62 protein-coding genes (2 of these 62 only partly in view) are annotated in these 54,921 nt (G+C 60.1%); 14 read left to right on the top strand and 48 right to left on the bottom strand.

What is annotated here, in order from left to right; genetic code table 11:
* A protein-coding gene (gene adk / locus GH769_RS02895; protein ID WP_003189104.1) for an adenylate kinase crosses the window boundary here: on the bottom strand, window positions 1-29 show its 5' end (the start). Its footprint begins 619 nt before the window's first position; 29 of the gene's 648 nt are visible here — the first part of the coding sequence; it begins with the start codon at window positions 27-29; its stop codon lies beyond the left edge, outside the window.
* Window positions 30-309: 280 nt separating this feature from the next.
* A complete protein-coding gene (gene ppc, locus GH769_RS02890) occupies window positions 310-2,955 on the bottom strand; it encodes a phosphoenolpyruvate carboxylase (RefSeq protein WP_032903260.1) in 2,646 nt (881 codons plus the stop codon).
* Between the two features lie 199 nt (window positions 2,956-3,154).
* On the opposite strand from ppc, the gene GH769_RS02885 reads away from it, so the two are divergent.
* From GH769_RS02885 to GH769_RS02875, 3 genes are all read left to right on the top strand, one after another.
* Window positions 3,155-3,499: a hypothetical protein gene (locus GH769_RS02885; protein ID WP_014717206.1), complete on the top strand. Its 345-nt coding sequence runs from the start codon at window positions 3,155-3,157 to the stop codon at window positions 3,497-3,499.
* Between the two features lie 283 nt (window positions 3,500-3,782).
* Window positions 3,783-4,208, top strand: coding sequence for a DUF4398 domain-containing protein (locus GH769_RS02880; protein ID WP_003189094.1), 426 nt, complete (start codon window positions 3,783-3,785; stop codon window positions 4,206-4,208).
* 56 nt (window positions 4,209-4,264) lie between these two features.
* Window positions 4,265-5,050 (top strand): OmpA family protein, encoded by a 786-nt coding sequence (locus GH769_RS02875; protein ID WP_003189093.1) that lies wholly within the window; start codon window positions 4,265-4,267, stop codon window positions 5,048-5,050.
* A gap of 491 nt (window positions 5,051-5,541) precedes the next feature.
* On the opposite strand, the gene GH769_RS02870 is transcribed toward GH769_RS02875, so the two are convergent.
* The 15 genes from GH769_RS02870 to GH769_RS02800 form a co-directional block, all read right to left on the bottom strand.
* Window positions 5,542-5,898, bottom strand: coding sequence for a hypothetical protein (locus tag GH769_RS02870; protein ID WP_014717203.1), 357 nt, complete (start codon window positions 5,896-5,898; stop codon window positions 5,542-5,544).
* Between the two features lie 151 nt (window positions 5,899-6,049).
* Window positions 6,050-6,376 (bottom strand): hypothetical protein, encoded by a 327-nt coding sequence (locus GH769_RS02865; protein WP_003172217.1) that lies wholly within the window; start codon window positions 6,374-6,376, stop codon window positions 6,050-6,052.
* Entirely contained in the window at window positions 6,373-7,278 is a 906-nt protein-coding gene (locus GH769_RS02860; RefSeq protein ID WP_014717202.1) for an alpha/beta hydrolase, read from the bottom strand. Before GH769_RS02860 ends, GH769_RS02865 begins: the two co-directional genes overlap by 4 nt.
* Before the next feature lie 92 nt (window positions 7,279-7,370).
* Window positions 7,371-8,648, bottom strand: a complete 1,278-nt coding sequence (locus tag GH769_RS02855) for a flavohemoglobin expression-modulating QEGLA motif protein (protein WP_014717201.1) — start codon at window positions 8,646-8,648, stop codon at window positions 7,371-7,373.
* 95 nt (window positions 8,649-8,743) lie between these two features.
* A complete protein-coding gene (locus tag GH769_RS02850; protein ID WP_014717200.1) occupies window positions 8,744-9,460 on the bottom strand; it encodes a TetR/AcrR family transcriptional regulator in 717 nt (238 codons plus the stop codon).
* Between the two features lie 143 nt (window positions 9,461-9,603).
* Complete coding sequence (gene lysS, locus GH769_RS02845) at window positions 9,604-11,106, bottom strand: lysine--tRNA ligase (RefSeq protein ID WP_003189082.1); 1,503 nt, start codon at window positions 11,104-11,106, stop codon at window positions 9,604-9,606.
* 79 nt (window positions 11,107-11,185) lie between these two features.
* A protein-coding gene (gene prfB / locus GH769_RS02840; protein WP_096001736.1) for a peptide chain release factor 2 occupies window positions 11,186-12,281 on the bottom strand; the annotation gives its coding sequence in 2 pieces (ribosomal slippage) (window positions 11,186-12,208 and window positions 12,210-12,281; 1,095 coding nt in all).
* 175 nt (window positions 12,282-12,456) lie between these two features.
* Window positions 12,457-13,458: a PleD family two-component system response regulator gene (locus GH769_RS02835; RefSeq protein ID WP_014717198.1), complete on the bottom strand. Its 1,002-nt coding sequence runs from the start codon at window positions 13,456-13,458 to the stop codon at window positions 12,457-12,459.
* A 52-nt stretch (window positions 13,459-13,510) separates the two neighbouring features.
* On the bottom strand, window positions 13,511-14,521 hold the full coding sequence (locus GH769_RS02830; protein ID WP_003189079.1) for a chemotaxis response regulator protein-glutamate methylesterase: 1,011 nt from the start codon (window positions 14,519-14,521) through the stop codon (window positions 13,511-13,513).
* Window positions 14,518-16,794, bottom strand: coding sequence for a hybrid sensor histidine kinase/response regulator (locus GH769_RS02825; RefSeq protein WP_032903262.1), 2,277 nt, complete (start codon window positions 16,792-16,794; stop codon window positions 14,518-14,520). Before GH769_RS02825 ends, GH769_RS02830 begins: the two co-directional genes overlap by 4 nt.
* A complete protein-coding gene (locus GH769_RS02820; RefSeq protein ID WP_032903264.1) occupies window positions 16,791-17,492 on the bottom strand; it encodes a chemotaxis protein CheW in 702 nt (233 codons plus the stop codon). The genes GH769_RS02825 and GH769_RS02820 overlap by 4 nt, the downstream gene beginning before the upstream one ends.
* Complete coding sequence (locus GH769_RS02815) at window positions 17,489-18,751, bottom strand: protein-glutamate O-methyltransferase CheR (RefSeq protein ID WP_020301148.1); 1,263 nt, start codon at window positions 18,749-18,751, stop codon at window positions 17,489-17,491. The genes GH769_RS02820 and GH769_RS02815 overlap by 4 nt, the downstream gene beginning before the upstream one ends.
* Complete coding sequence (locus GH769_RS02810) at window positions 18,748-19,260, bottom strand: chemotaxis protein CheW (RefSeq protein WP_020301149.1); 513 nt, start codon at window positions 19,258-19,260, stop codon at window positions 18,748-18,750. The genes GH769_RS02815 and GH769_RS02810 overlap by 4 nt, the downstream gene beginning before the upstream one ends.
* A complete protein-coding gene (locus GH769_RS02805) occupies window positions 19,260-20,882 on the bottom strand; it encodes a methyl-accepting chemotaxis protein (protein ID WP_014717193.1) in 1,623 nt (540 codons plus the stop codon). The genes GH769_RS02810 and GH769_RS02805 overlap by 1 nt, the downstream gene beginning before the upstream one ends.
* A gap of 210 nt (window positions 20,883-21,092) precedes the next feature.
* Window positions 21,093-21,800 (bottom strand): tellurite resistance TerB family protein, encoded by a 708-nt coding sequence (locus tag GH769_RS02800; protein ID WP_020301150.1) that lies wholly within the window; start codon window positions 21,798-21,800, stop codon window positions 21,093-21,095.
* A 304-nt stretch (window positions 21,801-22,104) separates the two neighbouring features.
* On the opposite strand from GH769_RS02800, the gene GH769_RS02795 reads away from it, so the two are divergent.
* The gene (locus tag GH769_RS02795; protein WP_014717191.1) at window positions 22,105-23,730 is read left to right on the top strand and encodes a glucan biosynthesis protein D; all 1,626 of its coding nucleotides are present in this window, start codon (window positions 22,105-22,107) and stop codon (window positions 23,728-23,730) included.
* Window positions 23,731-23,784: 54 nt separating this feature from the next.
* Here the strand turns inward: GH769_RS02795 and GH769_RS02790 are convergent, their stop codons facing one another.
* From GH769_RS02790 to GH769_RS02775, 4 genes are all read right to left on the bottom strand, one after another.
* A complete protein-coding gene (locus GH769_RS02790) occupies window positions 23,785-23,970 on the bottom strand; it encodes a hypothetical protein (protein WP_014717190.1) in 186 nt (61 codons plus the stop codon).
* Window positions 23,971-24,175: 205 nt separating this feature from the next.
* The gene (locus tag GH769_RS02785; RefSeq protein ID WP_014717189.1) at window positions 24,176-24,712 is read right to left on the bottom strand and encodes a GNAT family N-acetyltransferase; all 537 of its coding nucleotides are present in this window, start codon (window positions 24,710-24,712) and stop codon (window positions 24,176-24,178) included.
* A gap of 103 nt (window positions 24,713-24,815) precedes the next feature.
* Window positions 24,816-25,922 (bottom strand): NADH:flavin oxidoreductase/NADH oxidase, encoded by a 1,107-nt coding sequence (locus tag GH769_RS02780; protein ID WP_032903266.1) that lies wholly within the window; start codon window positions 25,920-25,922, stop codon window positions 24,816-24,818.
* A 135-nt stretch (window positions 25,923-26,057) separates the two neighbouring features.
* Complete coding sequence (locus GH769_RS02775; protein ID WP_032903268.1) at window positions 26,058-27,959, bottom strand: potassium transporter Kup; 1,902 nt, start codon at window positions 27,957-27,959, stop codon at window positions 26,058-26,060.
* A gap of 413 nt (window positions 27,960-28,372) precedes the next feature.
* Between GH769_RS02775 and GH769_RS02770 the strand changes: the two genes are divergently transcribed.
* The 7 genes from GH769_RS02770 to tsaA all read left to right on the top strand — a co-directional run bounded on the left by GH769_RS02770 (window position 28,373) and on the right by tsaA (window position 33,269).
* Window positions 28,373-28,696 carry a type II toxin-antitoxin system RelE/ParE family toxin gene (locus GH769_RS02770; protein ID WP_032903269.1) on the top strand — a complete coding sequence of 108 codons (324 nt, stop codon included), beginning with the start codon at window positions 28,373-28,375 and terminating at the stop codon, window positions 28,694-28,696.
* The gene (locus GH769_RS02765) at window positions 28,693-29,028 is read left to right on the top strand and encodes an addiction module antidote protein (protein WP_014717185.1); all 336 of its coding nucleotides are present in this window, start codon (window positions 28,693-28,695) and stop codon (window positions 29,026-29,028) included. The genes GH769_RS02770 and GH769_RS02765 overlap by 4 nt, the downstream gene beginning before the upstream one ends.
* Window positions 29,029-29,209: 181 nt before the next feature.
* Complete coding sequence (rimO, locus tag GH769_RS02760) at window positions 29,210-30,550, top strand: 30S ribosomal protein S12 methylthiotransferase RimO (protein ID WP_003231334.1); 1,341 nt, start codon at window positions 29,210-29,212, stop codon at window positions 30,548-30,550.
* Between the two features lie 100 nt (window positions 30,551-30,650).
* Complete coding sequence (locus GH769_RS02755; protein ID WP_020301153.1) at window positions 30,651-31,121, top strand: GNAT family N-acetyltransferase; 471 nt, start codon at window positions 30,651-30,653, stop codon at window positions 31,119-31,121.
* Between the two features lie 207 nt (window positions 31,122-31,328).
* Window positions 31,329-32,039, top strand: coding sequence for an rRNA pseudouridine synthase (locus tag GH769_RS02750; protein WP_032903270.1), 711 nt, complete (start codon window positions 31,329-31,331; stop codon window positions 32,037-32,039).
* Between the two features lie 68 nt (window positions 32,040-32,107).
* Complete coding sequence (locus GH769_RS02745; RefSeq protein WP_005785469.1) at window positions 32,108-32,569, top strand: DUF1456 family protein; 462 nt, start codon at window positions 32,108-32,110, stop codon at window positions 32,567-32,569.
* Between the two features lie 4 nt (window positions 32,570-32,573).
* Window positions 32,574-33,269 (top strand): tRNA (N6-threonylcarbamoyladenosine(37)-N6)-methyltransferase TrmO, encoded by a 696-nt coding sequence (gene tsaA / locus GH769_RS02740; protein WP_032903271.1) that lies wholly within the window; start codon window positions 32,574-32,576, stop codon window positions 33,267-33,269.
* A gap of 132 nt (window positions 33,270-33,401) precedes the next feature.
* Here the strand turns inward: tsaA and fpr are convergent, their stop codons facing one another.
* Complete coding sequence (gene fpr / locus GH769_RS02735; RefSeq protein WP_003189055.1) at window positions 33,402-34,181, bottom strand: ferredoxin-NADP reductase; 780 nt, start codon at window positions 34,179-34,181, stop codon at window positions 33,402-33,404.
* Between the two features lie 125 nt (window positions 34,182-34,306).
* Between fpr and GH769_RS02730 the strand changes: the two genes are divergently transcribed.
* Window positions 34,307-35,233, top strand: a complete 927-nt coding sequence (locus tag GH769_RS02730; protein ID WP_003189054.1) for a LysR family transcriptional regulator — start codon at window positions 34,307-34,309, stop codon at window positions 35,231-35,233.
* A 3-nt stretch (window positions 35,234-35,236) separates the two neighbouring features.
* Here GH769_RS02730 and GH769_RS02725 read toward each other — a convergent pair whose 3' ends face one another.
* The 3 genes from GH769_RS02725 to GH769_RS02715 all read right to left on the bottom strand — a co-directional run bounded on the left by GH769_RS02725 (window position 35,237) and on the right by GH769_RS02715 (window position 37,296).
* Window positions 35,237-35,599, bottom strand: a complete 363-nt coding sequence (locus GH769_RS02725; protein ID WP_019817716.1) for a diacylglycerol kinase — start codon at window positions 35,597-35,599, stop codon at window positions 35,237-35,239.
* Between the two features lie 75 nt (window positions 35,600-35,674).
* Window positions 35,675-36,325: a response regulator transcription factor ErdR gene (gene erdR / locus GH769_RS02720; RefSeq protein ID WP_003189050.1), complete on the bottom strand. Its 651-nt coding sequence runs from the start codon at window positions 36,323-36,325 to the stop codon at window positions 35,675-35,677.
* A 251-nt stretch (window positions 36,326-36,576) separates the two neighbouring features.
* The gene (locus tag GH769_RS02715; RefSeq protein ID WP_032903391.1) at window positions 36,577-37,296 is read right to left on the bottom strand and encodes a tRNA-uridine aminocarboxypropyltransferase; all 720 of its coding nucleotides are present in this window, start codon (window positions 37,294-37,296) and stop codon (window positions 36,577-36,579) included.
* Window positions 37,297-37,474: 178 nt separating this feature from the next.
* On the opposite strand from GH769_RS02715, the gene GH769_RS02710 reads away from it, so the two are divergent.
* Window positions 37,475-37,909 (top strand): PA3611 family quorum-sensing-regulated virulence factor, encoded by a 435-nt coding sequence (locus GH769_RS02710; protein WP_014717179.1) that lies wholly within the window; start codon window positions 37,475-37,477, stop codon window positions 37,907-37,909.
* Window positions 37,910-38,203: 294 nt separating this feature from the next.
* Window positions 38,204-39,316, top strand: coding sequence for a TIGR00730 family Rossman fold protein (locus tag GH769_RS02705; protein WP_020301155.1), 1,113 nt, complete (start codon window positions 38,204-38,206; stop codon window positions 39,314-39,316).
* Between the two features lie 61 nt (window positions 39,317-39,377).
* On the opposite strand, the gene recX is transcribed toward GH769_RS02705, so the two are convergent.
* The 23 genes from recX to GH769_RS02600 all read right to left on the bottom strand — a co-directional run.
* Window positions 39,378-39,845, bottom strand: coding sequence for a recombination regulator RecX (gene recX, locus GH769_RS02700; protein WP_020301156.1), 468 nt, complete (start codon window positions 39,843-39,845; stop codon window positions 39,378-39,380).
* An 8-nt stretch (window positions 39,846-39,853) separates the two neighbouring features.
* Window positions 39,854-40,912 carry a recombinase RecA gene (gene recA, locus GH769_RS02695; RefSeq protein ID WP_014717176.1) on the bottom strand — a complete coding sequence of 353 codons (1,059 nt, stop codon included), beginning with the start codon at window positions 40,910-40,912 and terminating at the stop codon, window positions 39,854-39,856.
* A gap of 83 nt (window positions 40,913-40,995) precedes the next feature.
* Complete coding sequence (locus tag GH769_RS02690; protein ID WP_020301157.1) at window positions 40,996-41,496, bottom strand: CinA family protein; 501 nt, start codon at window positions 41,494-41,496, stop codon at window positions 40,996-40,998.
* Window positions 41,497-41,648: 152 nt separating this feature from the next.
* A complete protein-coding gene (locus GH769_RS02685; protein WP_014717174.1) occupies window positions 41,649-42,206 on the bottom strand; it encodes a glycoside hydrolase family 19 protein in 558 nt (185 codons plus the stop codon).
* Window positions 42,207-42,228: 22 nt separating this feature from the next.
* Window positions 42,229-43,230, bottom strand: coding sequence for a contractile injection system protein, VgrG/Pvc8 family (locus tag GH769_RS02680; RefSeq protein ID WP_032903272.1), 1,002 nt, complete (start codon window positions 43,228-43,230; stop codon window positions 42,229-42,231).
* A gap of 9 nt (window positions 43,231-43,239) precedes the next feature.
* Window positions 43,240-43,452 (bottom strand): tail protein X, encoded by a 213-nt coding sequence (locus GH769_RS02675; protein WP_014717172.1) that lies wholly within the window; start codon window positions 43,450-43,452, stop codon window positions 43,240-43,242.
* Window positions 43,445-43,828 carry a phage tail protein gene (locus tag GH769_RS02670; protein WP_014717171.1) on the bottom strand — a complete coding sequence of 128 codons (384 nt, stop codon included), beginning with the start codon at window positions 43,826-43,828 and terminating at the stop codon, window positions 43,445-43,447. Before GH769_RS02670 ends, GH769_RS02675 begins: the two co-directional genes overlap by 8 nt.
* The gene (locus GH769_RS02665; protein WP_032903273.1) at window positions 43,828-46,050 is read right to left on the bottom strand and encodes a phage tail tape measure protein; all 2,223 of its coding nucleotides are present in this window, start codon (window positions 46,048-46,050) and stop codon (window positions 43,828-43,830) included. Before GH769_RS02665 ends, GH769_RS02670 begins: the two co-directional genes overlap by 1 nt.
* 6 nt (window positions 46,051-46,056) lie before the next feature.
* A complete protein-coding gene (locus tag GH769_RS28965; RefSeq protein WP_014717169.1) occupies window positions 46,057-46,182 on the bottom strand; it encodes a hypothetical protein in 126 nt (41 codons plus the stop codon).
* The gene (locus GH769_RS02660; RefSeq protein WP_014717168.1) at window positions 46,179-46,751 is read right to left on the bottom strand and encodes a phage tail assembly protein; all 573 of its coding nucleotides are present in this window, start codon (window positions 46,749-46,751) and stop codon (window positions 46,179-46,181) included. Before GH769_RS02660 ends, GH769_RS28965 begins: the two co-directional genes overlap by 4 nt.
* 180 nt (window positions 46,752-46,931) lie before the next feature.
* The gene (locus GH769_RS02655) at window positions 46,932-47,438 is read right to left on the bottom strand and encodes a phage major tail tube protein (RefSeq protein ID WP_014717167.1); all 507 of its coding nucleotides are present in this window, start codon (window positions 47,436-47,438) and stop codon (window positions 46,932-46,934) included.
* Window positions 47,438-48,604 carry a tail protein gene (locus GH769_RS02650; protein ID WP_014717166.1) on the bottom strand — a complete coding sequence of 389 codons (1,167 nt, stop codon included), beginning with the start codon at window positions 48,602-48,604 and terminating at the stop codon, window positions 47,438-47,440. Before GH769_RS02650 ends, GH769_RS02655 begins: the two co-directional genes overlap by 1 nt.
* 2 nt (window positions 48,605-48,606) lie before the next feature.
* Complete coding sequence (locus tag GH769_RS28775) at window positions 48,607-48,780, bottom strand: hypothetical protein (protein ID WP_003189022.1); 174 nt, start codon at window positions 48,778-48,780, stop codon at window positions 48,607-48,609.
* A gap of 85 nt (window positions 48,781-48,865) precedes the next feature.
* Complete coding sequence (locus GH769_RS02645) at window positions 48,866-49,102, bottom strand: tail fiber assembly protein (protein WP_032903274.1); 237 nt, start codon at window positions 49,100-49,102, stop codon at window positions 48,866-48,868.
* Between the two features lie 11 nt (window positions 49,103-49,113).
* Window positions 49,114-49,866 carry a hypothetical protein gene (locus tag GH769_RS02640; RefSeq protein WP_032903276.1) on the bottom strand — a complete coding sequence of 251 codons (753 nt, stop codon included), beginning with the start codon at window positions 49,864-49,866 and terminating at the stop codon, window positions 49,114-49,116.
* An 89-nt stretch (window positions 49,867-49,955) separates the two neighbouring features.
* A complete protein-coding gene (locus GH769_RS02635) occupies window positions 49,956-50,492 on the bottom strand; it encodes a tail fiber protein (RefSeq protein WP_032903278.1) in 537 nt (178 codons plus the stop codon).
* Entirely contained in the window at window positions 50,489-51,127 is a 639-nt protein-coding gene (locus tag GH769_RS02630; RefSeq protein ID WP_032903280.1) for a phage tail protein I, read from the bottom strand. Before GH769_RS02630 ends, GH769_RS02635 begins: the two co-directional genes overlap by 4 nt.
* Complete coding sequence (locus GH769_RS02625; RefSeq protein ID WP_014717161.1) at window positions 51,124-52,119, bottom strand: baseplate J/gp47 family protein; 996 nt, start codon at window positions 52,117-52,119, stop codon at window positions 51,124-51,126. Before GH769_RS02625 ends, GH769_RS02630 begins: the two co-directional genes overlap by 4 nt.
* Window positions 52,116-52,448, bottom strand: a complete 333-nt coding sequence (locus tag GH769_RS02620; protein WP_014717160.1) for a phage baseplate protein — start codon at window positions 52,446-52,448, stop codon at window positions 52,116-52,118. The genes GH769_RS02625 and GH769_RS02620 overlap by 4 nt, the downstream gene beginning before the upstream one ends.
* A 9-nt stretch (window positions 52,449-52,457) precedes the next feature.
* Complete coding sequence (locus GH769_RS02615; protein WP_014717159.1) at window positions 52,458-53,069, bottom strand: phage baseplate assembly protein V; 612 nt, start codon at window positions 53,067-53,069, stop codon at window positions 52,458-52,460.
* A gap of 3 nt (window positions 53,070-53,072) precedes the next feature.
* Window positions 53,073-53,588, bottom strand: coding sequence for a hypothetical protein (locus GH769_RS02610; RefSeq protein ID WP_014717158.1), 516 nt, complete (start codon window positions 53,586-53,588; stop codon window positions 53,073-53,075).
* A gap of 23 nt (window positions 53,589-53,611) precedes the next feature.
* The gene (locus GH769_RS02605) at window positions 53,612-53,950 is read right to left on the bottom strand and encodes a phage holin family protein (RefSeq protein ID WP_005785384.1); all 339 of its coding nucleotides are present in this window, start codon (window positions 53,948-53,950) and stop codon (window positions 53,612-53,614) included.
* A gap of 590 nt (window positions 53,951-54,540) precedes the next feature.
* On the bottom strand, window positions 54,541-54,921 hold the 3' portion of the coding sequence (locus tag GH769_RS02600) for an XRE family transcriptional regulator (RefSeq protein WP_172832690.1). The gene runs 363 nt beyond the window's last position; only the last 381 of its 744 coding nucleotides appear in the window; its start codon lies off the right edge, out of view; the stop codon is at window positions 54,541-54,543.

The raw sequence follows: 54,921 nt of genomic DNA, 5'->3' as shown, positions 1-54,921 counted from the left end.
CCGGGAGCTCCCAGCAGAATGACGCGCATCGATGTGCTCCTCAATTTTTTATAGAGATGACGCTCGGATTCGCCGCGTGGGGCCAATCTCGTAAAAATGTGGTTCTAGGCCGATCAAACGGCCAAAGGCTGATCAAGATACACAGCGGGCCCTCACCATACAAGCCGCCAAAAGTAGGAGAAACCCGCGCCGCACATGCGTCAGCGCCAGGGTGTGCCTGAGCGCAACCCGCCTGCTCAAAAGACGACCGCCCGTTTCCGGGCGGTCGTCGTGGTTTATCCGCAAGCCATTGAGTGCACGCAAAAAACCTCAACCGGTGTTGCGCAAACCGGCCGCAATACCGGCCACGGACACCAGCAGCGCCTGTTCCAGAGGGCTGTCTTGCGCAGCCTCCTGCTGACGGGAACGTGCCAACAACTCGGCCTGCAACAGGTGCAAGGGGTCCAGGTAGGTGTTGCGCAGGCGGATGAACTCCAGGGTGTCGGGGCTATGGGCCAGCAGCTGCGACTGGCCGGTCAGGCCAAGCACCACGTCACACGCCTGCGACAATAGGTCGCGTAAGTGCGCACCCAATGCCAGCAGGTCCGGCTGCACCAGACGCTCATCATAAAGACGGGCGATCTCGGCATCGGCCTTGGCCAGCACCATTTCCAGCATGTCGATGCGCGTGCGAAAGAATGGCCACTGCTCGCGCATCTGCCCCAGCAATTGACCTTCACCGCGCTCCAGCGCCTTGCTCAGTGCCGCTTCCCAGCCGAGCCAGGCGGGTAGCATCAGGCGCGTCTGGGTCCAACCAAAAATCCACGGGATGGCGCGCAAGCTTTCTATCCCGCCCGCACGGCGCTTGGCCGGGCGACTGCCCAAGGGCAAACGGCCCAACTCCTGCTCCGGCGTGGACTGGCGGAAGTACTCGACGAACTGCGGATTTTCCCGCACCACGGCCCGGTAAGCGCTGACACCGTCTGCCGCCAGTTCGTCCATCAGATGACGCCAGGCAGGCTCGGGAGGGGGCGGCGGTAACAGGGTCGCTTCCAGTACCGCCGCCAGGTAGAGATTGAGGTTCTGCTCAGCGATATCCGGCAGACCGAATTTGAAGCGAATCATCTCGCCCTGCTCAGTGGTACGGAAACGCCCCGCCACCGAGCCCGGCGGCTGCGACAGGATAGCCGCGTGTGCCGGGCCACCGCCACGACCAACGGTGCCGCCGCGACCATGGAACAACAATAGCTCCACCTGTTGCTCGCGGCAGATATCCACCAGACGTTCCTGCGCCCGGTACTGCGCCCAGGCGGCGGCCGTGGTGCCCGCGTCCTTGGCCGAGTCCGAGTAGCCAATCATCACTTCCTGCGGGCCCTGCAAGCGTGCGCGGTAACCCGGCAATTGCAGCAGGCGCTCCATCACCGGTCCGGCGTTGTCCAGGTCGGCCAGGGTCTCGAACAACGGCACTACGCGCATCGGCCGTTGTACGCCCGACTCTTTCAACAGCAGTTGCACCGCCAATACATCCGACGCGGCGCCCGCCATAGAGATGACATACGAACCTAATGACGCCGCCGGTGCGGCGGCGATTTCCTTGCAGGTATTCAATACCTCGGCAGTGTCCGCCGAGGGTTTGAAGTAACCCGGCAGCAAGGGCCGCCGATTGGTCAGTTCCTGGGTCAGGAAGCTGATACGCGCATCCTCATCCCAGTCCTCATAACGCCCCAGGCCCAGGTAATCGGTGATTTCGGTCATGGCCGCCGAGTGACGGCTGGAGTCCTGACGCACATCCAGGCGCACCAGGAACAGGCCGAACGTTACGGCACGGCGCAGGCAGTCGAGCAGCGGGCCATCGGCGATCACGCCCATGCCGCATTCGTGCAGCGATTGGTAGCACAGTTGCAGAGGGTCGAGTAGGTCGCGGTTGTCCTGCAACACCTCGGCCGGCGCCGGGGTGGTGCTGGTCAACGAGGTGTGGGCCCACTGGCGCGTGGCGCGCAGGCGTTCGCGCAGTTGCTTGAGCAAGGCACGATAAGGTTCGACGCTGTCGCCGACTTTGGCTTGCAACGCCGGGCTGGCCTGTTGCATCGACAGCTCGGAAGCCAGTTGATCAATGTCACGCAGATACAAATCCGCCGCCATCCAACGCGCCAGCAGCAGCACTTCGCGGGTGACCGGCGCGGTGACGTTCGGGTTGCCGTCACGGTCGCCGCCCATCCACGAAGCAAAGCGAATCGGCGCAGCCTCCAGGGGCAGGCGCAAGCCGGTGGCGGCGTGCAGGGCCTGGTCGGCCTTGCGCAGGTAATTGGGAATGGCGTGCCACAGCGAATGCTCGATCACCGCAAAGCCCCATTTGGCTTCATCTACCGGCGTGGGGCGCACGCGCCGGATTTCTTCGGTGTGCCAGGCTTCGGCGATCAAGCGTTGCAAGCGCTCGCGAATCTGCTCGCGCTCGGCGGTGGTGAGATCGCGGTGATCCTGCAAGGCCAGTTGCGCGGCAATGGCATCGTATTTCTGAATCAGCGTGCGGCGGGCCACTTCGGTGGGGTGGGCGGTGAGCACCAGCTCGATGTCCAGCCGCGCCAGCTGCCGGGCCAAGGATTCATTGCTGTGCCCTTCGCTTTGCAGACGGGCCAGCAATTCTGGCAAGACGCGGGATTCGAACGGCGCAGATTGCGATTCATCGCGCCGATGAATCAACTGATATTGCTCGGCAATGTTGGCCAGGTTGAGGAACTGGTTGAAGGCCCGCGCCACGGGCAGCAACTCCTCCTCCTGCAACTGATTGAGGCTGGCGCTCAGTTCATCACCAGCGGCATTTTGCGAAACGGCTCCACGGCGGTCGGCCTTGGCGCCTTTGCGGATCTGCTCGATCTTATCGAGGAAAGCCTCGCCGTACTGCTCTCGAATGGTGTTGCCCAACAGCTCACCCAGCAGGTGAACATCCTCACGCAAGCGTGCATCGATATCACTCATCAGCCAATCTCCAGCCAGAAATCCGGGACGCGCAGGTGCTTCAGAGTGCCGCCGACGTCGGTTTCTGACAAGGCCGAACGCGAACGACTTTAAACCTTGGCGCTTACAGCTAGTCTCAACGATGAGTCGCCGCGTTATTTTCACGCAGGCGGCTGGTCACTCATCACCGCCTGCCATCGCAGGCTTTATTGAGGTAGCCATGAAAATTCGAGAACTGGCCCAGCATTGGGAAGAAACCGCCAAGGGTCGTTTGACCAAGACTGAATACGCCATTCATCTGGATGTAGAAGCCGCTGCCCGGCTGGCGGCCATTGCCGAGATGTACCCCAAGCGCCACGTCGAAGAACTGCTCGGCGAGCTGATCGGCGCCGCACTGGAAGAGCTGGAAGCCAGCTTTCCCTACATCCAGGGCCAGCAGGTGATTGCCACCGACGAAGAGGGTGATCCGCTGTATGAAGACGTCGGCCCCACCCCACGTTTTCTCACGTTATCCCGTCGCCATTTGCATGATTTATCAGCCGTTGCTGACGAACAAAAACACTGACAAACATTTATTGACGTCAATTAAACCCACGTATTCCGGGCCTTTTACAGGCCCGGAGGTACCGCTGCCCGCCGCGAAAGTTCCATTTTTTAAACATTGACCAGTCAGTCAGATATTTTTTTAGGCAAATCGCCATATCCGCTGAACTTTTGAAAAAAGCCTCCGGTCACAGCCAGTAGCCATCACTTGTGGAACGGTCGTTTGAACGGACGCCATGTGCTTTACCGACGGGCCCGAAATCGATACGCCCCGATGGATTTTGATGTTTTTCAGGAGTTATCCAATGGAGTTGAAGACGATGAACACCAGCACTGCCAAATCCTCGTTTAACCACCTGCGCGGGCTCAAATTGGCCGCGCTGGCAATCGGCACCAGCTTCGTTCTGGCGGGCTGCGCCGGCAACCCTCCAACCGAGCAGTACGCCGTAACCCAATCGGCCGTCAACAGCGCAGTCAGCGCCGGCGGTACCGAGTATGCGGCGGTGGAAATGAAGTCGGCCCAGGACAAGCTCAAAGAAGCTGAGATTGCCATGCACGACAAGAACTACGACAAAGCTCGCCAACTGGCTGAACAAGCCGAGTGGGATGCTCGCGTCGCTGAGCGTAAAGCCCAGGCTGCCAAGGCTCAACAGGCTGTGAAGGATTCCCAGAAGGCTGTTGACGAACTGCGTAAAGAAGGCATGCGCCCAGCTGCAATCATGCAGAAGTAAGCCGCTGCCACTTGACTGCATCGCACCTGATATCGAATTGAAAGGACGACACGACTATGCGTAAACAATTGATGATCCCTGCCCTGCTGGCGATGAGCGTTGCCTTGGCGGCCTGCTCCACCCCGCCGAACGCGAACCTGGAAAATGCGCGGACCAATTTCTCGTCCCTGCAAACCAACCCACAAGCCACCAAGCTGGCTGCGCTGGAAACCAAAGACGCCAGCGACTGGCTGGACAAGGCTGACAAGGCCTACCGCGACAAAGAAGACGAGAAGAAAGTCGACCAACTCGCATACCTGACCAACCAGCGCGTTGAAGTGGCCAAGGACACCATCGTCCTGCGCGAATCCGAAGCCAAGCTGAAAAACGCCGGTGACGAACGCGCCCGTGCCCTGCTGGACGCGCGTGATGCGCAGATCAAGCAACTGCAAAACAGCTTGAACGCCAAGCAAACCGATCGTGGCACCCTGGTGACTTTCGGTGACGTGCTGTTCGCCACCAACAAGTCCGACCTGAAATCTAGCGGCCTGGTGAACATCACCAAGCTGGCTCAGTTCCTGCGCGACAACCCAGACCGTAAAGTGATCGTCGAAGGCTACACCGACAGCACCGGTTCTGACTCGTACAACCAGAGCCTGTCGGAGCGTCGTGCCGCTTCCGTTCAACGTGCACTGGCTCAACAAGGCGTGGATATCTCGCGCATCGTGACCCAGGGCTATGGCAAGGAATATCCGGTTGCCGATAACGGCAGCGTTTCCGGCCGCGCCATGAACCGTCGCGTTGAAGTGACAATCTCCAACGACAACCAGCCGGTCAAGCCACGGTCTTCCGTCGCTAACTGATCATTGGTCTGGTAAAAAGCCCCGCCTTCAGGCGGGGCTTTTTCGTTGCCATTCATGAAAGCGTATTCAAGCTTCAGTCATTGAGGTATCCGAAGGTGATGCGATTGCCACAAAAAAACCACCAGAAACGGTGGTTTTTTTGACTAGGGAAACTTGATCATGCGATCAGTATCTTCATCCGGCGGCGTTATCTTTTTGTTATGACGGGAGGTATCAGATGAGCAACCTGCCAACTGATTACGCGCCTGTTCTTGCGCATCCGCCCGCTCCAACGCCTGATGCGCCCTGGCCATAGCCAGCATATTGCATATCGCATCAATTCTTATCACTGCCTTCCCGCCCCCACTGTGCGTAAGTTACATCGCCCTTTGTGGTACCTGACGCAATTAGGTTCCAAACAATTTCGTTACACGCCCCCGGTACGCCGATAAGTGCAATGCCGCTGACATGAAAAACCTGTCGATAACTGACAGGTTTTTAAGGGTTGCCTATCAGTAGGTGACTGAGCCTTGATTCTCGCCACCGCCGGCCTGAATCTGGCCTTGGCCAGCTGAGCCACCTTCACCGGCTTGGCCACTTTGAGCCGCTTTTTTTTCCAGCAGTTGCTTCAGCATTTCAAGCAGCTCTTCAATGCTTTCTCCCCCACCAGCGCCTTGGCTTGCTCCGGAACCTTGAGCGCCTCCACCCCCCTGGGAACCACCGGAACCAGAACCTTGCGAACCTTCACCGCGCTTAGCGCGGATTTGCTCTTGAAGTTGCTGGATTTGCTGATCAAGACCTTGCGAAGCCCCCTGAGAACCTCCCGAATTGCCGACGCCAATTGAAGGTGCTGCGCCAATACCATTCATAAAACTCGTACTCCAGATTGATGAAATAAAGTGCGCTGATCAGCCAGGCCAATCAGTACCTCATCTGTGGCGTACGAATGAAGATGGTTCCAATCTGTAAAGGCTCGAAAGCCCTTGAGCAACTAAGCTGCACACCGGATGGTTTTTGGGCTCACTGTTGCAACTGCGGGGTTTCCTGCCCCATGCAACGCACGGCCTGCTTCTTGTTATTGACCAGCACGCCGCTCAAGCCTTTCTGTTCGGTATCAAACATCACCAACACGCCGTCAACGCACTGCGCCACTTGCGCAGCCGGGGTCAGGGAGATCTTGTAATCCTCGCCCGGCACTGTCTTGAGCATGGTGAAGTCGCTGAGCAGCAACGCATCTTCGGGCTTGGCGAAGTGCAGGTAGCCGTAGTACCACAGGCACCCTACGGTGCCGATGATGGTGCCGATGCCGGTGAGAATCAGCGGGATCATATTGCGTTCTTCGCTCATTGCGGGCTCTCTGATGAATCAACTTTAGGAACAGGGTAATTCGGGATTTCTCCCAGGCGGCGCAAGCCGTTGAAGTGCTGCGGGTCGTCCAGATAACGCAGCATGACGGTTTGCCAGGTTTTGTCGGCAAAGGTCTGCACATGGCCGCCACGGGTCAGTTGCAACACCCTGGGCGGGGGGGCGGCCTGATACAAGCGGATGCCATTGGACACCGGCACGATAGGGTCATCCAGGCTGTGGAACAGCAACTTGGGCACGCCGGTCAGCCCTGGCATGGCCTTGATCGCACTATCGCCGTCAGGCACCAGCCATGACAGCGGCACCTGCAACGGCCAGGTTAACCAGGAAGTGCTCAAGGCGAATTGTCCTACGTCACGATAACTGGCGGGTACGCCGTCCAATACCAGCGCCTTGAGTTGGGATTGGCGCTCCGGGTGGGCTGCCAGGTAATGCACTGCCAGTGCACCACCCAGGCTTTGGCCGAGGATAATCAGCGGTTGACCCTGGGTTTCAGGCGCCTTGTCGATCCAGCTGAAAGCGGCGTCGATATCCTGGTAGATCGCCGGCAACGATGGCTTGCCTTCCGAAAGCCCATAGCCACGATAGTCCAGCAACAGCACTTGATAGCCCTGTTCCGGCAACCACCAACTGCCCCCCAGGTGCCAGGCGAGGTTACCGCCATTGCCGTGCAAATGCAGAACGGTGCCCTTGAGCGGTACACCGGGTTTAGCCGGTAGCCACCAGGCATGCAGTTTCACGCCATCTGCGGTGGTGAGCGTGACGTCGCGGTAGGGAAGATGGGCTTTTTCCGGCGTGAAGGGCAGGCCGGGCTCGGGGTAGAACAGCAAGGAGCTGCAGCCGTTCAGTGTGAGTAGCAGGCATAAAATGCCGAGGATTCTCATCCGTTGAAGCCTCGCGAAAGTTCTGAAGACCCGTGCAGATCAAATGTGGGAGCTGGCTTGCCTGCTCCCACATTTTGATCCGGTTTCGTCAGTTAAAGGATATTGGAGTAATCCGCCTCGATCCGGTCCAGGCTCAAGTGGTTGAGGAAGTTGGAGAAGCACATCCAGGCCGCCAGCGCGTTCATGTCGCGAAACTGCTCCGGCAGGTACTTGGGCGGCACCACCAGGCCTTCGTCGACCAACTGGCGCAGGGTACGCATGTCTTCAAGGGTGGTCTTGCCGCAGAACAGCAGCGGCACTTGCTCCAGCTTGCCTTTACGTACAGCGAGCTGGATGTAGTTGTAGACCATGATAAAGCCCTTGAGGTAGGACAAATCCTTGGTAAATGGCAGACCGGTGGGCACCGAACCACGGAATACCCGGCTGGCATTCCCATAGCTTTCGGCCATTTCAAAGCCTTGCTCGCGGAAGAACTCGAACACCTGCAGGAAGTCGGCACCCTCCTCCACCATATGGATGGCGCGTGTCCGGTTGGTGAGTTTGCGCAGGCGGCTGGGGTAGGAGGCAAACGTGATGATTTCCATCAGGATCGCCAGGCCTTCCTGGGTGACGGTGGACGACGGCGGGCCTTTGGACAGGAACGTGCAGATCGGCTGGTTCTGGCCGTTGAGGGTGGTGCCCACATGCACCAGGCCTTCATGCACCTCCAAAGCGCGCACGTCGCGGTCGTTGAACATCGCGTCGGCGCGGATCTTGATGTAGTCAGCGCCCGCCGCTGCGTCGGCGACAATGCCATCGGACTCGAATACGCGGATGGTCTCCTCCGCTTCGCCAAACACTTTGTTCAGACGGGTTTGCAGCAGGCTGACCGCATCTTTGGCGGTGAGGGTCTTGGCTTCGTCCTTGAGGTCACCCCTACCGTCGATGTTGTTGAGGTAATCGGAGAGCATCAGACCAAGGTCGGCCAGGGTCGGGTCGCCAGCGTGGAACGCATCGGAGGCGGCGCCGTACAGCTCTTGGGAAATCAGACCGAAGTCCTCGGTGCCGCGCGCTTCAAGCATGCGCACCACCATGCGGTATTCGCGGCACATGCGCCGCATGATCTGCCCCACCGGGCTGAATTGTCCAAGGCGACGGGTGATGTCGCGCTCGATGTTCTGGAATTCCAGCTTCACCGCGCTGGAGTCGAACGACAGCGGTCGGTTCAGGTAGTAATCACGGTCTACGGCAGGCATCGCCTTGCCCTTGGCCTTGAGAAATCCCTGGCGAATGTTTTCGTCCCATTTCACCGCATCGAGAACGCGGATCGGTGTTTGCGCCAGCACAATGCGATCGGACAAGGTGCGTATCGTCTGCTGGTAATCGTCCACGCGGTGCTTCCTCTTTAAACGTTATTGGCCCACGCGCAGGTAGCGCACGGCTTCAGCAGCAAGCCCAGCTCCCCCAAAGCAGATTGCGCACAGGGCTAGACCGACGCCAATACCAGGTGCATGTAACGCTTGAGAATTTCAAGCATCTCGTCACCGGTCAGAGGCTCTGCGCCGCCCAACAGGCCCTGATATTCCATCCGACTGATGATAGCCGTCAACACCTTGGCATCCTGCTGCGGCTCCCGGGAGCCCAATACCTGGAAAAACTGCCCGGTACCCTGCAACAGGATCTGTTGATGGGAGCGTACCAGTTCGGCCAGCCGCGGGTTCAATAGGGCTTCCTGGCGAAAAGCCTGCTCAGCCATCAGGTATTCGCGCCGGTTGGTCAGCTGGCGCAGTACATAGTCAGCGGTCAGGCGCGCGATATCATCGGCCAGTTGCGAGCGCGACTCCGGACTGCCATCGCCATAGGCGACCATCTCGCGCAACAGGCCTTCGTTGCGCACCCACAGTTTGCCCATGAAAGCGGCGCTGCGTTCCACGTACTGGGCGAAGGTATCGGTGAGCAGGTCGTCGATGTCTTTGAAGTAATAGGTGGTGGCCGACAGCGGCACCCCCGCCTCTGCCGCCACTGCCCGGTGACGTACGGCCCGCACGCCATCGCGCACGACGATACGCATGGCCGCATCGAGAATGTCTTGCCGGCGTTGCTCGCTGCCCCGTCGGCTGGCCTTGCGGCCCTGGTACTGAACGCTTTCAGCCACGGCAGCAGCAATGCCGGCGGCACCTTCTTGAGCTATTACGCGGTTCACCACACTTCTTCCTTTAGAGGTGACGCGGAGCGTCACAGGGTGCATTCCCACGCGGAGCGTGGGAACGATCACTGACGAGCACCACTTGAACAGGCCACATAAAAAAGCCGCCTTATAAAAGGCGGCTTCGGATTTCGCTACGGTTACGCTTGCGGCCGCATGTGCGGGAACAGGATCACGTCGCGGATCGACGGCGAGTTGGTCAACAACATCACCAGACGGTCAATGCCGATACCCTCACCGGCAGTCGGCGGCATGCCGTACTCCAGGGCCCGAACGAAGTCGGCGTCGTAGTGCATGGCTTCGTCATCACCGGCGTCCTTGTCGGCCACCTGGGCCATGAAGCGCTCGGCCTGGTCTTCCGCGTCGTTAAGCTCGGAGTAGGCGTTGGCGATTTCGCGGCCACCGATGAACAGCTCGAAACGGTCGGTGACGTTGGGGTTGTCGTCGTTGCGACGGGCCAGCGGCGACACTTCGAACGGGTACTGGGTAATGAAGTGCGGCTGCTCCAGCTTGTGCTCCACCAGTTCTTCGAAAATCATCACCTGCAGCTTGCCCAGGCCTTCGAAGCCCAGCACCTTGGCGCCGGCTTTCTTGGCAATGGCACGGGCCTTGTCGATGTCGTTGAGGTCGTCAGCGGTCAGCTCGGGGTTGTACTTGAGGATCGAGTCGAACACCGACAGGCGCACGAATGGCTCGCCGAAGTGGAACACCTTGTCGCCGTACGGCACGTCAGTGCTGCCCAGCACCAGCTGTGCCAGCTCGCGGAACAGTTCTTCGGTCAGGTCCATGTTGTCTTCGTAGTCGGCGTAGGCCTGGTAGAACTCCAACATGGTGAATTCAGGGTTGTGACGGGTCGAGACGCCTTCGTTACGGAAGTTGCGGTTGATCTCGAACACCTTTTCAAAGCCGCCCACCACCAAGCGCTTGAGGTACAGCTCCGGCGCGATACGCAGGAACATTTCCATGTCCAGCGCGTTGTGGTGGGTTTCGAACGGTTTGGCTGCGGCACCACCCGGGATGGTCTGCAGCATCGGCGTTTCCACTTCCAGGAAGTCACGCTGCATCAGGAAGCTGCGGATGTGAGCAATGACTTGCGAGCGTACGCGGAAGGTCTGGCGCACGTCTTCGTTGACGATCAGGTCAACGTAGCGCTGGCGATAGCGCTGTTCGGTGTCGGTCAGGCCGTGGTGTTTGTCTGGCAGCGGGCGCAGGGACTTGGTCAGCAGGCGCACATTGGTCATCTCGACGTACAGGTCGCCCTTGCCGGAACGGGCCAGGGTGCCTTCGGCTGCGATGATGTCGCCCATGTCCCAGGTTTTCACCGAGGCCAGGGTTTCTTCGGACAGGGTCTTGCGGTTGACGTAGACCTGGATGCGACCGGTCATGTCCTGGATCACCATGAACGAGCCACGGTTGAGCATGATGCGACCTGCCACCTTGACCGGGATCGCAGCCTCTGCCAGTTCTTCCTTGGTCTTGTCCGCGTATTGCTTCTGCAAGGCATCGCAGTAGTTGTCGCGACGGAAGTCGTTGGGGAAGGCGTTACCCTTGGCGCGCTCGGCAGCAAGCTTTTCCTTGCGCAGGGCGATCAGGGAGTTTTCTTCCTGTTGCAGGGCTTGCGGGTCGAGTTGTTGGTCGCTCATGTCTTTAAATATTCCATCAGGTTCGTTGCCCCCAGCCTTCGGCGGGGGATCGCGGGCAAGCCCGCTCCCACAGAGGGTATTAGAGGCCGGATTTCAGGCTGGCTTCCAGGTATTCGTCGATATCGCCGTCGAGTACCTTGTCGCAGTCGCTGCGTTCGATGTTAGTGCGCAGATCCTTGATCCGCGAGGCATCGAGCACATACGAACGGATCTGATGGCCCCAGCCGATATCCGACTTGGTGTCTTCCAGCGCCTGGGAAGCCGCGTTGCGCTTCTGCATTTCCTGCTCGTACAACTTGGCCCGCAGCATTTTCATGGCGGTGTCCTTGTTGGCGTGCTGGGAACGTTCGTTCTGGCAGCTGACCACGGTGTTGGTCGGTACGTGGGTAATACGTACGGCCGAGTCGGTGGTGTTTACGTGCTGGCCACCGGCGCCGGAGGAACGGTAGGTGTCGATCCGCAGGTCGGCCGGGTTGATCTCGATTTCCACTTTGTCGTCGATCTCTGGCGAGACGAACACCGCAGAGAATGAGGTGTGGCGACGATTGCCGGAGTCGAACGGGCTCTTGCGCACCAGGCGGTGCACGCCGATCTCGGTGCGCAGCCAGCCAAAGGCGTATTCGCCCTTGATGTGCACGGTCGCGCCCTTGATACCGGCCACTTCACCGGCGGACAGTTCCATGATGGTCGCGTCGAAACCGCGTTTGTCGGCCCAGCGCAGGTACATGCGCAGCAGGATGTTGGCCCAGTCCTGGGCCTCGGTGCCACCGGAACCGGCCTGGATATCCAGATAGGCGTTGTTCGGGTCCATTTCATGGCTGAACATGCGGCGGAATTCAAGCTTGGCGAGGTTTTCCTCGAGACGGGCCAGCTCGGCGACGACATCGCCCACTGCGCCTTCGTCGTTTTCTTCGACGGCCATGTCCAGCAGGTCGCGGCAATCACCCAGGCCGGTGTTCAGTTCGTCGAGGGTATCGACGATCTGTGCCAGCGCAGCGCGCTCGCGCCCCAGTTCCTGGGCGTACTCAGGTTTGTTCCAGACACTCGGATCTTCAAGCTCGCGATTGACCTCGGTCAGACGCTCATGCTTTTGATCGTAGTCAAAGATACCCCCGAATAGTTTCGGAGCGCTCGGACAGGTCCTTGATGGTGTTAAGGATCGGGTTGATTTCCATGGCGGGCAGCACTCGTTGGCGAACTTTTGAAAGCCGGCGAGTATAACGGCAAACGGCTGCGAACGGCAGTCCGCTTGGCCGAAAAGGCGGTGGTTTGTACAGGATCCATAGCCAGATAGCGATCAAATGTGGGAGCTGGCTTACCTGCTCCCACAGAGGCGCCCGGCGCTTGGGATTATTCGATGCCCACCTGATTACGCCCATTATTCTTGGCCGTGTATAACCCCTTGTCCGCCGCCATGATCAACTGCCGACAATCGGTACCCTGGACCGGCGTCAACGTCGACAGCCCAATACTGATGGTCAGGCTGGCACCTTCAGCCGGGGCGATGTGCGGGATTTTCAACGCCGCTACCGCCATGCGCAGCTTTTCCGCGACCAGGCGTGCGCCGCCCGGTGAGGTGTTGGGCAGGACCAGCGCGAACTCCTCGCCGCCGTAGCGCGCCGGCAAATCCGAAGGGCGGCTGCTGGCTTCACGGATGGTGTTGGCGACTTTGCGCAAGGCTTCGTCGCCCTCGACGTGGCCGAAGCTGTCGTTGAAGGTCTTGAAGAAATCCACGTCGATCATCAGCAGCGACAGTTGGGTCTGGTCGCGCATGGCGCGGCGCCATTCCAACTCCAGGTATTCGTCGAAGTGGCGGCGGTTGGACAGCCCGGTCAGGCCATCGGAGTTCATCAGGCGTTGCAGCACCAGGTTGGTGTCCAGCAACTGTTGCTGGCTGACGCGCAACGCGCGGTAGGCCGCGTCGCGCTGCAACAGGGTCATGTAGGAGCGCGAGTGGTAGCGGATGCGCGCCACCAACTCGATGTTGTCCGGTAGCTTGACCAGGTAATCGTTGGCCCCGGCCGCAAAGGCCGCGCTCTTGATCAGCGGGTCTTCTTTGGTGGACAGCACGATGATCGGAATATTCGCGGTGGCCGGGTGATTGCGGTATTCGCGCACCAGAGTGAGGCCGTCCAGGCCCGGCATCACCAGGTCCTGCAAGATCACCGTGGGCTTGATGCGGATCGCCTGGGCAATCGCCTGGTGCGGGTCGGCACAAAAGTGGAAGTCGATGTTTTCTTCATGGGCCAGGCCACGCCGCACGGCTTCACCGATCATGGCCTGGTCGTCGACCAGCAACACCATGGCGGCGTTTTCGTCGGTCTTGAAGTCGTCGAGCTGTAAATCATTCATGTGCAGTCACCTGAATTACTACCTGCAAGCCAGCACGGCGGGAGATTTTTGTTCATTTTGCAAAGACCTCCAGCAATCGGGGCGCAATTCTATCCAGTGGGCGAATTTCAACAGCAGCATCAATCGCCGCCGCCGCTTTGGGCATGCCATACACCGCCGAACTCTGTTGGTCCTGGGCGATGGTCAAATATCCTTGTTCCCGCATCAGCTTGAGGCCCTGGGCGCCGTCGCGCCCCATGCCCGTGAGCAAGACGCCGACGGCGTCACCGTTCCAGTGGCTGGCGACGCTTTCGAAAAACACGTCGATCGACGGCCGGTAAATCTCGTTCACCGGCTCTGCGGTATAGGCTAGCGTGCCATTTTTCAACAAGCGAATATGGTGGTTGGTGCCGGCCAGCAATACCACGCCGGGTTGAGGCGGCTCGCCTTCACAGGCCAGGCGCACCGGCAGGCCGGAAGCGCTGCTCAGCCACTCGGCCATGCCAGCGGCAAACACCTGGTCCACATGCTGCACTAGCACGATGGCGGCAGGGAAATCCCGGGGCAACCCCTTGAGCAGAACTTCCAGGGCCGCCGGCCCACCGGCCGAAGAACCAATCGCCACCAGCCGTTGACGCTTGCCGGTGACCCGCTGCGGCGGGGTTTCGGCACGCACCCGCGTGCCGCGCTGGCCGATCAGCCAGCCAATATTGAGGATCTTGCGCAACAGGGGCGCCGCCGCATCCTTGGGGTTGCCCACGCCCAGTGCCGGGGTGTCCACCACATCCAGGGCGCCGTGGCCCATGGCTTCGAATACACGGCTGACGTTGGCCTGGCGGTCAACGGTGACGATCACGATCGGGCATGGCGTGTCGGCCATGATCTGGCGGGTAGCTTCCACGCCGTCCATCACCGGCATGATCAAGTCCATCAGGATCAGGTCCGGGGTCAGCTCGGCGCAACGCTGCACCGCTTCCAGGCCATTGCTGGCTACCCACACCACCTCGTGGGCGGGCTCGTAACTCAAGGCACGGCGCAATGCCTCTACGGCCAGGGGCATGTCATTGACGATCGCAATCCTCATGCCCGGGCGCCTCCAATCAGTTCAACCACGGCGTCGAGCAAGGCGTCGTCATGGAAACTGGCTTTGGCTAGATAATAGTCGGCCCCGGCGTCGAGGCCACGGCGGCGGTCTTCTTCACGATCCTTGTAGGAAACCACCATCACCGGCAATGATTGCAGGCGACTGTCACGGCGCAAAAGTGTGACCAATTCAATACCGTCCATGCGAGGCATATCAATATCCGTGATAAGCAGGTCGAAGTCCTCGGAGCGCAATGCGTTCCAGCCATCCATGCCATCGACCGCCACGGCAACTTCATAACCCCGGTTGAGTAACAATTTGCGTTGCAGCTCGCGCACCGTCAGTGAGTCGTCCACCACCAGCACGCGCTTGCGCGGCGCTTCGGTGGCCTGCTGGTTGCGCCGGGCGATGCGCTCCAGGCGGCCGGTATTGAGCAGCTTGTCCACTGAACGCAGCATGTCTTCGACATCGACGATCAACACCACCGAGCCGTCATCGAGCAAGGCCCCGGCAGAAATGTCCTGGACCTTGCCCAGGCGATCATCCAGCGGCAACACCACCAACGTGCGCTCGCCGATAAAGCGCTCCACGGCAATCCCGTACACGGCATCGCGTTCGCGGATCACCACCACTTTCAAGGTATCTGAAGGGGTCTGCCCCGGCGGGCGCTGCAGCAACTGACTGGCGGCAACCAGGCCGACGTGTCGGCCTTCATGCCAGAAGTGCTGGCGGCCTTCCAACTGCACGATGTCGTCGGGGGCCAGGTCGCACATGCGTTCGATATGCGCCAGGGGAAACGCATAGGCTTCTTCGCCGACTTCCACCACCAGGCTGCGCACCACCGACAGGGTCAGCGGCACCTCAAGATGGAAGCGACTGCCCTGCCCCGCCGTCTGTTCCAGCACCACTGCGCCGCGCAACTGGCGAACCATATGCTGCACCGCGTCCAGGCCCACACCGCGCCCGGACACTTCGGTGACTTTGTCCCGCAGGCTGAACCCCGGCAGAAACAGGAAGGTCAGTAGCTCCTCTTCGCTCAGGCGCAGAGCCGTTTCCACCGGAGACAAATTCCGGTCGACAATAGTGCCGCGCAGGCGCTCGAGGTCGACACCGTTGCCGTCATCGCTCAATTCCAGCACCAGCAACCCGGCCTGATGGGACGCGCGCAGGCGAATCAAGCCCTCCGCCGGCTTGCCCGCCAGCACGCGCTGCTCAGGGGTTTCGATGCCGTGGTCGACGGCATTGCGCAATAAATGGGTGAGCGGCGCTTCGAGTTTTTCCAGCACGTCACGGTCGACCTGGGTCTTTTCGCCTTCAATCTCCAGGCGCACTTGCTTGCCCAGGCTGCGACCGAGGTCACGCACCATACGCACCTGCCCGGCCAGCACATCGGCAAACGGCCGCATGCGGCAGGCCAATGCGGTGTCGTAGAGCACCTGGGCGCGCTGGCCGGCCTGCCAGCCGAACTCATCCAGCTCGGCGTTTTTTTCCGCCAGCAGGGCCTGGGCTTCACTCAGCAGGCGACGGGTATCGGCCAGGGCTTCCTGGGCTTCCAGGTTCAGATCCAGGGATTTTAGCTGGCCATCCAGGGCATCCAGTGCACGCAAGCTGTTGCTCTGAATGCGCTTGAGGCGTTGCAGGCTGGCCAGGTACGGCTTGAGCCGCTGGGTTTCCACCAGGGATTTGCTGGACAAGTCCAACAGGCTGTTCAAGCGCTCGGCCGTCACCCGCAGCACGCGCTCGCCGCCTTCAGTCATGCGTTTGCTCTGGCGCGGCGCTTCACTGCTGACCGGCGCGGGCTCCAGCTCGGGCTCCAGCAGCAATGCGTCAACCCGCGGCGCGGGGATGGGCTCGGGATTTGGCACGGGCGTGGCAATCGGCTGCGAGGGATCGAGCAAGCGCTCCATCAGCGCTACGTACGCCTCGATATCCGCCGGCCCCACGTCATTGCCCGGCGTGGCGATTCGCATCAGCAGGTCGGTGCCTTGCAGCAACGCGTCGATATGTTCAGGTTGCAGGTACAGGCGGCCTTCCTGGGCACTGACCAGGCAGTCTTCCATGACGTGGGCCACGCTGACCCCGGCATCCACGCCGACAATCCGCGCCGCCCCTTTAAGTGAATGCGCGGCGCGCATGCAGGCTTCGAGCTGGTCGGCCTGGGTCGGGTTGCGTTCCAGCGCCAGCAGGCCCGCGCTCAACACCTGGGTCTGCGCATCGGCTTCCAGGCTGAACAGTTCTAACAGCGAGGCATCGCGCATCTGGTCGGGGGTCATGCGAGGCTCCGGGTCACGGCGGACAACAATTGCACTTCGTCCAGCCAGCGCAGACTGCGGCCTTTCCACTGCAACACGCCTTGGGTGTAGCGTGCGCTGGCCTGGGTGCCGGACACCGACGCAGCCTTCAAGGTGCGCTCATCAATGGCGTGGATGCCGTCTACTTCATCTACCGGTACGACGACCGGGCCGTCCTGGGCAGCGATGATCAGCATGCGCGGCATGATCCGCCCGCCGCTGGCGCCGGCACTGGTGCTGTCCAGGCCCAGCAGTTCCACCAACGACAGGCACGCCACCAGCGCCCCGCGTACGTTGGCCACGCCCAGCAGCGCTCGGGAGCGCTGGTGCGGCAGCGAGTGGATCGGCTGCAACGGCGCCACTTCCACCAGGCAGCGGGTGGCGATACCGAGCCATTCTTCGCCGAGGCGGAACATCAACAGCGAACGGGTGACCACATCGCTATCCGCTTCGGCAGTTGCCTGCGCGTGATGGTCGTCCTGTTGCAGTGCGTAGCGGTCGAGCAGGCGTGTGGCGGCGGCGGAATACACCGAGCAATTGCGGCAGTGGATATGCTCGGCCAACAGCGGGCAGGACTTGTCGCCATGAATACCGATGCGGTTCCAACAGTCGTCAATGGCTTGGGTATCGGTCAGCGTCAGGTCCAGGCCTGCGGTGTCGAGCGCGTCAGGGCTACTCATCGTTTGGTCTCACTGTCAGCTCGCTCGCTACGGGCGGCGCGTGCCTGAAGACGACGCGCGCCGACACTGTCACCCTGGGACTCGAGCAACGCGGCCAGGTGCATCAGGGCCTGGGGATGCTGCGGTTCCAGATACAGAGCTTTTCGGTAATACCCCTGGGCCTCCAGGGCACTGCCAGCCACATCGCTGAGCAGCCCCAACCAGTAAAACACCTGGGCGGCCGGCGGGTGACTGCTCAAATACCGCTCGCAGGCCGCTCGGGCCTCGGCACTTTTGCCCTCGTTGGCCAGGGTTGCGATCTGGCTGAGCAGATCCCCGGCATCGGTTGGCACCACGTTGACCGGTGGCACGCTGGGGCTGACGGTGCTGAACGGTCGCGGCTTGGGCGGTATCGGCGCCGCCCTGCGCTGCGGTAGCGGCGCGGGCGTCGGTTTGATCACAGGTGCAGCCGGCGCGGCCGGTTCTACATGCCGACTGAAGGCAAAGGACTGCGGCACGCCGATGGAGCGCATGCCGTGGCGCCCCAGCAGGCTGCCCTCGGCCGGGCCGATAAACAGCACGCCGTCCACGTGAGTCAATGCCTTGAGCACATCAAAGACCTGTTTCTGGGTCGGCTGGTCGAAGTAGATCAGCAAGTTGCGGCAGAACACAAAATCGTAGGTCGGCTCGTTCGCCAGCAGTGCCGGGTCCAGCAAGTTGCCGACTTGCAGGCGCACTTGTTCACGCACCCGGTCGGCGATGCGGTAAACGCCTGCGTCTTCAGTGAAGTGGCGGTCGCGAAATTCAAGATCGGCGCCGCGAAACGAGTTCTTGCCATACACGCCCCGCCGCGCGCGCTCCACCGACAGCGGGCTGACGTCCATGCCTTGCACTTTGAACTGGTGGGGCGCCAACCCCGCATCGAGCAAGGCCATGGCAATCGAATAGGGCTCTTCGCCGGTCGAACACGGCAGACTGAGAATACGCAGGGCGCGCATCTGGTTGATCTCGGCCAAGCGTGCCTGGGCCAGGCGAGCCAGGGTTGCAAAGGATTCGGGATAGCGGAAAAACCAGGTTTCGGGGACGATCACCGCTTCGATCAGCGCCTGCTGCTCGTCATGGGAGGTTTGCAGGTGTTGCCAGTAAGCCTCCGCCGACGGCGACTGGGACGACTGGCAGCGCTGGCGCACCGCGCGCTCGATGATCGCCTCGCCCACCGAAGCGACGTCCAGGCCGATGCGTTCTTTCAAGAACGCGAAAAACCGCGGGTCATTGCTCATAGGCTCAACTCGGCGGAAAACAGCAAGGCACGCACTGGCGCGGTCAACAGATCCGCGACGCCAATCCACTGCATCAAGCCCTGTGCGTCCTCGCGCACCGGCCCCAGGTATGGCGCCTGCTGATTGTCCAGGCCATAGGGCTGAAATTCGGCGGGGTCGCAACGCAGGGTGTCGGTGGCCTGTTCCAGGATCAGCCCTAGCCAACGCGCCTCACTCCAAGGCTGCGGCTGATAATTGACCAACACCAGGCGCGTACTGGTACGCGCCTGGGCCGAAGTGCCGAACGTCAGGGCGCTCAAGTCGATGACCGGCACCAGCGCCCCACGATGGGCGAAGATACCCGCCACCCATAAGGGCGCTTGGGCGATAGGTTTAAGCGTCAGGCGCGGCAGCACCTCGGCCACTTCTGTGGCCTTGAGGGCAAAGCGTTCGTTGCCGATGCGAAACACCAGAAACAATGCCTTTTTCGCTGCCGGGACGGCACCGCGTTTAGACGCGAGCTCACTCATCAGACTTTGAAACGCGAGACGCCGCTGCGCAGACCGACCGCAACCTGGCTCAGTTCATCAATGGCAAAGCTGGCCTGGCGCAGGGATTCGACGGTCTGGCTGCTGGCATCGCCCAATTGCACCAGCGCATGGTTGATCTGCTCGGCGCCGGTGGCCTGGGCCTGCATGCCTTCGTTGACCATCAACACCCGCGGCGCCAGGGCCTGTACCTGATGGATGATCTGCGACAGTTGCTCGCCCACTTGCTGCACCTCCGACATGCCACGGCGCACCTCCTCGGAGAACTTGTCCATGCCCATCACCCCCGCCGACACCGCCGACTGGATTTCACGCACCATCTGCTCGATGTCGTAGGTCGCCACAGCGGTCTGGTCGGCCAGGCGGCGCACTTCGGTGGCAACCACGGCAAAGCCGCGCCCGTACTCACCGGCTTTCTCAGCCTCGATGGCCGCATTCAGGGACAACAGGTTGGTCTGGTCGGCCACCTTGACGATGGTCACCACCACCTGGTTGATATTGCCGGCCTTCTCATTGAGGATCGCCAGCTTGGCGTTGACCAGGTCGGCGGCGCCCATCACCGAGTGCATGGTTTCTTCCATGCGGGCCAGGCCCTGCTGGCCGGAACCGGCAGCCACCGAGGCCTGGTCGGCGGCGGTGGACACTTCGGTCATGGTGCGGACCAAGTCCTTGGACGTGGCGGCAATCTCGCGGGAAGTGGCGCCGATTTCGGTGGTGGTGGCTGCGGTTTCTGTCGCGGTCGCCTGTTGCTGCTTGGAGGTCGCGGCAATCTCGGTGACCGAGGTGGTGACCTGCACCGATGAACGCTGCGCCTGGGACACCAGGGCAGTCAGCTCGGTCATCATGTCGTTGAAGCCGGTTTCAACCGCGTTGAATTCGTCCTTGCGCTCCAGGTTCAGGCGCTTGCTCAGGTCGCCGGTGCGCATGACTTCGAGGATTTGAACGATGCGCTGCATCGGCGCCATGATCGCGCGCATCAGCAACAGGCCACACAGCGCGGCGGCGAGAATCGCCAGCAACAGCGAGACGCCCATGCTGATCTTCGCGGCCGCTACCGCATCATCGATGGCGGCGGTGGCGTTGTCGGCGACCTGCTTGTTCTCATTGATAATGTCATTGAGCTTCATGCGGCCTGCTGTCCAGGCGGGGGTCAGTTGCTCGTTGAACAACCTCAGTGCTTCGGCGGCGTTATTGCTCTGATGGGCCGCCAAAACCTGGGCGAGAATCTGGTTGTAGCTCTGGTGCAGTTTTTCGAAGGCATCGAATTCGGTGCGATCCTGGGTGATATTGATCGTCCCTGCGTAGCTGGCCATATGTTGCTCAAGCCGAGCCTCGAAAGACTTGTAGTCCTGTTTGTCGGTTTCGGAAATACCCTGGTTCTCGTGGATTCCGACCAACTCCTGGGTTTGCAGGTAGCTGTCGACCCAGGCGCTGCGAATCATCGAGCTGAAAAACACCCCGGGCACCGCATCGTCCCGCACTGAGTTTTCGCTGATTTCGATTTTCAGCAAGCGCGAATACGAGACCACGACCATCAGCAGCATGATCGCGATAATTACCGCAAAGCTCGCCAAAATCCTTTGGCGCAGGGTCCAGTTCTTCACAGTAATTCCTCGCAGGGCCATTCAAATGGAGGGGAGTATAGCTGAGCGGCTGCGCGCTTTTATCAAGGCTTTTGATGTGCAGTGCACAGAATGCAAAAGTGGGAGCGGGCTTGCTCGCGGATGCGGTGAGTCAGCCAGAAATAGAGTGACTGGTCTACCGCATTCGCGAGCAACCCCGCTCCCACATTTTTGATTGGCGTGCGGCCTTGTTTATGCGTTAAGCCGCACTTGTTTTTCCAACTCAAGCTTCAAGCCGGGCTCAAGTTTCAGTTGGCGGGCCAGTTCGTCCAGGTAGGCTTTTTCCATGAAGTTTTCTTCGTCCACCAGCATCACGCTGGCGATGTACATTTCGGCGGCCATTTCCGGGGTGCTGGCGGCGCGGGCGACGTCGGTGGGGTCCAGGGGCTTGTTGAGTTCGGCGTGCAGCCAGTGTTGCAACTCCTGGTCGTTATCCAGCTTGGTAAACTCGCCTTCGATCAAGGCACGCTCGCGCTCATCCACATGGCCGTCAGCCTTGGCCGCGGCCACCAATGCCTTGAGAATGCCTTGGCTGTGTTGTTCGACCTGGGCCGCTGGCAGGCGGTCGATGGTTTGCGGCTCGCCTTGGGGCGCGCTGGCTTGCTGGGCTTGCCAGTTGCCGTAAGCCTTGTAGGCAATCACACCCAGTGCGGCCAGACCGCCGTAGGTGAGCGCTTTGCCACCGAATTTACGCGCCTTCTTGTTGCCCAGCAGCAAGCCCATGGCTCCCGCCGCCAGGGCCCCGCCGCCTGCACCGCCGAGCATGCTGCCGAGCCCGCCACCGCTGAGCAAGCCGCCGAGGGCGCCTTTGTCATTCGACTTAGGCTGCCCACCCGCCTTGTTTTGCAACATATCCTGGCCAGACTTAAGCAGTTGATCGAGCAATCCACGGGTATTCATTCGTAGCCTCCAGACACTTGGGTTCGTAGGACCAATAGGCCTCCAGCGTAAAACTAAGTGCCAAAAAGCCGCGATCTAGAGTGCTTCCAGATGTAACGTTCTCCTGCGATGCTGGAAATGTCTTGTTGCACATGCAACGCCATCATCCCGCCATCAATCAATTTGCCTTGCTCATCGAACCGCTTAAGCTATCCGGCGTCTGTTTATTGTCCGTTGCGTTTGGCCGAAGGCATGTCCGAACCGTTATTTCTGATCCGCTACGTGCCAGGAACGGCGCGGGATTTGCTCACGACAGGTTGTCTCTATGCACCGCAGGAATTTGCTCAAAGCATCCATGGCCATTGCGGCTTACACCGGTTTGTCCGCCAGTGGCCTGCTGGCCGCGCAGGCCTGGGCCGGGAATCGGGCTGCCGATGGCAAGGCCGTGGCGTTCGATTTCGAAGCGCTCAAGGCCCAGGCCAAGCAATTGGCCACCCGTGGCTACCAGGACACTAAGCAGGTGCTGCCGCCAACCCTGGCTACCATGACCCCGCAGAATTTCAACGCCATCGGCTATGACCGTAACCATTCGCTGTGGAAAGAGTTGAACGGCCAACTGGACGTGCATTTCTTCCACGTCGGCATGGGCTTCAAGACGCCGGTGCGCATGCACAGCGTCGACCCCAAGACCCGTGAAGCCCGCGAAGTGCATTTTCGCCCGTCGTTGTTCAACTATGAAAAAACCACGGTGGACACCCAGCAATTGACCGGCGACCTGGGTTTCTCCGGTTTCAAGCTGTTCAAGGCGCCGGAGCTGGACCGCCATGACGTGCTGTCGTTTCTGGGCGCCAGCTACTTCCGTGCGGTGGATTCCACCGGCCAGTACGGCCTCTCGGCGCGTGGCCTGGCGATTGATACCTACGCGAAAAAACGCGAGGAGTTCCCCGATTTCACGCAGTTCTGGTTCGAAACTCCGGACAAGGACGCCACGCGCTTTGTGGTCTACGCCCTGCTCGACTCGCCAAGCGCCACCGGTGCCTACCGCTTCGACATCGACTGCCAGGCCAACCAAGTGGTGATGGCGATCGACGCGCACATCAATGCGCGCACCGCCATCGAGCAACTGGGCATCGCGCCCATGACCAGTATGTTCAGCTGCGGCACCCATGAGCGCCGCATGTGCGACACCATCCACCCGCAAATCCACGACTCGGACCGCCTGGCCATGTGGCGCGGCAACGGCGAGTGGATCTGCCGCCCCCTGAACAACCCGGCCAAGTTGCAATTCAACGCGTTCGCCGACACCAACCCCAAAGGCTTCGGCCTGGTGCAGACCGACCATGAGTTCGCCAGCTACCAGGACACCGTCGACTGGTACAGCAAACGCCCAAGCCTGTGGGTTGAACCGACCACGGCCTGGGGCGAAGGCTCCATCGACTTGCTGGAAATCCCCACCACTGGCGAAACCCTGGACAATATCGTGGCCTTCTGGACCCCGAAAAAGCCTGTGGCCGCCGGTGATTCGCTCAACTACGGCTACAAGCTGTACTGGAGCGCACTGCCGCCAGTGAGCACGCCGCTGGCACAGGTCGATGCGACCCGTTCCGGCATGGGCGGCTTTACCGAAGGCTGGGCACCCGGCGAGCATTATCCGAAGGTATGGGCGCGGCGTTTCGCCGTGGACTTCAAGGGCGGCGGCCTGGATCGCCTGCCAGCGGGCACCGGCATCGAGCCCGTGGTGACCTGTTCCCATGGTGAGGTGAAGGACTTCAGTGTGCTGGTGCTGGACAACATCAAGGGCTACCGCATCCTGTTCGACTGGTACCCCACCAGCGACAGCGTGGAACCCGTCGAATTGCGCCTGTTTATACGAACCCAGGACCGCACCCTCAGTGAAACCTGGCTGTATCAGTACTTCCCACCTGCCCCAGAGCAACGCAAATACACCTGATGCCACACTGCACGATCATTCCCACGCAATAACGTGGGAATGATCGGATTTGGCTCAGAATCGCGACACGCTTTTCATCGCGCCAATCAGATAGCGCATCGCCACCTGATCGCTCTCGGTCAGCGCCCGGTATTGCACCAGCAACTCCATCTCATCTGAACTCAACCTTCGACCCCGCAAGGACATCCGGCGACTCAGAAAAGACGCCACCGCACCCGCTACGCCATAGGACTTGGCCATGGACCGCTACTCCTGATATCAGTCAAACACTCCTGGTGCCCATTTCCCAACTCCCGGGAAGCGCAACGGCTTCGCGGACCAACCGCCTGTCTCCCTGGGCCAGGAGTCGGGCTTACCCTTAGCGTAGAAACTATCTCACCATTCGTGGGATTTTTTTAGAGTATTAACTTAAAAAAATAACGTCGGTAATAAAAGCCTACAGCCATTACTCACGCAGGGGTCGATACAGGTGGATGTCTAGCGGTTCTTGCGCATAAAGCTCAGCGTGGGGTTGCTGCAACAAATGGCAACCATGGCGCAGGTAAAAGTCCACGGTGTTACGCGACTCCGTCGCCGAGATATAGAGCGCTTGGACCTCCACTTGCCGGCCGTGCTCGCAAGCCAGCGCCAACAACCGACCGCCCAGGCCAGTACCGCGGGCACTATGGCTGACATGCAGGAATTTCAACTGCCGCATCAGCAAGCCCTGGTGATGGAAGGACCGATTGTCCACCACCACTGCGGCGACCAGCACCGGGCCGTCGAATACGCCCCACAACCACCCGCCGCGCTGGAGGCAGGCATGCAGCGCCACCGCATCCTGTTCAGCCTCGCCTTCAGGCCAGCCGCGCATATCATGATGTGTGGCATACAACACCAGTTCGCCGCAGTCCATGCGATAGCACGCCGGGATCAGCTCCGTACGATCGATGGTTGCCAGCAAAGGGATATCGTCTTCGGTTAACGCGCGTTCCACCAGCATAAGCTTCTCCTGCTTAACAACCGCCAAGGATCAGCCTTCCTATAAACGCGAGCAAGAAAAAACCCACCGTGTCAGGGTGGGTCCGGTAGGGCCGTGTGCAGGATCAATCGCGCAGATCCGACTCATGAATCGGCTGGTCGCGGTGGGTGGCGCGCTGGTATTGCGCGGGCCAGATGGCCTTGCGCCCACCCAGATCATCGTCGGCATGCAAAGGCCAGTACGGGTCGCGCAGCAGTTCCCGGGCCAGGAAGATGATGTCGGCCTGGCAAGTGCGCAGGATATGCTCGGCCTGGGCCGGTTCGGTAATCATGCCAACCGTGCCGGTGGCCATGCCCGACTCCTTGCGCACGCGCTCGGCGAAGCGCGTCTGGTAGCCGGGGCCGGTAGGAATCTCGGCATTGGCGGCGGTACCACCGGACGACACGTCGATCAGATCCACCCCGAGGTCTTTCAGACGGCGCGCCAACTCCACGGTTTCATCCGGGTTCCAACCGTCTTCCACCCAATCGGTGGCCGACACGCGCACAAACAGCGGCAACTCCTCAGGCCACACGGCGCGCACGGCCTTGGTGACTTCCAGCACCAGGCGAATGCGGTTTTCGAAGGAGCCGCCGTAGTGGTCCTGACGCTGGTTGCTGATCGGCGAGAGAAACTGGTGCAGCAGGTACCCGTGGGCGGCGTGGATTTCCACCACTTCAAAGCCTGCGGTCAAGGCGCGCCTGGCGGCGGCGACAAAGTCGGCGATTACTTGCTGGATCTGCCCTTCGTCCAATGGCTTGGGCTGGGTGTGATTGGGGTCAAACGCAATTGGCGAAGGCCCCACCGGCACCCAGCCGCCCTCCTCCGGCTTGACGCTGCCGTGTTTGCCGATCCATGGCCGATGGGTGCTGGCCTTGCGCCCGGCATGGGCCAGCTGGATCCCAGCCACCGCGCCCTGGGCCGCGATAAAACGGGTGATGCGCCGCAATGGTTCGATCTGAGCGTCGTTCCACAGGCCCAGGTCCTGGGCGGTGATACGGCCATCGGCGGTCACTGCCGTGGCCTCGGTAAAAATCAGCCCGGCGCCACCCACGGCCCGGCTACCGAGATGCACCAGGTGCCAGTCATTGGCCAGGCCATCGTCGCTGGAGTATTGGCACATGGGTGAAACCGCGATGCGGTTAAGCAGGGTCAATTGGCGCAGGGTATAAGGTTCGAGCAGCTGACTCATGGCGCACCTCTTCTGGGCTTCATAGGCATTTTTGTAGGAGCGAGCTCGCTCCTACCAGCCTAGTCGACAACCATCGTTTGCACAGGGTTCAGAAGGAAAGCGGGAGCCGATTGCCGGCTCCCGGTAGGCAGCGCCTTACATCTCGACCTGGGTGCCCAGCTCGATCACACGGTTGACCGGCAGTTTGAAGAACCGCAAGTTGCCGTTGGCGTTTTTCAACATGAAGGCAAACAACACTTCGCGCCAACGGGCCATGCCCTTGATGCGCGAGGCAATCACCGTTTCACGGCTGAGGAAGTAAGTGGTGCGCATCGGGCTGAAGTCCAGGTCATCCAGATGGCACAGTTTCAGCGCTTCAGGCACGTCCGGTTCATCGGTGAAACCGAAGTGCAGGATCACGCGGAAGAAGCCTTCGCCGTAGGCATCCACCTCGAAGCGTCGCGCCGCTGGCACCCGTGGAATGTCTTCGTAAACCACGGTCAACAGTACCACCTGCTCATGCAGCACCTGGTTATGCAGCAGGTTATGCAATAGAGCATGGGGCACGGCGTCGGGCCGCGCGGTGAGGAACACTGCCGTACCCTGAACGCGATGGGGCGGCTGTACGCGGATACTGCTGATAAAGATCGGCAACGGCAGGCCACCCTCGTCGAGACGGCCGACCAGCAATTGCTTGCCACGCTTCCAGGTGGTCATCAGCACGAATAGCACGATCCCGGCCAGTACCGGGAAGGCGCCGCCCTGGACGATCTTCGGCGCGTTGGCGGCGAAGAACAGGCCATCCACCAACAGGCAGCAGAGCAACAGCGGCACGGCCAGCACCGGTGGCCACTTCCACAGCAGCAGCATCACCGCCGATACCAGGATGGTGGTCATCAGCATAGTGCCCGTCACAGCTACGCCGTAGGCCGAGGCCAGGGCACCGGAGGATTCGAAGCCTAGGACCAGCAGGATCACACCGACCATCAACGACCAGTTCACCGCACCGATGTAGATCTGGCCCTGTTCGGCACTGGAGGTGTGCTGGATATGCATGCGCGGGATGTAACCCAACTGGATCGCCTGGCGGGTCAACGAAAACGCGCCGGAAATCACCGCCTGGGAAGCAATCACCGTGGCCATGGTGGACAAGCCCACCAACGGGACCAGGGCCCAGCTCGGCGCCAGCAGGTAGAACGGGTTGCGCGCCGCCTCCGGATCGCCCAGCAGCATCGCGCCCTGGCCAAAATAGTTGAGCACCAGCGCCGGCAGCACCAGCAGGAACCAGGCGCGGGCGATGGGTTTGCGGCCAAAGTGGCCCATGTCGGCGTACAACGCTTCAGCGCCGGTCAATGCCAGCACCACCGCGCCGAGGATCGCCACGCCAATACCGGGGTGAACCATGAAGAAGCGCACACCCCATGCCGGGTTCAGTGCATTGAGCACTTCGGGTTGCTGCAGGATGCCGTACACCCCCAGGCCGCCCAACACCAGGAACCAGGTCACCATCACCGGGCCAAACAGCTTGCCGATGCGGTCGGTGCCGTGTTTCTGGATCAGGAACAGCGCCACCAGCACCACCAGGGCAATGGGCACCACCCATTTTTCCAGGCCGTCGAACGCCAGTTCCAAGCCTTCGATGGCCGACAACACCGAAATTGCCGGGGTGATCATGCTGTCGCCGTAGAACAACGCCGCGCCACACAGGCCACACACCACCAGGAAACTGCGCAATTTCGTGTGCTTCCCGGCAGCTCGCCGGGCCAACGCGGTGAGGGCCATGATGCCGCCCTCGCCCTGGTTGTCGGCACGCAGCACGAACAGCACGTACTTGATCGACACCACCCAGATCAGCGACCAGAAGATCAGCGCAAGGATCCCCAAGACACCGTCATGGTTGACCTGCACCCCATAACCGCCGTTGAACACCTCTTTAAGGGTGTAGAGCGGGCTGGTCCCGATATCGCCATAAACCACCCCGACCGCCGCCACTAGCATGCCAATCGGCTTGGCTTTTGAATGCTCGGCACCTGCTGCCTGACTACTTGCCTGACCCATCAACCACTCCTGCCCTTTGACCTGAGGTCTTTTATAAACAGCGCTTCTAAGCTGACCCTAGCATGCGCTGTTTTACTTCTCGTAACAGACGTTTTATTGACCCAAGGGCTTTACCCGTGCGCAACGGCGCGAAGCATAGCGCAGCACTCGTCGTATTTCCCCGTTCAAGTGAACGGGGTGTCGTTTTAGGCAATCAGTCATAGCGGGCACAGCAGCACTTTGGCGCCTTTTTGCCTGCATTGATCACATTTACGGCCAACCGTATATTCCTGGCCCGGCTCAGTCGTGCTGCCTGGGTGGTGTGATCAGGAGCGCCTTGCCGGATTACCTGATCGGTCAATCGTGCATTCGCAGGGCACGCAGTCGATATAAAAACTCAATTATCGGGCTGTCTCTTTTAAGGTACATTCCTCATGTACGAAGTGAAACACGCACTGTCAATCAACGGCGTGGATATCTTCCAGGCTTGGCTGGATACAGTGCAGGACACGCGTTCGAAAGCAAGAATCACCACCAGAGTGGATCGAGCGTCCCTTGGTCACTTTGGCGTTACCGAGCCAGTGGGTGATGGGGTCTTTGAAATGAAGCTCGATTTCGGCCCGGGGTTTCGCGTGTATTACGCAGTCCAGGATCGAAAAATCATTTTCCTATTGGGCGGTGGTTCGAAGGCCAGACAGCAGAACGATATCGATCAGGCCAAGGCTCTCTGGAAATCTTACAAGGTGCAGCAAAAATGACCATTCGTACCCGCCCGCACGAAGATAGCGTTCTGGAAATGCTTCGCAACGACGAAGCATTCGCCCTCGAATATTTATCTGTCGCGCTTGAGGAAATAGATGAAGCCGGTGGCGAGGACGCTTTCCTTGTCGCTATCCGTCGAGTGGCGGAAGCCCGTGGTGGGATGCTCAGCTTGTCGCAGAACACAGGACTCAATAGAGCAAACCTCTACAGGTCCATCGGCGTCGGCGGCGATCCTAAGCTCTCCACTTTGCTTAAAGTCCTCCAGGCGTTAGGTGTGGGTATGTCTAAAGTGGTATCGCACCGAACCGAACAAGACATCCGGGCTTAAGCGCGCGCCAGTGGCTATGGGGATGACCCGGCGCAGCACTCGTCGCATTTCCCTGCATAAAGCTGGTCAAGTGCGTTGCCCACCGATAGAATTGCGCACTTTTTGATCAGAGGCGCACCAAGCGCCCATCCGTTGCCTTGTCGTGCACGACCGGCAGCGTCATTCAATACCGAGGTTAGACATGTCCACCACCATCGCAAAAGCCAACCCCAAGGTTGGCTTTGTTTCCCTGGGTTGCCCGAAGGCGCTTGTCGACTCCGAGCGCATCCTCACGCAATTGCGTATGGAAGGCTACGACGTCGTGTCCACTTACCAGGACGCCGATGTGGTGGTGGTCAACACCTGCGGCTTCATCGACTCGGCCAAGGCCGAATCCCTGGAAGTGATCGGCGAAGCCATCAAGGAAAACGGCAAGGTCATCGTGACCGGCTGCATGGGGGTGGAAGAAGGCAATATCCGTAACGTGCACCCGAGTGTGCTGGCGGTGACCGGTCCGCAGCAGTACGAGCAAGTGGTCAACGCTGTGCACGAGGTGGTGCCGCCACGCCAGGATCACAACCCGCTGATCGACCTGGTGCCGCCTCAAGGCATCAAGCTGACCCCACGCCACTACGCGTATCTGAAGATTTCCGAAGGCTGCAACCACAGCTGCAGCTTCTGCATAATCCCGTCGATGCGCGGCAAACTGGTAAGCCGCCCGGTGGGTGATGTGCTCGACGAGGCCCAGCGTCTGGTCAAGTCTGGCGTCAAGGAACTGCTGGTGATCTCCCAGGACACCAGCGCCTACGGCGTCGATGTGAAATACCGCACCGGTTTCTGGAATGGCGCGCCGGTGAAAACCCGCATGACCGAGCTGTGCGAAGCCCTCAGCAGCCTGGGCGTGTGGGTGCGCCTGCACTATGTTTACCCTTACCCGCACGTGGACGAGTTGATCCCGTTGATGGCCGCCGGCAAGATCCTGCCGTACCTGGACATCCCGTTCCAGCACGCCAGCCCTAAAGTGCTCAAGGCGATGAAACGCCCGGCGTTTGAAGACAAGACCCTGGCACGCATCAAGAACTGGCGCGAGATCTGCCCGGAGCTGATCATCCGCTCCACCTTCATCGTCGGTTTCCCCGGCGAGACCGAGGAAGACTTCCAGTACCTGTTGGACTGGCTGACCGAAGCGCAGCTAGACCGCGTCGGTTGCTTCCAGTACTCGCCGGTGGAAGGTGCTCCGGCCAACCTGCTGGACTTGGCCGTGGTACCGGACGACGTCAAGCAAGACCGTTGGGAGCGCTTCATGGCGCACCAACAGGCGATCAGCTCGGCACGCCTGCAACTGCGCATCGGCAAGGAAATCGAAGTGCTGATCGATGAAGTCGACGAGCAAGGCGCGGTGGGTCGTTGCTTCTTCGACGCCCCTGAAATTGACGGTAACGTGTTTATCGACGATGCCAGCGGCCTGAAGCCGGGTGACAAAGTCTGGTGCACCGTGACCGACGCCGACGAGTACGACTTGTGGGCTGAAAAGCGCGACTGATCGCACGGTGATAAAAAAGCCTCGCCTCTGAGAAGATGCGGGGCTTTTTTAGGTCTATCGTATTGTCCATCAACCCCGAATACAGCAAGGGACAGCGGGTATGCGTCAGCATTCGGTGATTCACACACCTAAAACCAGCGACTACGCACGCCTGGTGCAGATCTGGGAGGACTCGGTACGCGCCACCCACGACTTCCTCCCGGACAGCTATATCGACATGTTGAAAAACCTGGTGCTGAGCCGCTATCTCGATGCGGTCATGCTGATCTGCACCAAGGACGTGCGCCAGCACATTACCGGCTTCGCCGGGGTGTCGGCGGGCAAGGTGGAAATGCTGTTTATCGACCCGCGCTACCGTGGCCAGGGGCTGGGCCGGCAATTGCTGGGCTACGCGATCGAACACATGAACGCCGATGAACTGGACGTCAACGAACAGAACCCCCAGGCCCTGGGTTTTTACCTCAAGCAAGGCTTCGAGGTAATCGGGCGAACAGAACATGATGGGCTTGGGCAGCCTTATCCATTGCTGCACCTGCGTCTGCGCCAGCAGCAACAGGCCCGTAATGCCTGAACTGTGGGAGCTGGCTTGCCTGCGAAGGCGTCGGGTCAGTCTACCCATCCGGTGCTGGTATACCGCCTTCGCAGGCAAGCCAGCTCCCACATTTGGCCCGTGTTGCGTCAGTTAAGTAATTGTTATGGCCCATGGGCTGAAATGGGGCCGGGATTAACCGGCGCCAGGCAGGTACAATAGTGGCCCCCTTTTGTTACGGCCCTTGTCATGACTGACCCCATACGCCTCTCCAAACGCCTTATCGAACTGGTCGGTTGCTCCCGTCGGGAGGCTGAGCTGTTTATCGAAGGCGGCTGGGTCTCGGTGGACGGCGAAGTGATCGACGAGCCGCAGTTCAAGGTCACTGACGAGAAGGTCGAGCTGGACCCGGAAGCTAAAGCCACCGCGCCAGAGCCGGTGACCATCCTGATGCACGCCCCCGCAGGCATGGATGCTGAAACCGCCATGGCCTCGATCAGCGCCGAAACCCTCTCTGAAGAACACCGCTTCGGCAAGCGTCCGCTCAAGGGGCATTTCCTGCGTCTGAGCGCCAGCGCCGACCTGCAAGCCAAAGCCAGTGGCCTGCTGGTGTTTACCCAGGACTGGAAGATTCTGCGCAAGTTGACCGCCGATGCCGCCAAGATCGAGCAGGAATACGTGGTGGAAGTCGAAGGCGACATGGTTGCCCACGGCCTTAACCGCCTGAACCACGGCCTGACCTACAAAGGCAAAGAGCTGCCTGCCGTCAAAGCCAGTTGGCAGAACGAGAACCGCCTGCGCTTTGCGCTGAAAAACCCGCAACCCGGCGTGATCGCGCTGTTCTGCGAAGCCGTTGGCCTGAAAGTCATCGCCATCCGCCGCATCCGCATCGGCGGCGTGTCCATTGGCAAGGTGCCAGTGGGCCAATGGCGTTACCTGTCCGGCAAAGAAAAGTTTTAAGCCGTTCCCTTTTCCCGACACCGCCTGATTCCGGCGGTGTCATCAGTTGAATACCAGGATTGCCCACCATGATTCACAACGACGTACTGCGCAGCGTGCGCTACATGCTCGACATCAGCGACAACAAGATGGTCGAGATCATCAAGCTCGGCGGCATGGACGTGACCAAGGAAGACCTGCTGACCTACCTCAAAAAAGATGAGGAAGAAGGCTTCGTGTTCTGCCCGGATGAAGTCATGGCTCACTTCCTCGATGGCTTGGTGATTTTCAAGCGCGGCAAGGACGAAAGCCGCCCGCCGCAGCCGATCGAAACCCCGGTGACCAACAACATCATCCTGAAAAAGCTGCGCGTGGCCTTCGAACTGAAGGAAGACGACATGCATGCAATCCTCAAGGCGGCGGAGTTCCCGGTGTCCAAGCCAGAGCTGAGCGCGCTGTTTCGCAAGTTTGGTCATACCAACTACCGCACCTGTGGCGATCAGTTGCTGCGTAACTTCCTCAAGGGCCTGACCTTGCGGGTCCGTGCCTAAGCCCATGAGTTACCAGGTCTCGCCCGTCGGCTTCGTACGCTCCTGTTTCAAGGAGAAGTTCGCCATCCCGCGCCAACCGCAACTGGCACCGGCTGCCCGTGGCGTGCTGGAGCTGGTGGCGCCGTTCGACCAGGGTGAGGCGGTGCAGGGGCTGGAGCAGGTCAGCCATGTGTGGCTGCTGTTTCTGTTTCATCAGGCACTGGAAGACAAGCCACGCCTGAAAGTGCGCCCGCCACGCCTGGGCGGCAATACGTCCATGGGTGTGTTTGCCACCCGCGCAACCCATCGTCCCAATGGCATCGGCCAGTCGGTGGTGAAGCTGGACAAGGTGGAACCGGGGCGGTTGTGGATATCGGGCATAGATTTGCTCGATGGCACGCCGGTGCTGGATATCAAGCCGTATGTGCCGTATGCCGATATCGTGGATGCGGCCACCAACGACATCGCCAGCAATGCGCCCGCGCTGATCGGCGTGCAATGGCTCAAGGCTGCCCTGCAACAGGCGCAAGGCCATGCCCAGCGCCTTGGTGAACCGTTGGTGGCGCTGATTGAACAGTGTCTGGCACAGGATCCGCGGCCGGCGTATCAGGTTCCTACCTCAGAACGGGAATACGGTGTGCGGTTCTGGGATGTGGATGTGCGCTGGCACTACCCGGAGCCGGGGATGATTTGTGTGCTGGAAGTGGTTTCGGCTAAATAGGGCGAAAACCAAATGTGGGAGCTGGCTTGCCTGCGATGCAGACACCTCAGTGGTTCAGTTGAACCGAGGTGATGCTATCGCAGGCAAGCCAGCTCCCACACTTTTTGGATCGCTGGTGTTACTGACTCTGTATTACTTCTCGACGAACGCACGCTCGATCAGGTAGTCACCCGGCTCACGCATCCGTGGCGAAACTTTCAGGCCGAAGCTGTTCAACACTTCGCTGGTCTCATCCAACATGCTTGGGCTGCCGCACAGCATGGCGCGGTCGTCCTCGGGGTTGATCGGTGGCAGGCCGATGTCGCTGAACAGTTTGCCGCTGCGCATCAGGTCGGTCAGGCGACCTTCGTTTTCGAACGGCTCGCGGGTCACGGTCGGGTAGTAGATCAACTTGTCACGCAGGGCCTCGCCGAAGAACTCGTTCTGCGGCAGGTGCTCGGTGATGAATTCGCGGTAGGCGACTTCGTTGACGTAGCGCACGCCGTGGCACAGGATGACTTTTTCGAAACGCTCATAGGTCTCCGGGTCCTGGATCACGCTCATGAATGGAGCGAGGCCAGTACCGGTGCTGAGCAGGTACAGATGCTTGCCCGGCTTCAAATCGTCAAGCACCAGGGTGCCTGTCGGTTTTTTGCTGATGATGATCTCGTCGCCTTCCTTCAGATGCTGCAACTGGGAAGTGAGCGGGCCATCGGGCACCTTGATGCTGAAGAACTCCAGATGCTCTTCCCAGTTCGGGCTGGCAATGGAGTAAGCGCGCATGAGCGGGCGGCCGTTGGGCTGTTGCAGGCCGATCATCACGAACTGACCGTTCTCGAAGCGCAGGCCCGGATCGCGGGTGCACTTGAAGCTGAACAGAGTGTCGTTCCAGTGATGAACACTGAGGACACGCTCGTGGTTCATGTTGCTCATGTACGGGGGACTCCTGGAAATGGGTCTGCGCCAAAGGTAAGGATGCGCAATTGCACAGCATTCTAATGGCGGCGACAATATCTGTTAACTGGATTATTAAGATAAGGGTTATCGGTTATATCGATATGCGATTTACTCTCCGTCAACTGCAAGTTTTCGTCGCCGTCGCCCAGCAGGAAAGCGTCTCGCGCGCTGCTGGCCTTCTGGCCTTATCTCAATCCGCCGCCAGCACCTCAATCACCGAGCTGGAGCGTCAATCCAGCTGTCAATTATTCGACCGCGCCGGTAAACGCCTGAGCCTCAACGCCCTCGGTCACCAGCTGTTGCCCCAGGCGGTGGCATTGCTGGACCAGGCCAAGGAGATCGAAGACCTGCTCAACGGCAAGTCAGGCTTCGGTTCCCTGGCGGTCGGCGCCACGCTGACCATAGGCAATTACTTGGCGACGCTGCTGATTGGCAGCTTTATGCAGCAACACCCCGAGAGCCAGGTAAAGCTGCATGTGCAGAACACTGCCCATATCGTGCATCAGGTTGCCCACTACGAAATTGACCTGGGTCTAATTGAAGGCGACTGCAGCCACCCGGATATCGAGGTGCAGACGTGGGTAGAAGATGAGCTGGTGGTGTTCTGTGCGCCCCAGCATCATTTGGCCAAGCGTGGCGTGGCCACCATGGACGAGTTGACCCACGAAGCGTGGATCCTGCGGGAACAGGGCTCGGGCACGCGACTGACCTTTGATCAGGCAATGCGTCATCACCGCAGCGCGCTGAATATCCGCCTGGAGCTGGAACACACCGAGGCGATCAAACGGGCAGTGGAGTCGGGCTTGGGGATTGGCTGCATTTCGCGGCTGGCGCTGCGCGATGCCTTCCGCCGTGGCAGCCTGGTGCCGGTAGAAACCCCGGACCTGGACCTGGCCCGGCAGTTCTACTTCATCTGGCACAAGCAGAAGTACCAGACCTCGGCGATGCGCGAGTTTCTCGAACTGTGCCGCGCCTTCACCGCTGGGGTGCAGCGCAGCGACGAGATCGTGCTGCCGAGTATCGCTTGATCGTCAGATCAGGATTACGGCCCATACCAGGGTGATCATGGTCAGTGCCACGAATTGCGCGGCGCTGCCCATGTCCTTGGCGTTTTTCGACAGCGGGTGGCGGTCCAGGGAAATACGGTCAATGGCCGCTTCTACCGCTGAGTTAAGCAATTCGACGATCAGCGCCAACAAACACACTGCAATCAGCAGCGCCCGTTCAACCCGGCTGACCTGCAGGAAAAAGCTCACGGGAATCAGGATGACATTCAGCAATACCAGTTGGCGGAATGCCGCCTCGCCAGTGAAAGCCGCACGCAGGCCATCCAGGGAATAGCCCCCTGCATTGAAGATACGTTTGATACCGGTTTGACCCTTGAAAGGCGACATAGATGTAGGCAACTGAACCAAAGAAGTGGGGAAGCTAGATCACGCAAAGTCAAAAAAGCGTGAAGCGGCTGTAACTTAATGTTGCGAGATGGACTCGAGTTGCTGCAAAAGCAACGCCGCCTGAGTGCGCGTACGCACGCCCAACTTACGGAAAATCGCCGTAACGTGGGCCTTGATGGTCGCTTCCGACACACTCAATTCGTAAGCAATCTGCTTGTTCAACAACCCTTCGCAGACCATGGTCAATACTCGGAACTGCTGGGGCGTCAAGCTGGCCAGGCCATCGCGGGCGGCCTTGGCTTCATCGGACACATTGATTTCTTCAAACGCCTGGGGTGGCCAGGACACATCGCCGTCCAACACCGTGCGCACGGCTTTCTGGATATCTTCCATCGCGCTGGACTTGGGAATGAAGCCGCTGGCGCCAAACTCTTTGGAGCGCACCACCACGTCGGCTTCTTCCTGGGCCGACACCATCACCACGGGGATCTGCGGGTATTGGCCGCGCAGCAGCACCAGCCCGGAGAAACCGTACGCGCCCGGCATGTTCAGGTCGAGCAACACCAGATCCCAGTCGGATTTTTCAGTCAGGCGGGCTTCCAGTTCGGCAATGCTGGCCACTTCGACCAGACGTACATCGGGGCCAAGGCCCAGGGTTACGGCCTGATGCAGTGCGCTGCGAAACAGCGGGTGGTCATCGGCAATCAGGATTTCGTATGTGGCCATTGGTTAAATGATCCTGTTTTTTATGGGAGCCCTGATGGGTTCAGGGTTCACCAATACACGAGGCGACGGCCAGGCAGCGATCGCCACAGGGCCCGCTCAACGTCAAAAACACATGAAACGACGTCGATAATTCACGGTTGCACCCAATCGGCGCACAGCATGCCCAGCGTAGCCTGGAGGGTCAAGCACTACGCCCGTGGGGATTTTAGCGGGTTGCGGGCTTACAGTGCCATCATGCAAACGTCGTCTGGTTATCCCGCCGGGATGTAGGGTGCAAGGCGGGTATGCACGGTGTCCGCCGCATCCAATGGCAGTTGGAATTTGGCAGCCAGGTAATGGGTGCTGAACACATCAAGGTAGGCATCCAGCACTTCGCTGGCGGCCAGGTCATCGGCCAGCTCCAGGCACAGCGCCGCCACCTCGGCGGTGCAGAAATGGTCATCGCGCTTGGAGCGCCGTAGTTTGTAGCGTGACAACTGTTCGGGCGCCAGGCTCAGCACCGGTAAATGTTCCAGATAGGGACTTTTGCGAAACATCTTGCGCGCTTCGCTCCAGGTGCCGTCCAACAGGATGAACAGTGGGCGCTTGCCCTCCTCCACGCGCACTTCACTGACCACCCGTTGCGGCGCCACGAATTCACCGGGAAATACGATGTAGGGTTGCCACTGCGGGTCGGCCAGCAACCTGAGCAACTCGGGGTCGACTTCGGTACGCGACCAGGCAAACGCGGTGGTGTCGTGTATGACATCGGCGATCAGCCAGCCCGTGTTACTGGGCTTCATCGGTTCAACGTCATGCATCAACAGGCACATGGCGGACTTGGCTTCTACCTGAGGCCGCCAGGCACACAGGCAGTACTCAGGAATGACCCGACAGCCGGGACAGCGCTCAGCACGGGAACCCCGATTGAGAAACGGCCTGACGGCACGCGCCAGACGCTGGGTACGCAAACGGGAGACGGCGTGACTCATCGGGCACGCGGCGAAGTAGAAGAAATCGACACGGAACAAACTCGTGAAAAACAGAAGTCCCGCAGTTTACCAGCGATACGCCTGGCTGTAGTGGCAAGGGCTCACCTATAATTGCGCGCCACTGAACGCACAGCCCAGTGGCTGGTCTATGCACCAGTAACCGAATCAGGAGAGTTTCATGCTGCGTTCCATGCTGCGCCTTGTTGCCCCATCCGTCGCCCTTGCGCTGGTCTTGCCTATGGGCGCCCACGCGGCCTCGCTGCTGGAGGCTCAAATGAACAAGAAGCTGCAAAGCGTCGCGGCCGAAAGCAACAAGGACCTGCCCCGGGAAATCGATGAAAAAACCCTGGAAGTCGCCTACACCGTTGAAGGCATGCAACTGATCGATCACCTCAGCGTGTTGCCTGACCGTGCCGAACAGATGCGCGCCAACCCCAAGGCTGTGTATTTCCAGCTGGGCCGCAGTGTATGCACCAACCCGGGCTACCGCGAGCTGATGGCCAAGGGCGCAGTGATGCGCTATGAAATCACCGAGAACAAGACCAATCGCCCGGTGGCCTCGGTCAAGTTCGCAGAGGCCGATTGCCCGGCTCCGACGAAGAAGAAAAAGTAACCTTTGCTTGCCCCTCCCGCGCCGCTGCCCAGCGGCGCGCACGACCCCGCTGCGTTTGCTGTCAACGACTAAACTGCCTAATGAGCCATCAATAAGCGGTTGCCAGCCAAGGGTTTTTCGGCCCATGATCAGCTCATCCCAGATGCCCGCCCACCACAGTTTTTAACGCTGTTCTGTCACATTTTCAGGGCAAAAAAGGCCTGCCCTCCTGCGGCATGCCGCGACACAAGCAGTGTCGTGGCCCAGGCGACGTTCTCGTCGACTACCCAGGCCCTGTAGAGAAGGAGAAATTGAATGCCTTATGAATCGAATGATTTGTTGCTTCGTCATTTTGAAGAAAACGGGACCGACCTCACCCAGCAGGTCGACGCACAAATTCAGTTGATCGCCCCCAACAGCCCGAATATCTCCCTTTATCGAGACATGATCCTCACCGTCCTGCGCATGGCCCAGGACGACCGTGATCGCTGGAACGCCAAGATCACCCTGCGGGCCATCCGCGAACTGGACCATGCCTTTCGGGTGCTCGAACAATTCAAGGGCCGGCGCAAAGTCACGGTATTCGGCTCGGCGCGTACGCCAGTGGAAAGCCCCCTGTATGCGCTAGCCCGAGAGGTAGGTGCGGCGTTGGCACGGTCCGACCTGATGGTCATCACCGGTGGCGGTGGCGGCATCATGGCCGCGGCCCACGAAGGTGCGGGCCTGGAGCACAGCCTAGGGTTCAATATCACCCTGCCCTTTGAACAGCATGCCAACCCAACCATTGATGGCACCGACAACCTGCTGTCATTCCACTTCTTCTTTACCCGCAAGCTGTTCTTCGTCAAGGAAGCCGACGCGCTGGTGTTGTGCCCTGGCGGTTTCGGCACCCTCGACGAGGCATTGGAAGTGCTGACCCTGATCCAGACCGGCAAGAGCCCACTGGTGCCGGTCGTGCTACTGGATGCGCCGGGCGGTGGGTTCTGGCAAGGCGCCCTGGATTTCATCCGCAGTCAGTTGGAAGCCAATCGCTATATCCTGCCCACCGACCTCAAACTGGTCCGCCTGGTCTACAGCGCCGAAGAGGCCGTAGACGAAATCAACCAGTTCTACGCCAACTTCCACTCCACCCGCTGGCTTAAGCGTGAGTTTGTGGTGCGCATGAATCATCCCCTGAGTGAGCGCGCCCTCGCCCATATGCAGCAAGCGTTTGCCAGCCTGCGGCTCAGTGGCGAATTCCAGCAACTCGCCTATACGGGCGAAGACCATGACGAACCGAGATTCAGCCATTTGACGCGCCTGGTGTTCAATTTCAACGGTCGCGATCAGGGGCGATTGCGAGAGTTGGTGGATTACATCAACCTGCCGGAGAACTGGGCACAGGCTCAGGGCAAGGCCCAGCAACGGATGACGCCAGAGACAGCGTGATTTTTTGCAGGCAAAAAAAAAGGCCCACTATTTTCATAGTGGGCCTTTTGTTTTTTGGCGTTCAGTCGTCCATACCCCGGCCGCTCAACAAGCGGCTGATCATGTCCATCGAAAACCCGCGATAACTCAAGAAACGACCTTGCTTCGCACGTTCTTTGGCATCAATCGGAAGATGCCCCGCAAATTTGCGACGCCAGGTGTCTTCCAACTGCGACTGCCAATTGATACCGCACTCACGTAGCGTAAGGTCAATATCGGCACGTTGCAGTCCACGTTGGCTTAACTCCTCGCGAATCCGCGCAGGGCCGTAACCGGAACGTGCGCGGTAAGACACAAAGCTTTCAAGGTAACGGGCTTCCGACAACAGCCCTTCTTCCGTTAACCGGTCGAGGGCTGTTTCGATCATCTCTGGCTCTGCGCCGCGCTGACGCAACTTACGTGTCAGCTCGACTCGACCATGCTCGCGGCGAGCGAGCAGGTCCATCGCAGTGCGCCGAACGGCGACGAGTGTATCCAGTACAACAGTCATCGTTTGCTTCAGACGTCAGTATCGGCTTCTTCCATTTCATCTACCGGCTCGCGGTTGGCAGCCGCTTTCACGTCCGGCGCTGCGGTCAGAAGCTTGTCGCGGATCTGCTTCTCAAGCGTGGCAGCGATATCCGGATTGTCTGCCAGGAACTTGGCCGAGTTGGCCTTGCCCTGACCGATCTTGCTGCCGTTGTAGGCATACCAGGCACCGGACTTCTCGACAAAACCGTGCAGTACGCCCAGGTCGATCATCTCGCCGTTCAGGTAGATACCCTTGCCGTAGAGAATCTGGAACTCAGCCTGACGGAATGGCGGGGCCACTTTGTTCTTCACGACCTTGACGCGGGTTTCGCTACCGACAACCTCGTCACCTTCCTTCACCGCGCCAGTACGACGGATATCCAGACGGACCGAAGCGTAGAACTTCAGCGCGTTACCACCGGTGGTGGTTTCCGGGCTGCCGAACATCACGCCGATCTTCATACGGATCTGGTTGATGAAGATCACCAGGCAGTTGGCGTTCTTGATGTTACCGGTAATTTTACGCAGCGCCTGGGACATCAGGCGGGCTTGCAGGCCCACGTGCATGTCGCCCATTTCGCCTTCGATTTCAGCCTTGGGCACCAGGGCCGCCACGGAGTCGACCACGATCACGTCGATGGCGTTGGAGCGCACCAGCATGTCGGTGATTTCCAGGGCTTGCTCGCCGGTGTCCGGCTGCGAAACCAGCAGGTCATCGACGTTGACGCCCAGCTTGCCGGCGTATTCAGGATCCAGGGCGTGCTCGGCGTCGACGAACGCGCAGGTAGCGCCCATCTTTTGCGCCTGGGCAATCACCGACAGGGTCAGGGTGGTTTTACCGGAAGATTCAGGACCGTAGATTTCAACGATACGGCCTTTTGGCAGGCCACCAATGCCGAGCGCGATGTCCAGACCCAGAGAGCCAGTGGAAATAGCCGGGATCGCCTGACGGTCGTGATCGCCCATACGCATTACGGCACCCTTGCCGAATTGACGTTCGATCTGACCCAGGGCCGCAGCCAAGGCTTTCTTCTTGTTGTCGTCCATTAAAGTCCTCACGTAATCAATAAGGCCTGACGGCCAACACCTGTATAAGTAGACAGTATTGTTCCACAAAGATCGGTGATCGCCTACCCCTGATTGTCTATTTCTGCTGCAGCTCGTCGCAACAAGCCCTCCAGCGCGGCTTTTACCGTTTGTCGGCGGACCTCGTCGCGGTTGCCGGGGAAGTGCGCAAGCTCGGCGGTCACCTCGTCGCCCACGGCAAAGGCCAGCCAAACGGTGCCCACCGGCTTGTCCGGCGAACCGCCATCCGGGCCGGCGACACCGCTGACCGCCACGGCAAACCGTGCCAGGCTTTTTTCCTGCGCACCGCGGGCCATCGCTTCCACCACTTCCTGGCTGACGGCTCCGACTTTGGCGAACAGTTTTTCCGGCACATTCAACTGCCGGGTCTTCTGTCGGTTGGAATAAGTGACATAGCCCGCCTCGAACCAGGCCGAGCTGCCCGGAATTCGCGTGATGGCTTCGGCAATGCCGCCGCCGGTACAGGACTCGGCAGTGGTCACGTGAGCACTGAGCACCTGCAAACGGCGACCCAGTTCGGCAGCCAGTTGAGTGATTTCCTTCACAGTCGTCTCCAGGAGTGGGCGGGGGTTCGCCTACCCTACAGGAGCCTATCGGCCATGCAAGGTACAGAGTGCATCAAGAGGCTAATGCGCGACGGCCTGCACCTGCCACACATGCGCCATGAGCAGGCGCGCACCGATCAGGCGAAACGCACCTAAGAAACGCAGAGCACCGCCTTCGCCCGCGCCCACAACTGCAAACGGTCGTCCAGGCCATTGAGGCCGCCGTTGATCCGACGGGTGATGGTGGTGAACTGATCGTTGTCGGCAAGTTCGTTAAGGCCGTTGCTTTGCCAGAACCAGGCGGCGGACTCGCAGGCCCATTGCGGTTGTTCCAGCAGTTGCGGCTGGAGCAGCAGGCGATCATCGCCGAACAGTGCTTGGCTGCACGCAAGGTAATTACGGCGGCCGGTTATCTGGATCAACCCTCTGCCGCGATACTTTTGTCCATCTCCGTCCGCTTCCGGGGTGTTGCCCAGGCGCGCGCCCAAGACGCCGGTGTCATATTTGCTCAAGTATTGATCACTGCCCAATTCGCGCACGTACTGCAACTGGGCAGACTCGTGGCCGATTTGGGCGAGGAAGGCGGCGACGCGACGGGCCGTATTGATCTGATGCCCCGCAAAGGCCGCATTTAGAAAGGTTAAAAAAATGCCCGCGCGAAGGCGGGCTCCAGGCATGACACCCAGAAGCTGAGCATGTGTGATTACCATGGGTTTTACTCTAAGGAAGGATCTACACCGACAAACCGCTGGCCTGGACCGTACTCCGATAGCCACCTTTTCGCTCGCCCCTGGATTTCACCGTTTTAATCGACCAGCGCCCTTGCATGAACCCCGGCCACGACGCATCCAGCAGCAACAGGCCTTCAGCAGCCAACGAAGGATTACCAGGGCAGACCACATCAATCTGCAACCCTTCGCGCCCCACCCGCCGCATCTCTCCCTGCGCCGCCGAGCGTGCTTCGTCCTCGCTCTGGTAGCGCTGTGTCACCACTTTGAAGGGTGCGATGCCCACCTTGACGACACGCTGTTTTCCGGCTGCCGCGTCCCACCATGACGTTTGCGCGCCGTTGTATTTGGCACGGCTGGTTTCGGTGAAACTGGCGCTGATGAACGCGCGGTCACCTGGGCGATTATCATGGGTGATCGACAACCGTACATCCGGCAATGCCTTGCCCGACAGCGTCTTGATCTGGCCTTTGCGCCCCAGTACATACAGCTCATCGACAGGCTTGGCCACCGCATCGAAGCGCTTGGCCAGGCGCGTCAGAAAAGCCATGTCGCTTTCATTGGTCTGATCGATGTGCGCGATCGGCTCACCGTCGAGTTCAGGCGCCACACGCGGTGAAAAACCGTATCGGGTGGTCAGTTGGCGAAACAGCGCACCCAGGGTTATCGGACCATGGCTGGCGGTGCGGCGCTGTTTGAATTCGTGCTCGTCGAACGGTGCCGCCGTGGCCACCAGCACCAGTCGCAATGGGAACATCGAGGGCGTGCGCTGGGTGATCTTGAACACGCCCTTATCCACCAGGCCCGATTCCAGGTACCCAATACGCAGGCCAATTTTGCCGCCCAGATCGGGCAGCCCTTCAAGCCCCTCGATATCGAGGGTCAGCTTCAGTTGATCAGATACAAACCCCGCTGCGTCGGTATGTTCCCACTCCAAGAGCCGCTCGTTGAATAACGCGGCATTGGCTCCGTATAGCTCCACTACAGGTGTAAATCCGAGTGCCATGATGGCTCCTTAATCCCAGGCGGAAACCGGCCGGCTCGCAACCGGTTGCGCGTCCAACTCGGGCACCAGCACGCTGACGCCCGCCGGCAGTACCGCGCCCTGTTCGGCCAACTCCGGGTTCAAGCGCCACAACGCTTCTTCTGCGGCATCATCACTGCGCCCCAGTTCACGGTAGAGCAACAGGTTCACCGAGTCGCCGGCAATACTTCGAACCCTACGCATTGACGAACTCCTCCAGTAACAATGTCCAATTGATCACCATGGCCGTCCCGTCGTCGATCACGCTGGCTTGTTTTTCACTGATCGACTGGATGGTCCATAGCCCCCAGTTACGCCCTAACCCGTCCACCAAAGGCAACGGCGCACGCAGGGCCTGCAGGGTGCGCAACTCATCCAGGCGCGCCATGCCATTGGCACGCGCAGCCTTGCCGCCCAATGCCAGCGTTTCGAGCCCCTGGCCGACCTGGCTGGATTTAGGTTTGCCGGCAATGATGTCGAGACTGACCCAGCCCCCGCTGCTACCACGATCAAGCGTGTCGTAGGCGAACCCACGGGACAGCCCGAAAATAAAAGTACCCAAGACCATCTGTTGTCGCATCACACAGCTCCATCGGTGAGTGCTGCGCCGCGTCGGGTCGCCAGCAGGTTGTCCATCGACAGCGGGGTAAATTGCGCTTCGATCTGTTGCACCACGAGCGCCGCCAGTTGTTGATGGCTGGCTTGCTCAGGCGCGGTGATGGTGATTTGCGGGGCGAAGTTGATTTGGCGGTTGTCGGCTTGAGGGGCGTTGAGGTTTTTGCTGACCTCTGTGGGGGATGGCAGGCGATCGCCCGCCCCCATCACTTTTTCAGCCAGCCACGCACCGACGTCACTGCCCACGAAAGTGCCCACGGCACCACCGACTACCTTACCGATTGCGCCCCCGGCGACGCCGCCCATCACACCGCCCAACACTGTGCCGGCACCCGGAACGACCGAACCGATAACAGCTCCCGCCAGCGTGCCGACCGCTCGGCCTATCGCCATCCCAGCCACATCACCGACGACACCGCCGGCAACACCGCCGCCGATAGAGCCCACGCTAGTGCCAACCGCTTGACCCAGGTTTCCGGTCATCGCGCCTTGCGTCATCTCGACACCGGCCTGGGCCACCACCAAACCCAGGGGGACCCCTTTGGCCAGCTTGCTCACCTTCGCCGCTTTGCCAGAGATGCCAGGGCCGGAAGCAGGCGGGCGATTACCGCTGTGCTCGTCATTGCTCGGGGCTTTGCGCTGGCTGTCCGGCGGCGTGGTTTTATTCCCTGCTGCCGGCCCCTCTCCGAGCACTTTCCCTGCGACCTTTTCGAAAATCTTGTCCTTCACGGCACCGAAAACACCAGAAACCACCGGGATCAGCACCGCCCCCGCCAGGGCGACGGCAGCGGCAGCCTTGGGCAGGCCTTCCGCGAGCCAAGCCACGCCACTGACCAGGCCGTTCATTGCGGTCAGCGAGGCATCTACAACGGGGGCAAGCGCTGTATCAGAGGCGGTGCTCAAGCGTGTGGTACTGGCCTCGTAGGCTTGCCGACGCGCGTAAGTAGAGTCCGCACGAACCGCGGCCGAACGCAGCACCGAACCTTGGTCGCCCAGCGTCGAAGTGGCGTAGGTGGATTTTTCTGCGACCAGCGAAAAGGCCTGTTTCACGCTGTCGATCACCGGTACCAGGCTCAGAATCGTCTGGTTGCCGTCGAACAACTGCGTCGCCAGCACCGCCTGCCTTTCGGCAGGTTGCGACTTGAGCGCCTCCAGCACCGTAAGCACGGCCTGTGGGGCGTCCTGTTTCATGCCCGCCGCGAGTACTTTTGGATCAAGCTTGAGCTCTGCCCAGGCACTGCGTTGCCCTGCAGAGGCGTTGTCGCCTTTAGCCAGGACGGTGCTGATTTTTTCCAGCCCGGCACCAGCAACAGCCTTGCTGTTACCTGCGCTCAACAACGCCGCCGAAAGCGCTGCAGCCTGTTCGGGACTCATGCCCGCAGCCTTCGCGGCAGCGCCCTGGAGTTGCACAACAGCGCCGATATCCGCCGATTCGGCCTTGAGCGATACCTGGGTGCCCAGCACGTTTGTTGCGTCGGCAAGGTCCAAGGCTTGTGCGCGATCAAGGTGCATTGACTCGCGCCAGCCGCCCATGATTTCGCCGGAATTTTTGACGTCGATCTTGAACGCCGTCGCCATGATCGCAGCGTCGCGAGCGAACTGCTGCAGGTCTGCCCGGCGCCCAACGGGGTCGATATTGCCCGAAGCGTCCTTACGATCACTGCCGATACCGGAACGGGCGGCGGCATACTCGACCTTCGCGAGGTCGACGGCACTGGCACCACTGGCAGCTACCACCGGCTCGGACGCCATGGCAAGGTTGGCTTCACGCAATGCCTTGCGCTCATGCCGGGCAAACATCAACAGTTGATCAATATCGGTCATCGCGGCGTCCAGCGCCTGCGAGGGTGTGCGCTTGTCTGTAGCCGCGACGGTCTTCGTACCCTCTGCGTTCCCGGCAGTTTGAGCTTGCCGGGCGTCCATCACCTTGAGCAACGAGACGTTGAACAGCTCCAGCGTATCGACCAACCGTACCTGCCCGTCCGCCAGATGCTTGATCTGCAAGCTGGCATCGGCCAATGCCAGGGCCAAACTCGCCGCACTCCCCGGGGCCACCTCAAGCGGGCTCGGCAGCGCTTGGGTGATAGGTTTGAGACTGGCCTGCATTCCTGTCATCTGAAGGGCGCCCTGAGTCATCACGCCGTCCTTGGCAATGGCTGACCCTGCTCCATGATTACTATCTGCCATTGCGCTCTACTCCTGTTTGACGCCAAGACGACTGATTGCGATGTCGTAGCGGCGCAATGCTTTGCCGGCTTCCCAATCGAGGATTTCCGCTTCGTTCACCGAGTAAACCAGCGGCACTACATCGAGAATCACTTCGATGTCGCGCTCCGAAAGAAGTCCGCCGGTTTGTTTAAAAAATCGTCGATGCGCTCCTGCAGCTCGGTCCAGTCGGGCACGGTCAGGCCGGCAAGATCGGGAATCATCAGGCCCGTGCAATGGGCGGTGATGAACTCGGCGCGCTCTTTGTTAGTGGCGAGTTTTTTCATCACCTTGGTAGCGCGCAGGGCGGGCATTTCCAGGGGCAGTTCCGACAGGTTTCGGCCGGCGGCTTCCAGGGGTAATAGCAGGTGGACAGGCTGGTCGTGGGTCGTCACGTCCTGTTCTTTCAAGAAGAACGAGGCCGGGCGTGTCGACATTTCGTGTACGTACTGCGCAATGCTCACGTAGTCCGGGCGCTTGAGTTGGTCGAGCTCTTTTTCCGACAGGCCGGTGGCGAGTTTCGCCAGTTCGAAGAACTGGTCGTCCTCGTCATCACCGGCCCGGGCCAGCGCGTCTTTTTGCGCGGCATAGAACAACGGTTTGAGTTGAACCTGCTCGATCATTGCACCGGTGTCGGCGGTGATCGGGGACAGCAGGATGTGCAACGGTGGCATCCAGGCCATGGGGAATTCCTTGTTGAGCGGTGTTGAAAAGTGCGAAAAATCTAAACCTGAGCATGGCCCCTGTGGGAGCTGGCTTGCCTGCGATGGCATCCACTCGATACACCAGGGATACCGAGTCGCCTGCATCGCAGGCAAGCCAGCTCCCACCTTGACCGTGCTCGCCTCAGATTGCGCCGGCCCTTAAGGCATCAGCACGGCGCGGCGCGCATCGCCAAGGATGTCGACGCCGTTGAGCACGAACTTCTGGGTGCGCACATCGATATCGATCACCGAAATGCCATTTTCCAGACGGTTGTAGGTACGGCAGGACAGTTCCAGCGTGGTGGTGGCCTTGTCGCCCATTTTCAGCTTCGCCTCCTCCAGGGATTTGAGCTTGCCGCCCACGGTGTGGTAGGTGAAATAGGTCTTGCCGTCTTGATCCTGGCCGGCTTCACGCACGTTCAGCAAAATGTCGTCGCCCATGCGCACGCCCAGGGCCAGCATGATTTGCGGGCCGGCACCTTGCAGCACCAGCTTGGCATTGAGCACCTTGCCGCTCTTGGCCATTTCCTCGGCGATAAAGCGCCCGCCGGACATGGCCTCCATGTCGAACTCGATCTTCGGCGGGGTGAATTCTTCCACGGTTGCGGACAACGGCAGGCCTTGAAGGGTGGCCGCAATGGCCTGTCTGACTCGGTTGGTAAACATTAGAGAACGTCCTCCAGGAACTGCTCGATGATTTCATCGCGGGCGTTGAGTTGATAAACCATGTGTTCGTTCGGCGCGTAGCGGCCGTAGTCGATGACGATGAACCAGGTGCCGTTCTTGTATTTCTCGACGCTGTTCAGTTCCGGGTGCAGGTACACGCTGCCGCCGGGGATGGTTTCGTCGGCCACCAGGGTTTGCAGCCAGTCGTTGATGCGCTTGACCTCCTGGTCCATGAAGGACTTGGTGAGGTTCTTGGCCATGGCTTTCTGGCCGGCCTTGACCAGCTTGCGGCTGATGGCATCTTCCAGGCCGACGTAGCTGATGAACTTGCCGGTGATGGAGCGGTTGCCCAACAGCGAGAAGCCGCCGAGGATGGTGCGGGCGTAGTAGCTCACGCCGTAGCGGTTGAGCAGGTCGCCTTCGGTGGAGGTGTCGAGGATGTTGTACTCGACCACGCGGGAAACGTCCTCGGCGAAGGTCACCTGGTTACCTGGACTCTCCCACTGCTTGACCTTGGCCAATGCGGCGATGGCCAGCGAGGATGGCGACAGGAACACGTTCTTCTTCGCGGCTTTGGAGTACACCGACGGCATGTTGTGCACCAGCAGGCAACGGTCGAAGCCGAGGTCGGCCCCGCCCAGTTCACCGCTGTAGGTCACTTGGTCGGCAACGGACGCGTCCTTGCCATCCAGTACCACACGGGCCTTGATGCGCTTGCCGAAGGAGGCGAACTCACCAGCCACGGCCTTGGTGCCGGTAAAGCCTGGAGCGCCGATGATGGTCAGGTCTTCAGGGACGCTGCTCAGGGCCGCCAGGCCCAGCTTGCGACCGGTGACCGGGTCGTTGCCGCCGATCACATTATTGATCGTATCGGCCGGGGTGGCGCCTTCTTCGACGATGACCACATAGACCGGCACCTTGACCACCTTGAGGATCTGGTACACCGCCTGGAACAAGGTGCCCGACTCAGTGCCGGTAGGGTCCAGCAGCGCCTGGGCGGTGAAGCTGTTGATGCGAAACGGCGCGTTTTTCGGGATCGACGCATGGGCATTCGGCGCAGTGCCGACCAGGCCGATGACGTTATCGCCAAGGCCACCCATGGCCTCGGGGGATTCAGTGGCATTCACAGTGATGCCGTTGTGCTCGAAGTTCAGGACTTCTGCCATGGTTATTCAGCCTTCTTGGGGGTGGAGTTGAGGACGCTGGTCAGTTCCAGACGGCCAGCGGTGCGCAGCGCGGATGCTTCGACGTCGAGCAGTTCCAGTTCCTCGCCGGCGGTGGACCAATGGCCGTTGCCGATGGGGAATGGGATGAGGACGGTGTAGGTTTGGCGGGTGGGCATGGGTGGAAATCTCCGAGAGGGAAATGCAAAAGCCCCTGCGGGGAGGGGCTTTGGGGAGGCGAAAAAAAACCGCTTTCGCGGTGGGTTATTTCAGGAACTCCGGCTTATGGGGCCATACAACGGCATCAGGATCGCTGCCTTGATCTGGAATATCTCGCAAGCCCTGACGGTAGGCCATAAATACAGGGCGATCCTTGTCCAGCATTGGATAGTCAGGCATGGCGGCGTAATCACTGGCCGCCAAGTCCGCATCGCGAGCTTTACGAATCAGTGTCCATTTAATCAGCGGGTGAATCTCAGCAAGTGCAAACTCAGGTTTCATCAGTATTTTCCTTAACCCAAAGCCAACATAGTTCCCCAATCGGAAGGGTGCGTGACGACACCGGTACAGGCACCGCCGAGCATGACTTCAATTAACCCACTGCCAGAAGTACGCATAGGATGAATATGCATGTAGTGAGAAAAGAACCCCGTCGGTGGTACGGGCACGGAGCACCAGCGCCACTTACCCTTTTTGTTGCCTGTCGTCCATGTACCGTCGACAGAACCCTCTACCACCCGAACAAAAGCGGCTATCGTCATATGGGTGTTGAGAGGCACAGGTGTTGTTCCGCTCAATCGTTCCATATCGACGGCACAAGGGAATGCAAGCCACGGGCTGACATTGTCCTCCGACCATTTCATTTGCCAGACGTGAATCGGATTTCGCCAATATTCGGCCGAACTAATATCGAAATCAGGAAACTGCTCACGCACATCTGCCTGAACCTGGCGCATAAAATCGACGTCTGCCTGAGGACGTCCCGCCGACTGAGCTGCCTGAGTAATCGTTCGTGATTTTGTCGCCGTGACCTGAGTATGAACATACCAACCGTCAATCAGGTTGCCCGTCACATCAGGGGCCATGTGAAAGTTCTTTGTCATCGCCACTCTGGGTATATGGCGACTAAAACTCGAAAGCTGGTCTTCATATTTCCTCTGAGCATCTGCAAGGGCTTTATCAATCTCCCCTACCTTACCCGCCACCGTATTCGTCAAGTTGTTTGCCGCGCTGACAACGGCGGCCAATTGCTGTTCAGTACTCAATGTTTGAACTCCTTGTTTTACTGGTCATTCCTTAACGGCTTGCAATCAAGCCAACGTATAACGTCCTGACGGTCATATGAAGCAGGCGGTCAAGCTGTCTTCGCCTCGAGCGCCATCAGGCGAAACAGCACCCCGATACCCCTTGTCATAGTGTCAATGCTCGCTGCCGAGAGCGACGCTAGCTCTTCAGTCAGCAGAATATTGAGGTTCTCAGTCCCTACCACAACCGTCACGCTATCCGCCGGCAACGGCGAAACATCCAGCGTAAACTTCTGCAGCACCCGCGCCGCCGCCGCTTTATACGTCAGCAACTTCCCCGCCACGGAATACACCGCCAGCAAGGTGCCGCTGGCGAGGTAAAACCCGAACTCGCCAATCTCATACTCACCGTCGCCATCAAACAGCGCGGCCATCCTGAGTTGGCGCTCGCCCAGGTCTTCGTAATCGACGATGGCCACCCGTTGACGCTCGTCACGCAAGGCCACTTCCGTGCCGTCGGGGTTGTAGCGGCCGGTGCCGGCGCCGATGTGGGTGATTTCGCCTTTGAGGCCTTGGTTCTTTGCCTGCAGCACTTCATCCAAACCTTTGGAGGTGAAGCGCACCAGGCGCGTGATTTCATCTGTCATGGCTGCGCCCTGAGGTCGTAATCGTTAATGGTGTAGTGCTGGGCAACCCCGGCACTGTTTAGGCGAGCCACCAGCGCCAGGTCCGGCAATGCGCCGTTCAGGTAGAACTCGCCGTCGCTTAAAGGCGCGTCGAGCACTTGCGTGAGCGCGAGCTGGCCTTCGGTTTCATGCACGATGGTAATCGTCGCCTGATCGCGCTCACTTTTCGCCGCGTTGATGCGACGGATCAGCCGGTTGTGGTCGCCGCTGGACCAACTGCGCCCGATGATCGCCTGCACGTCGAAGGTGTAAGGCACGCCCAGCGGACGTTGCTGGTACCAGGCGCTGATATTCGGCGTGAAGCCCAATGACTCCACCGCATGGCTCAGTGCCTTGGGCGTGCCGGCCTGGCGTTGAATCTGCCAGGACAAGGCCACGGTCAGGCGTTTTTCCGCTTCGCTGGCCTCGGCATCCCATTCGCTGACGCCACGGTCGGCGGCCAGGTAAGGCAGGAACTCGCTAGGGGTATACAGCGGGTTCATCAGCGCCGGAAACGGCGGGGCGACACGCTCAAGCAATGTGCCGAAGCCCAGGTCCAACGCCTTTTCCAGCGGTGAGCTGTTGGCGGGCAGCAAACTCGCTCTGGGTTCACTCATAGTGTGCGCACCTCCACCTCGACGCCCGTGCAATACGGGGCCTGGAACGCCGTGCTGACAATCGGCGCCAGCGGTTCGAGGATGTGCAGTTGCGCGGCCCCGGCACTGTGGATGGCGTAGTCGATCCAGCTGGGGTCCACCCGCCCTTCCAGACGGTGGCAGGACTCGGCGTAGTCTTGCAGCAGTTTCTGCGCGGCCACTTGGGTCAGCCCCGAGTCCGGGCCGGCGTTGATCTTGGCCACCACGCGAATTTTATAGGGTTGAATCTGCGCGCCTTGGACGCTGACAAGATCGGTCTCTGGCCGTACATCCGGCCGTGCGAAATGTCGACGTACACCGTCAAGCAAGTCGACAGATGGCGTGCCGTCGCCCTCCCTGGAAAGCACGGTGACCATGACTTCCCCCGGTGCGGTGCGGCGAGCGTTGCCGTCCTTGACCTGGGCCGCGTAGCCGTCGGGGTCGAAGGTGTAGGTGACCGTGACCACACCGGGCGTCGCGCTTTGTACTTTCACTGCTGGGCGCTCGCCCAAGGTGAACACTTCGCGGCGATACTGCATGCGCGAGCCCGCCGCTGGGGCGTGGGGTGCCAAGTAGTAGCGCAGGCGGGCGTCGTCGTCGCTTTCCAAGGTGGGCGGCACCGGCGGGAAAGCCGCCGGGTCGCCTGGGTCGAGCACTTGGCGTTCCAGGCCCATATCGGCCAGGCGCGCATCCAGGTTGCTACCGGTGGCCCACCACGCCAGCATCTGCTTGATGCGCGCGTTGTATTTGCGTTCGTGGGTTTGCAGGCGCACGCAAAACGCTTCCAGGGCCAGGGTCAGCAGTTCGCTTTCGTTGTCGAGGCTGACCTGGAGTTTGGCTGCGCTTTGCGGCGCGCGAGTGGCGACGTAGTCGATGACAAACGCTTTGAATTCGGCCAGCAACGGCTCGAACTCATCGACCTTAATGATGGCCGGTTCCGCCAGTTGGTTCTGGCCGGGGATCAGCATACTCATGTCACGACCTCGAAGGATTGTTGGCGGTTTTTCCAGGTCCCGGCAAACCGCAGCAGCAGGCCGGCGCCCTGGCGGGTAGCGACAATGACCTGAGGGTCAAAATCGCCAATGCCGTTATGAATGTTGTAGAACGCTTGGGCGGCGTGGCTTTGGGCGAGGATCAGCAAGTCATCGCCCAGGTTCTGGCCGAGCAATTGCGGGATCAGTGAGCCGTACAGCGGGCGCTTTTGCCGCGTTCCGATGGGGGTGGTCAGCGCGCGGGTGGCGCGCTGCACAAATTGCAGCCAGTCGTCGACGGCCGCCCCGGTGTTCCTATCGATTCCGAGCATGGGGTGTCCTTATCGGGGGCTGATGACGCGTCCTTGATGGTCCACCACCGGGCCGCTGAAGTGCGCGCCGCCGGCATCCAGCAACAGGCTGGTACCGCCGATTTGCAGGGTGATGCCCTGGGCGTTGAGGGTCAGGCTGGCGGCGCCGACTTTGACGTCAACCTGTTCACGGGAACCGCTGAAGCTGGTCGGGCCGTTGACCCAGTTGAAGGTGTGGCTGGCGTCGTCGTAGTCGCTTTGGGTGCCGTCTTGATGGCGCCGCCGGGTCAGCGTTGCCACGCTGGAGACCGGCGGGAAGCGATCACTGTTGAGGCCGAACAGGGCCACGGATTGCACACCGCCCTCCCCCCCGCCGTAGTTGAGCAGCAGGCATTGCTCACCCACCGTGGGGATGCGGGTTTCGGTTTGTGCACCGGCACTGGGGTTGAAAAAGCGGATCGCCGGGGTGAGCAGGTCACCGTGGCTGACCTTGCAGGTGTTGCTGGCCGCATCGACGTGCTGGCAGATGCCGATCCGGCAGAAGCTCTCGGCGCGGCGGTAGAGGTCCTCGAGCTGGGACTCCATCTCAGCCAGGCGTTCGACGATCGGTCCCAATTGCATGCGTAACAGCGCGTCGAACATGGGCTACTCCGCCAGTGGCTGGTATTGGGTTGGGTCGTCGATGTTGGAGACGTCCCAAGTGCAGGCAAATAGCGGTTGGCCTGTGGGATCGTCGAGTAACACCGGCCCCAGATAGAGGGTTTGCGTGAAGGAAACCGTCCAGGTGTCGTAGTCCGTTTCCACGGAAGTGCGCGCAGCGGGAGCGGCGACGATATTCGCCGGCAAATCGCACTGTGTCTGGGGCAGGTTCCAACGGTTATCCAACACCAGGTCCATGAGTTGGCTGGCCAGGTCGCAGGCATCGAACGGCAATGCACCGGGGGCGACCATGGCCCTCAGTGAAATGCTCAGCACGTGAGCCTTGCGCCCTTCGCGAGAGCGAATGCCCGGGCCATTGCCTTCGACCGTGACCTGCACACCGGTTTTTTCGGCGTCGCCCTTAAAGTCCTGGTGGCTACCGACCTTGATGTCGGGGAAGGCCGCGTGCAGCACCGCGCCGATGGCCTGGGGCAGTTGGGATGGCTTTTCGATAAGCGTCATTTTAAGTAGCGTCCTTGCAACAATTACTGCGGGTCCTGGCGGGAGCCTTGGTTGATCCCGATGCGCTTGGCTGCCCACCGTTCATAAAGACCGATGGCCACGTCGGCACCGGCCATGGCGGTCAGGCAACCAATGGCGCCGGCGGTCCAGATCGACATTCCGGCGGCGTAGCACAGCATCAGGGCGGAAACCCCGCAAACCATGCACGCCCCGGAACGCAGGGCCAGACGGCGGATCAGTGACCAACCGCGGGCGCCCTCCTTGTCGGCCCGCCACATCTCGCCGGATACGCCGCCGATCACTGCCAATACGATCACCAGCCAGATAGGCATTTCCGCTAACGCTTGCTGTTCATTTGTCATGTCACGCCTCCTGGCTGAGCAATAGATAGTCCGTCTTTCATTTACAAATGCTTGAGTAGGTAGGCATTCCAAAAAGCCCGGTCGCCCGGGCTTTTCAGTAATGATGTCCTCGGACTTTCGGCGCTACTGGCGCGGTACGGTCCTTTCCTCGATGTTTTTCCGACCACGATCCCTGTCTGCCGGATAACTGCTTCTGGTGCTTTACGCTGCACACCCGGGTCAGTTGCCAACCCTCTGAACCGTTAAGGCCGGTTCATCGCTGCCTGTTGTTGAAGCGGTGAAACTAAAGAGCGTCGGCATCCTTGCCGGTGTTGCCTGGCATCCCTGCCATCGCTTCGATGGCGTCCTTGCCGATGTTGCGTGCCTTCCTTGTCTTCCTTGGCAGCATCCTTGCCGCCTCCACCAGGCCTTGTTGGCTGGCTTGAGATGAAGAATATGCATTTATGCATATACAGTCAATGCACAAATGCATTTATTTTTGCTGCGGAAATGCGCATATGCATTAGAAGGCCTACTGGCTTGGGGTTTGCCGGTTTTCTGCGGGCGAAAAAAAACCCGCACATGGGCGGGTTTCTTCTTACGAGTGGGAGTTAGCGGGCGTACATACCCCACCAGAAAACATGACCGAGGATGCTGATCTGCTCGTCCTGGATATCCTGGAAGCTGTAGTCCTCATCGGGGTGTTCATCACGATTGAAGCTGCGCAGGCGGATACCGGAAGGCAGGCGGTAGAGCTGTTTAACCCGCAACTGGCCGTTGTGATTGATGGCATACAGGTCGCCATCGACGATGTCGCCAATGCCGCTCTTGCCGGCATTGACCCCCACCGTGGCGCCGTCGCGCAACACCGGCAACATACTGTTGCCGCGCACCGTCACGCACTTGGCCTGGTCGAACTGCACACCGTTATGCCGCAGGCTGCGCTTGCCGAACCGCAGGCTGGCCTTTTCGCTTTCCTCGATGACGAATCT

Source organism: Pseudomonas sp. CFSAN084952 (assembly GCF_009648855.1).
GTDB classification, from domain to species: Bacteria; Pseudomonadota; Gammaproteobacteria; order Pseudomonadales; family Pseudomonadaceae; genus Aquipseudomonas; species Aquipseudomonas paracarnis.
This window is presented reverse-complemented; position numbering and strand designations above follow the sequence as displayed.

Excerpts from the sequence above, each read along its gene's own strand:
- erdR (WP_003189050.1), bottom strand. The coding sequence starts at position 36,325 with ATGGCCACATACGAAATCCTGATTGCCGATGACCACCCGCTGTTTCGC.
- GH769_RS02650 (WP_014717166.1), bottom strand. The coding sequence starts at position 48,604 with ATGGCAGAAGTCCTGAACTTCGAGCACAACGGCATCACTGTGAATGCC.
- GH769_RS02680 (WP_032903272.1), bottom strand. The coding sequence starts at position 43,230 with ATGGCACTCGGATTTACACCTGTAGTGGAGCTATACGGAGCCAATGCC.
- GH769_RS02775 (WP_032903268.1), bottom strand. The coding sequence starts at position 27,959 with ATGGGTCAGGCAAGTAGTCAGGCAGCAGGTGCCGAGCATTCAAAAGCC.
- GH769_RS02630 (WP_032903280.1), bottom strand. The coding sequence starts at position 51,127 with ATGAGTGAACCCAGAGCGAGTTTGCTGCCCGCCAACAGCTCACCGCTG.
- recA (WP_014717176.1), bottom strand. The coding sequence starts at position 40,912 with ATGGACGACAACAAGAAGAAAGCCTTGGCTGCGGCCCTGGGTCAGATC.
- GH769_RS02880 (WP_003189094.1), top strand. The coding sequence starts at position 3,783 with ATGGAGTTGAAGACGATGAACACCAGCACTGCCAAATCCTCGTTTAAC.
- GH769_RS02675 (WP_014717172.1), bottom strand. The coding sequence starts at position 43,452 with ATGCGTAGGGTTCGAAGTATTGCCGGCGACTCGGTGAACCTGTTGCTC.
- GH769_RS02660 (WP_014717168.1), bottom strand. The coding sequence starts at position 46,751 with ATGGCCTGGATGCCACCGTTGCACATCCTGCTGTCCCCGATCACCGCC.
- tsaA (WP_032903271.1), top strand. The coding sequence starts at position 32,574 with ATGAGTTACCAGGTCTCGCCCGTCGGCTTCGTACGCTCCTGTTTCAAG.
- GH769_RS02665 (WP_032903273.1), bottom strand. The coding sequence starts at position 46,050 with ATGGCAGATAGTAATCATGGAGCAGGGTCAGCCATTGCCAAGGACGGC.
- rimO (WP_003231334.1), top strand. The coding sequence starts at position 29,210 with ATGTCCACCACCATCGCAAAAGCCAACCCCAAGGTTGGCTTTGTTTCC.
- GH769_RS02825 (WP_032903262.1), bottom strand. The coding sequence starts at position 16,794 with ATGACCCCCGACCAGATGCGCGATGCCTCGCTGTTAGAACTGTTCAGC.
- lysS (WP_003189082.1), bottom strand. The coding sequence starts at position 11,106 with ATGAGCGACCAACAACTCGACCCGCAAGCCCTGCAACAGGAAGAAAAC.
- GH769_RS02635 (WP_032903278.1), bottom strand. The coding sequence starts at position 50,492 with ATGACAGATGAAATCACGCGCCTGGTGCGCTTCACCTCCAAAGGTTTG.
- GH769_RS02645 (WP_032903274.1), bottom strand. The coding sequence starts at position 49,102 with ATGAAACCTGAGTTTGCACTTGCTGAGATTCACCCGCTGATTAAATGG.
- GH769_RS02875 (WP_003189093.1), top strand. The coding sequence starts at position 4,265 with ATGCGTAAACAATTGATGATCCCTGCCCTGCTGGCGATGAGCGTTGCC.
- GH769_RS02800 (WP_020301150.1), bottom strand. The coding sequence starts at position 21,800 with ATGAATACCCGTGGATTGCTCGATCAACTGCTTAAGTCTGGCCAGGAT.
- ppc (WP_032903260.1), bottom strand. The coding sequence starts at position 2,955 with ATGAGTGATATCGATGCACGCTTGCGTGAGGATGTTCACCTGCTGGGT.
- GH769_RS02780 (WP_032903266.1), bottom strand. The coding sequence starts at position 25,922 with ATGAGTCAGCTGCTCGAACCTTATACCCTGCGCCAATTGACCCTGCTT.
- GH769_RS02685 (WP_014717174.1), bottom strand. The coding sequence starts at position 42,206 with ATGGTAATCACACATGCTCAGCTTCTGGGTGTCATGCCTGGAGCCCGC.
- GH769_RS02815 (WP_020301148.1), bottom strand. The coding sequence starts at position 18,751 with ATGAGCAATGACCCGCGGTTTTTCGCGTTCTTGAAAGAACGCATCGGC.
- GH769_RS02745 (WP_005785469.1), top strand. The coding sequence starts at position 32,108 with ATGATTCACAACGACGTACTGCGCAGCGTGCGCTACATGCTCGACATC.
- GH769_RS02615 (WP_014717159.1), bottom strand. The coding sequence starts at position 53,069 with ATGTTCGACGCGCTGTTACGCATGCAATTGGGACCGATCGTCGAACGC.
- GH769_RS02770 (WP_032903269.1), top strand. The coding sequence starts at position 28,373 with ATGTACGAAGTGAAACACGCACTGTCAATCAACGGCGTGGATATCTTC.
- GH769_RS02795 (WP_014717191.1), top strand. The coding sequence starts at position 22,105 with ATGCACCGCAGGAATTTGCTCAAAGCATCCATGGCCATTGCGGCTTAC.
- GH769_RS02810 (WP_020301149.1), bottom strand. The coding sequence starts at position 19,260 with ATGAGTGAGCTCGCGTCTAAACGCGGTGCCGTCCCGGCAGCGAAAAAG.
- GH769_RS02670 (WP_014717171.1), bottom strand. The coding sequence starts at position 43,828 with ATGCGACAACAGATGGTCTTGGGTACTTTTATTTTCGGGCTGTCCCGT.
- GH769_RS02820 (WP_032903264.1), bottom strand. The coding sequence starts at position 17,492 with ATGAGTAGCCCTGACGCGCTCGACACCGCAGGCCTGGACCTGACGCTG.
- GH769_RS02655 (WP_014717167.1), bottom strand. The coding sequence starts at position 47,438 with ATGTTTACCAACCGAGTCAGACAGGCCATTGCGGCCACCCTTCAAGGC.
- GH769_RS28775 (WP_003189022.1), bottom strand. The coding sequence starts at position 48,780 with ATGCCCACCCGCCAAACCTACACCGTCCTCATCCCATTCCCCATCGGC.
- GH769_RS02830 (WP_003189079.1), bottom strand. The coding sequence starts at position 14,521 with ATGAGGATTGCGATCGTCAATGACATGCCCCTGGCCGTAGAGGCATTG.
- GH769_RS02750 (WP_032903270.1), top strand. The coding sequence starts at position 31,329 with ATGACTGACCCCATACGCCTCTCCAAACGCCTTATCGAACTGGTCGGT.
- GH769_RS02785 (WP_014717189.1), bottom strand. The coding sequence starts at position 24,712 with ATGCTGGTGGAACGCGCGTTAACCGAAGACGATATCCCTTTGCTGGCA.
- fpr (WP_003189055.1), bottom strand. The coding sequence starts at position 34,181 with ATGAGCAACATGAACCACGAGCGTGTCCTCAGTGTTCATCACTGGAAC.
- GH769_RS02765 (WP_014717185.1), top strand. The coding sequence starts at position 28,693 with ATGACCATTCGTACCCGCCCGCACGAAGATAGCGTTCTGGAAATGCTT.
- GH769_RS02885 (WP_014717206.1), top strand. The coding sequence starts at position 3,155 with ATGAAAATTCGAGAACTGGCCCAGCATTGGGAAGAAACCGCCAAGGGT.
- GH769_RS02730 (WP_003189054.1), top strand. The coding sequence starts at position 34,307 with ATGCGATTTACTCTCCGTCAACTGCAAGTTTTCGTCGCCGTCGCCCAG.
- recX (WP_020301156.1), bottom strand. The coding sequence starts at position 39,845 with ATGACTGTTGTACTGGATACACTCGTCGCCGTTCGGCGCACTGCGATG.
- GH769_RS02790 (WP_014717190.1), bottom strand. The coding sequence starts at position 23,970 with ATGGCCAAGTCCTATGGCGTAGCGGGTGCGGTGGCGTCTTTTCTGAGT.
- GH769_RS02860 (WP_014717202.1), bottom strand. The coding sequence starts at position 7,278 with ATGAGAATCCTCGGCATTTTATGCCTGCTACTCACACTGAACGGCTGC.
- GH769_RS02625 (WP_014717161.1), bottom strand. The coding sequence starts at position 52,119 with ATGAGTATGCTGATCCCCGGCCAGAACCAACTGGCGGAACCGGCCATC.
- GH769_RS02865 (WP_003172217.1), bottom strand. The coding sequence starts at position 6,376 with ATGAGCGAAGAACGCAATATGATCCCGCTGATTCTCACCGGCATCGGC.
- GH769_RS02870 (WP_014717203.1), bottom strand. The coding sequence starts at position 5,898 with ATGAATGGTATTGGCGCAGCACCTTCAATTGGCGTCGGCAATTCGGGA.
- GH769_RS02705 (WP_020301155.1), top strand. The coding sequence starts at position 38,204 with ATGCCTTATGAATCGAATGATTTGTTGCTTCGTCATTTTGAAGAAAAC.
- GH769_RS02620 (WP_014717160.1), bottom strand. The coding sequence starts at position 52,448 with ATGCTCGGAATCGATAGGAACACCGGGGCGGCCGTCGACGACTGGCTG.
- GH769_RS02610 (WP_014717158.1), bottom strand. The coding sequence starts at position 53,588 with ATGACGCTTATCGAAAAGCCATCCCAACTGCCCCAGGCCATCGGCGCG.
- GH769_RS02755 (WP_020301153.1), top strand. The coding sequence starts at position 30,651 with ATGCGTCAGCATTCGGTGATTCACACACCTAAAACCAGCGACTACGCA.
- GH769_RS02605 (WP_005785384.1), bottom strand. The coding sequence starts at position 53,950 with ATGACAAATGAACAGCAAGCGTTAGCGGAAATGCCTATCTGGCTGGTG.
- GH769_RS02715 (WP_032903391.1), bottom strand. The coding sequence starts at position 37,296 with ATGAGTCACGCCGTCTCCCGTTTGCGTACCCAGCGTCTGGCGCGTGCC.
- GH769_RS02725 (WP_019817716.1), bottom strand. The coding sequence starts at position 35,599 with ATGTCGCCTTTCAAGGGTCAAACCGGTATCAAACGTATCTTCAATGCA.
- GH769_RS02835 (WP_014717198.1), bottom strand. The coding sequence starts at position 13,458 with ATGAATGATTTACAGCTCGACGACTTCAAGACCGACGAAAACGCCGCC.
- GH769_RS02710 (WP_014717179.1), top strand. The coding sequence starts at position 37,475 with ATGCTGCGTTCCATGCTGCGCCTTGTTGCCCCATCCGTCGCCCTTGCG.